The sequence below is a fragment of the Streptomyces sp. NPDC051452 genome, assembly GCF_044454765.1.
Classification (GTDB): domain Bacteria; phylum Actinomycetota; class Actinomycetes; order Streptomycetales; family Streptomycetaceae; genus Streptomyces.
The window spans coordinates 1-56,808 of sequence record NZ_JBITEB010000001.1 but is presented as its reverse complement, the minus strand read 5'-3'; the positions used below and the strand labels follow the sequence as shown (position 1 = coordinate 56,808).

Here is a 56,808-nt window from a genome sequence, read left to right as displayed (position 1 = left end):
CAGGGCCGCCCGGGTGAGAGCCACCCGGGCGGCCCGACACCGCGTTCCGACCCACGGCCGTACGCCTCGCCGGCCGGCCTCCCCTCGCTGTACGCGGCCCGTCTCACCCCGGTGCCCCTGCCCTCCGTGTCTCGCCCTGCTCGACGGGAAGGAGCAGGGTGAAGGTGGCCGGTTGTCGGTTGGTCAGGGAGAGCCTGCCGCCGAGCGAGACGGCCAGGTCACGGGCGAGGGCCAGGCCAATGCCCGTTCCCTCCCCGTCGCCGGTGCGCCCGCGGTCGAAGAGCCTGGAGTACTCGCCCGTCACGGTGCCCTCGTCGCTCACATCGAAGGCGAGGGCATCCTCCAGGTCCCGAACGGCCACGCGGACCGTGCCGCGCCCATGCACCCGGGCGTTGTCCAGCAGGATGCCGAGCACCTCCGAGACGGACGCGCCCGGAACCCGGATGTCGCCCTGGGTCTCCAGGGTGGCGCACTCCAGGCGTCTGCCGTCCTGGGCGAAGAGGCCGTGCCACCGTTCCTCCGTCTCCCGCAGCAGCTGTCGTACGGCGACCGTCCCGGCCGTGGTGCGAGCGCTCTCTCCGGAGCGGGACAGGCGCAGCACCTCTTCCACTGTGTGGTGCAGGCGTTGCGTGGTGGCCAGCGCCTCGGCCAGCACGGGCCGCAGCCGGGCGTCGTCGTCCTGGGCGAGACCCGCCTCCAGGGCGAGTTGCAGGCCGGTGAGCGGGGTGCGCAGCTGGTGGGAGGCGTTGGCTGTGAAGTCGCGTTCGCGGCGCAGGAGTTTCGAAAGACTGTGCAGCATCTCGTTGTGGGTGCGGGCGACCTGGTCGATCTCGGCGACGCCGCTCCGGGCGGCCCGTACGCTCAGGTCGCCTTCGGTCACCGCCCGGCACTGGCGGGAGAGGCCCTCCAGCGGCGCGGCCAGCACCCGGGCCTGACGGCGGGCGACAAGGACAGCGACGGTAAGCGCGACCGCGGCCACGCCGAGCAGCAGCAGCCAGGCGACGGCGATCCGGTTCCGTACGGCAGCGGCGGGAGACGAGACCCGTACGACGCCGATCACCTTCTCCGCGTGGGAGACGGGCACGACCACCACCAGGTCCGGGCCGGCCCGGCCCCGTACCACCTCTCCGCCAAGGCTCTGCCGGACCGGGGTGTCGCCGGACCGGGGGCCGTTGCCCGCGCGCAGCCGCAATCGAGGGTCGTACAGGCCCAGACGCCCGCCGGACGGGGGCGCGGGCAGCTCCACCGGGTCGCCCGTCACGAAGTCCGGGCTCACATGTACGGCCGCGGTCAGGGCCGCCCGTTCCAGGGTGTCGCGCTGGTCGGCGTACAGGGACGACCTGATCGCCAGGGCCAGAGGGACGGCGAGGAGGACGACGGCGACCAGGGCGGCGGTCAGGGCGACTCGCACCACGCGCTGTCTCATGCCCTCATCATGCGGACCGTCCACCTGAGCGGATGCGCTGCGCCACACGGTTTTGCCGTCGGCTAACCCTCGGCGAGCGGGGCGCTAACCGGCGGCCTCCTAGCGTCGGTGCCATGACCGTCCGGTCCGAGGACCCCCTGGAGGACAGTGGCCATGGCAGCACACACAAGGACGTACGCGGTGGTCGGGCTCACCCTCGTGGCGGCGGTGACCGCAGGCTGTTCCAGTTCGGGTTCCGGTTCCGGGTCGCACGCCGGCTCCGGTGGCCCCGCGGCCGGTGCGACCACCGTGAGCGGACGGAACAAGCCGGCGCCGGCGCCCACCGAGTCCAACCCGCCCGGCGACATCCCCGACAACCAGGTGTACGTCTCCTTCCATCCGAGCGGCGGTCCCTTCACGGGCTTCACCCTGAAGGTGCCCGAAGGCTGGGCCCGCACCAGCCAAGGCGGCACCACCGCGTTCACCGACAAGCTCAACACCGTCAAGATCACCGCGGTGTCCGCCTCCGCCGCACCCACGGTCCGCTCGGTCACCGACACCGTCGTACCCCGACTCCGCAGCCAGGTACCGAAGTTCGCCTCGCCCAAGGTAGGTGAGGTGACGCGGCACGCCGGCCGGGTGGTCCTGCTGACCTATCAGGGCGACTCGGTGAAGGACCCGGTCACCGGCAAGGTGGTGCGGGACGCTTTCGAGCGGTACGCGTTCTACCGCGCGGGGCACGAGGTGGACCTGACCCTGTCGGGGCCGGTCAAGGCCGACAACGTCGACCCGTGGCGCACCGTCAGCGACTCCTTCACCTGGCGGTGAGTGCCTCATGTCCGGCGGCACACGGACCGGCGGCGCCGCCGGCGACGTCCTGACGGCCCGCGAGCTCTACCGCTTCTACCGGGCCGGGGAGGAGGAGACGCTCGCGCTGCGCGGGGTGTCCCTGAGGGTGCGGCGCGGTGAGACGGTCGCGGTCGTGGGCCCGTCCGGGGCCGGCAAGTCGACCCTCCTGGCCTGTCTGGCCGGACTCGACGAGCCATCCGGCGGCGAGGTCCACGTCGACGGCGTACGGATCAGCCATCGGCCCGAGACCGAGCGGGCCCGGCTGCGGGCCCGCCACATCGGCGTCCTGCTCCAGTCCCGCAACCTGCTGCCGCACCTCAGCGTGCGGGACAACGTCCGGCTGCCGCAGCGGGCGCGGGGCCGCAGGGCCTCCGTCCCGGCCGGGGAACTGCTGGCCCGGGTGGGGCTCGCCGACCGGGCGCACGCCCTGCCGCGCCAGTTGTCCGGCGGAGAGCTGGCGCGGGCCGGGCTCGCCGTCGCGCTGGCCAACTCGCCCGCCGTCCTGCTCGCCGACGAACCGACCGGGGAACTCGACGGCGAGACAGAGCAGTTGGTCCTGGCGATGTTGCGGGAGCGGGCCGCGGAGGGGTGCGCGGTGCTGATCGTCACGCACAGCCGAGAGGCTGTCCGCATCGCGGACCGGGTGATCACCCTGACGGATGGGAAGGCCACCGACGCGCGGCGGCAGGACCACGAGGAGGCACCCGATGCAGTCGGATGAGGTACTTGTCAGCTGCGCGGACGCGGCCCTGACCTTCGGCCGGGGGCCTCAGGCGATCGTGGCCGTGCACGGGGCCGACCTGGAGATCCGGGCCGGGGACCGGCTCGCGGTCGTCGGCCCCTCGGGGTCGGGCAAGAGCTCGCTGCTGCACCTGCTCGCCGGGCTCGAACAGCCCACCAGCGGCACCGTCACCCGGGCCGACTCGCTCGGGCCGTACGACATCGGTCTGGTCTTCCAGGGCGACAGCCTGATACCAGCCCTGAACGTGGCGGAGAACACCGCGCTGCCCCTGGTCCTCACCGATCGTCCGGAGGGCGAGGCGCGAGTGTGCGCGCTCGCGGCACTCGCCCTGGTGGACGCCGCCGATCTGGCCGACCGGCTCCCCGAGGAGATCTCCGGCGGCCAGGCCCAGCGGGTGGCCGCCGCCCGGGTGCTGGCCCAGGCGCCGCGTCTGATCCTTGCCGACGAACCCACCGGGCGCCTCGACCACGCCACCGGCACCCGCGTCCTGGACGCCCTGTTGACGGCCGCCGACCACACCGGCGCGGCCCTCGTCGTCACGACCCACGACCCCGCCGTCGCCGCCCGGCTCGCCATCCGCCGCGGCATGCGCGACGGACGACTGCTCACACCCGAGGAAGTGTCGTGATCACCACATGGGCGAGTGGCCTGGCCCGCCACCGCACCGGACGGCTGCTGGCCGCCCTGACCGGCATCGCGCTCGCGGTCGCCCTGGTCGCCGCGCTCGGCTCCTTCCTCACCGCGTCGAAGGCGACCATGACCCAGCGCGCCGTACGCTCGGTCTCCGTGGACTGGCAGGTCCAGGTACAGCCCGGTGCCGACCCGCATTCCGTCCTGTCCCTGGTCGCCGGTGCTCCGGGCACCCGCGCCGCCCTGCCCGTCGGCTTCGCGCACACCAGCGGCTTCACCGCCCGCGAGCAGGGCAGCACCCAGACCACCGGCCCCGGCATGGCCCTCGGCCTGCCCGACGGCTACCGCGCCCGCTTCCCCGACGCCCTGCGCACGCTCTCCGGCTCGTCCACCGGTGTCCTGCTGGCCCAGCAGACCGCGTCCAACCTGCACGCGGCCCCGGGCGACACCATCGGTGTCCGGTTTCCCGGCGCCGGTCTGCGGCAGGTGAAGGTGGACGGTGTGGTCGACCTGCCGCAGGCCGACTCCCTCTTCCAGACCGTCGGCGCCCCGAGCCAGTCCCAGCCGACCGCGCCCCCGGACAACGTCGTCCTGCTGCCCGCCGCCCGGTTCGCCGCCCTCACTCACGGCGCCACCGGCGTCACCACCCAGATCCACGCCGCTCGGGACAACAGCCGGCTGCCCTCCGACCCGGCCTCCGCGTACTCCGCCGTCACCGGCGCCGCCCACAACCTCGAAGCCCGCTCCGCCGGCACGGCCCTGGTCGGCAACAACGTCGGCGCGGCGCTCGACTCGGCCCGCCAGGACGCCCTGTACGCCCAGATCCTCTTCCTCTTCCTCGGTGTGCCGGGTGCCGTGCTGGCCGCCGCGCTGACGGCGGCGGTCGCCTCGGCCGGCGGCGAACGGCGCCGCCAGGAACAGGGGCTGCTTCGGCTGCGCGGGCTGCGGCCGCGGCAGATCACCGCACTCGCCGCCCTGGAGGCCGCCCTGATCGGCCTCGTGGGAGGTCTGGCCGGGCTGGGCCTCGCCGCCCTCACCGGGCGTCTCGCCTTCGGCACGGCCTCCTTCGGGGCGAGCGCGCGAACCTGGTCCGTCTGGTACGCCGTCGCCTTCCTGCTGGGAGCCGCCGTGGCCGCGGGTGCGGTCCTCGTCCCCGCCCTGCGGGACCTGCGCACGGTCACCGTCGCCGACACCCGCAAGCAGGAGGACGTACGACGCTCCCGATCGCCCTGGTGGATGCGCTACGGCCTGGACTTCGCCCTCCTGATCGGCTCGTGGCTCATCTTCCGCGCCTCCTCCGGCAACCAGTACGCGCTCGTCCTCGCGCCCGAGGGCGTCCCCAGCATCTCCGTGTCGTACTGGGCCTTCCTCGGCCCCGCTCTGCTGTGGATCGGCGCGGCCCTGCTGCTGTGGCGCCTCACCCTGCTCGCCCTCACCCACGGCCGACCCGCCCTGGCCCGGCTGGTCAGGCCGCTGACCGCGACCCTGGCCGGCACCACCGCGGCCGTCCTGGCCCGGCGCCGCCGCCCATTCGCCCGGTCGGTGGTCCTGCTCGCCCTCGCCGTCTCCTTCGCGATCTCCACCGCCGTCTTCAACGCCACCTACCACCAGCAGGCCGAGGCCGACGCCCGGCTGACCAACGGCGCCGACGTCACCGTCACCGAACCCCCGGGGGCCCAAGTCCCGCCCGCTGCCGGAGCAGCGCTGAAGATCTCCGGCGTACGGCACGTCGAACCCCTCCAGCACCGCTTCGCCTACGTCGGCTCCGACCTGCAGGACCTCTACGGCGTCCGACCGGACAGGGTCGCCAAGGCCACCTCGCTCCAGGACGCCTATTTCGCCGGCGGCAGCGCAGACCAGCTGATGCGCCGCCTCGCCCAGCGCCCGGACAACCTCCTCGTCAGCGTCGAGACCGTCAACGACTTCCAGCTCTCCCCCGGCGACACCGTCAACCTGCGCGTCCAGGACGCCCGCACCAAGTCCCTGCGCACGGTCCCCTTCCACTACGCGGGCATCGCCAAGGAGTTCCCCACCGCCCCCAAGGACAGCTTCTTCGTCGCCAACGCCTCCTACATCGCCAAGGCCACCGGCGACGACTCGGTCGGCGCCTTCCTCCTCGACACCGGTGGCACGAACCAGCAGCAGATCGCCGCCCATCTGCGCAAGCAGCTCGGTACCCGGGCCACCGTCACCGACCTCACCCGGACCCGCGGCACCGTCGGCACCAGCCTGACCTCCGTCGACCTGGCCGGCCTCACCCGTATCGAGCTCGCCTTCGCCGTCCTGCTCGCCGCCGGAGCCGGCGGCCTGGTCCTCGCCCTCGGACTCGCCGAACGCCGCCGCACCTTCGCCATCGCCACCGTCCTCGGGGCGCGACCGCGTCACCTGCGCGGCATGGTCCTCTCCGAGGCCCTGCTGCTGGCCTTCTGTGGCCTGGCCGGAGGCGCCCTCATCGGCTGGGCCCTGTCGGAGATGCTGGTCAAGGTCCTGACCGGCGTCTTCGACCCGCCACCCGCCGCCCTGTCGATCCCCGGTGCCTACCTGGCGCTCACCGGAGCAGCCGCCCTCGCCGCCATCCTGGCCGCGGCCCTCAACGGCGTCCGCGGCAGCCACCGCCCCGCCGTGGAGGAGCTCCGCGACCTGTGAACACGGCGTACACCCACGACGGGCCCCTCACCCCGGCGGCTCCTAGGCTGTCGAGCATGCGCACGCCCGCCGCTCCGGACCGCAGCCGACTGCGCGTCCTCGTCGTCGAGGACGACGACACCATCGGCCGTCACCTGGAAACCGGCCTGCGCGGCCACGACTACGCCCCGACGTGGTGCCGCACCGGAGCGGGCGCCCTGACGGAGGCCGGGCGGGCACCGTACGAGGTACTGCTGCTGGACCTGGGGCTGCCTGACATGGACGGCCTGGACGTCGCCCGGCAGCTGCGCGCCCGCCTCCCCGACCTGCTGATCGTCGTACTGACGGCGCGGACCGACGACATCGACATCATCGCCGGGCTGGACGCCGGAGCCGACGACTACCTGGTCAAGCCGTTCAGCCTGACCGTGCTGCTCGCCCGGCTGCGGGCTCACCTCAGACGGCACGTGGCAGCCGTACCGGCCCGGGAGCCGGTGCGGCTGGGCGACCTGGTCGTCGACCTGGCGGCCCGGCGCTGTGCACTGCTCGGTGTCGACGTTCCGTTGCGGGCCAAGGAGTTCGACCTGCTCGCGGTGCTGGCCGAGCGGGTCGGCGAGGCGGTCTCGCGCGAGACGCTGATGGCCGAGGTGTGGGACGAGAACTGGTTCGGCTCCACCAAGACCCTCGACGTGACGTTGGCGGGCCTGCGCCGCAGACTCACCGAGGCGGCGCGGGCGGAGGGGCGGCAGGCCCGGCTGCCCCGGATCACCACCTTGCGGGGGCACGGGTACCGGATGGAACGGCAACCGGATCCGCCGGACTGAGAACGCGCGCACGGCCCCGCCGGTACGGCGGACACTTCGCCGGTTCACAACGCCGAGCGGCGGACCAGCAGCGCCAGGACCAACAGCCCGGGGGCCAGCGGCAGCCATCCGGTCAGCAGACGGTAGCCGAGGACCGTCGACACCGCTTCCGGTCCCGGCGCGCCGGCCGCCGTGAGCGCGAGCGCGAGCGCGGCGTCCAGCGACCCCAGCCCGCCCGGCGTGGGCAGCAGCGCCGCAGCGCCACTGGCGACCAGGTAGGCCGTCACCACGCGGCTCACGGGTAGGCCCATACCGATCGCGTGGACCACGGCGACGACCACACCGGCATGGAGCAGAGCGAACGCGACGGACCCGCCCCAGAGCGCACAGGCTCGCGCCGGGCTCCGGTGCACGTCCCGCACGTCGGCGAAGGTCCCTCCCACCACTCGTCTGAGGCGGCCGCTGATCGCGACCGCCAGGACGACGGCTGCGGCCGTCACCGGCAGCAGGACCAGCACATGCGGAACCCGCGCGGAGAGACGGACCGTGCCGGGCGAGGCGACCAGCAGGGCCACGCCCAGCGCGCACCGGGCGATGGAGCCGACGGCCGCCTTCACCGCCAGCGCGGTCGCCGAGCGCCGAGTGGACAGCCCGCACCGGGTCAGGAACCGCAGGTTGACCACCGCCGCTCCGGCCCCTGCCGGAAGGAGGTGGTTGGCGGCGCCGGCCGCGAACTGCGCCGCCACCAGCCGCCCCCTGGGCAGCCGTTCGACCACCGCCCCCTGCTGTGCCACGGCCGCGCACACCCAGGTGGCCATGGCGGCGACGCAGGCGAGCACCAGCCACTCCCCGTCGGCGGCCGCCAGTCGGTCGGCGCCACTGTCCAGCGTGGCCCGGTGCGCGGCGAGCATCCCGCCGGCGGCGGCGAGTGCGATCAGGGTGATTCCCAGCTGGATGTACAGGCGCCTGCCCACGGTGGCCGGCAGGCTCTCGGCCTCCGTCACGGCGGTCACCTCCCCCGCCGTCCGTCGGGGGCCACGTACGCCCGAAGACCGCCGGCCTTCTCCTCGGGCCAGGTTTTCGCGTACGCGGGCGGGCGGCTGCCCGGCGGGACCAGGACGGCGAAGGACGTGCGGTGAGCGGCACGTGTCAGCTCGGCCACGGTCATGCTGGCGTCATGCCCCGTCGTCTGGGCGGAGCCGCAGCCGGCGTAGAAGGCGATCGGCACGGCGTCGTAGCCGCTGAGCAGGCACGGCGGGCGTACGCCGAGCGTGCGCAGGGCGGCGACGGTGCGGGACCAGTCGGCGTGGGAGGCCTCGGAGCCGTGCACGGTGTGCTCCAGCACGGCGTATTGCACGGCCAGGTGACCCGCCGCGGCGATCGCCGCCAGGCTGACGGCGACGGTTCGCGCGAACCGGCCGACCGGGGCCGTGACCAGGTGGGCGAGGCCACGGGCGACGGGGAGGGCGAGCAGGGCGTAGGCGGCCAGCAGAAAGCGGGGGGCCGCGTAGCCGATGAGGAACAGGTAGGGGACCGCGGCCGTGACGGCGCAGGCGAGCGGAAGCAGAACGGGCAGCGCCCGCCGGGCGCGGACGGCGACCACGGCGCCCAGGGTGGCGAGGAGCGGCAGCGCGAACCACCACAGGGTCACCACCGGGCTGGGGGCCGATCCGGTGCAGGGGCGGCACAGAGTACGTCCGCCGAGACTGCGCAACTGGTCGGCCACCGCGAGGTGCCAGCCGAGGCCGCCCTGGATGGCGGAGGCGGCGGACAGTCGCTGGGCGAGGCCGCCGTAGCTCGTGTACGCCTCGATCACCCACTCGCCGGCACCCGCCATCAGCCCCAAGCCCAGCACCACGAGAAGACGCGGGCGGCGCAGGGAGAGGACGAGCAGGGGCAGCACGACGTAGACCGCGTCCATCGGGCGCATCCACGCCATCAGCGCCGCGCTCGCGAAGAGCCCCCACCAGGCCGGGCCGTCCCGTGCGTCGGCGCGGGCGCGCAGGAAGCAGCCGACGCAGGCCAGGGCGCCGACTGCGACCCAGCAGTTGGGCATGGCCTGGGGGCCGTAGAACAGGGTCACCCACAACGAGGCGAACAGGGCACCGGCCAGGGCCAGGACGCCGGGCCCGAGCCGGTCTCGCCATACCCGCAGGGCGAAGTAGAGGGCCAGACCGGAGAGGACGGCCAGGTAGATCCGGAGCAGGACGGTGGAGTCGGACCACGAGGCGATCGGCGCGACGAGGAGCGAGATGCCGCGGGAGCGGGGCGCGCTGAAGTAGGCGGCGGGCACGTGACCGCTGACCTGGCTGACGTAGACCGTCTCGTCCCAGCCGAGCCCGAGACCGGGCCGTACGAGGAGGAGCTGGGCGAGTGTGAAGACGGCCGCGACCGCTCCGAGCCGGGGCTCGCCCCGCGAACGCCGAGCCCGGATGGCCGGCGCTGGGCGGCCGGTGCGAGGGACACCGGTCGTCGTGGCGTTCGAGCCGTCGGCCATCTCGCGCCTCTCTTCCTCGCACGCCATCGGGATCCGGGTCCTCCTACAGCTCGTAGGAGGACGTCTCATATTACGGTTCACAGGGTGAGAGACGGGTGAGAGACGCCTCGGCGCTTCCCGCGAAGCGCCGGCACCGCGGGCGGCGGCCGGCGCCTCACCTCCGGCTCCCGTCAGCCGGCACCGGGGCGGGCGATCCCCTGGTCGTAGGCGAAGATCACGGCCTGGACGCGGTCGCGGGCACCGATCTTGGCCAGGACGCGGCCGACGTGCGTCTTCACGGTGGACTCGGCCACGACGAAGCGGGCGGCGATCTCACCGTTGGTCCAGCCCTTGCCGATGGCGACGAGGATCTCGCGCTCGCGTTCGGTGAGGGCGGCCAGTCGCGGGTCCATGCCCGCGTCACCCCTCTTCGCGGGCACGTAACGGGCGTACTCGTCCAGGATGCGACGGGTGAGGGCCGGCGCGATCACCGCGTCACCGCCGGCGACCGCACGGATCCCGGCGAGGAGTTCCTCGGGGCGCGCGTCCTTCAGGAGGAAGCCGCTGGCGCCGGCCCGCAGGGCGGCGTGCACATACTCGTCGACGTCGAAGGTGGTCAGCACGAGGACACGGGAACGCCCCCCGGCCTCGGTGATCCGGCGGGTGGCCTCGATGCCGTCCATGCCGGGCATCCGTACGTCCATCAGGACGACGTCCGGGCGCAGTTCGGCCGCCTTGCGGACGGCCTCGGTGCCGTTCGCGGCCTCGCCCACCACCTGCGTCTCGGGAATGGAGTCGAGCAGCACCCGGAAGCCGTAACGCTGGAGCTGCTGGTCGTCGACGACAAGCACGGTGGTCACCGGTTACCTGCCTGGGGTGTCAGGTCGAGGGCGGCCTCCACGGCCCATCCCCCGTCGGCCGCGGGTCCGGCGCTCACGGTCCCCCCGTACAGCGCCGCGCGTTCGTGCATACCCACCAGTCCGTGTCCTTCCTCGTTCCGTGGTCCGGGGTGTCCGGCCGGCCCGTTGTCGCGGATCCGGATGACGAGCCGTTCGTCCTCGACGACGACCGAGAGGTTGACCCGGGTGCCGGCGCCGGCGTGCTTCAGGGTGTTGGTCAGGGCTTCCTGGACGATGCGGTAGACCGTGAGCTGCACGCCCCGGTCCAGGGCGTCCACCTCGCCGACGGTCCGGTAGACGATCTCCAGTCCCGCGGTGCGTACGCCGTCGCACAGCGTCTCGATGTCCGCGAGGCCGGGCTGGGGGCTGAGTTCGGGCGTCCGGCGGGCACCGTCCGACGCCTCGCGCAGAACGCCGAGCACCCGGCGCAGCTCGCCGAGGGCCGTCCGGCCGGTGTCGCCGATGAGCTGGAGCGCCTCCTTGCCCCGTTCGGGTGCGGTGTCGGTGGCGTACGCGCCGGCGTCGGCGAGGGTGATGATGACGGACAGGTTGTGGCCGACGATGTCGTGCATCTCCCGGGCCACCCGCGCGCGTTCCGTGGCGGTCGCGAGTCTGATGCGCTGGTCGCGTTCCGTCTCCAGCCGCGCCGCCCGCTCCCGCAGCCCCGCGAGCTGCGCCCGCCGGGTGCGCACCGTCAAACCGACCGCCAGGGCCGCGGTCGCGGTACTCAGCAGGAAGAACAGGGCGTCCCAGACGGACACGGCCGGCGACACGCGTACCGCGACCAGCACCATCCCCGCCGCCATCACCGCGCCCGCCCACGGCAGCCGCCGCAGCTGCCCGTGCAGGGCCAGGCTGTACAGGGCCACGAACAGGGCGACGTCCGCGCGCAGCGCGGCACCCAGCGACCACTGCAGGACGAAGACGGCGGCGATGGCGAAGAAGGCCGCCATGGGCCGGCGCCGCCGCCACAGCAGCGGCAGCACCAGACCGGCCTGCAAGGCCAGCACGGCGGCCAGGGGAAGCTGGGTGAAGACGAGCCGGAACCTGTGCCGGGCGTCGCCGTCCCCGTCCCCCGCGCCGCCGTGGTGCAGCAGGTCCGGCAGGCAGAACATGAGGAAGACCAGCGCCGCCACCGCGGTGTCCAGTACCCACGGATGGGCGCTGTCCGCCTGCCGCAGCCGCTGGCCGACCCGGGCGAGCCGGGCGGCCGGCGCTACTGTTCCGCCGGTGTCCCCGGCGGAGGTGGTCGTCGTCAAGGTGGTCACCTGCCCATGGTGCGGGCCGTCAGACGTCGCTGCGCACCAGCCGGTACGCCGCCCCCGCCAGTGCGAGCACCGTCCAGCCGAGGAAGACCAGCAGCCCGGCGCCCGGTGACAGCGTGGTGGAGTCGTGGGTCAGGGCGAACATCGACTCGCCGGCGTTGCTCGGCAGGTAGGGGCTGATGTCGTCCTGCCAGGAGCTGGGCAGCAGGGAGACCAGCCCGGGGACCAGCATCAGGGAGGCGACCAGCACCGAGATCCCGCCGGCCACCGACCGCAGCAGCGCACCCAGGGCGGTGCCGATCACGCCGACCAGACCGAGGTAGAGGCCCGCGCCCAGCAGGCTGCGAACGACTCCCGCGTGCGTCACGCTCATCGCGGCCGGGGTGCCGGAGACGATACCGCTGCCGAACCCGAAGGCGACGAACGCGCCGAGGGTGCCGACGACCAGCGCGACCAGCCCGAACACGGCCGCCTTCGACCAGAGCACCGGCAGTCGGCGCGGCACGGCCGCGAGCGTCGAGCGGATCATGCCGGTGGAGTACTCCCCCGCCGTGACCAGCACGCCGAGCACGCCGAGGGCCAGCTGGGCGAAGTTGGTACCGAAGAGGGACAGGCTGACGGCCGTCGCGGTGGCGAAGTCCCGGTCCCGGTGCGGGGAGCCGATGCCGGACTTGTAGTGGTTCGCGGCGATCAGACCGAAGGCGACGAGGAAGAGCAGGCCGAGGCTCAGGGTGATCCAGGTCGAGCGCAGCGACCACAGCTTGGCCCACTCCGAGGCCAGCACACGCCGTCCCGTCACTCGGTAGGCGGGGCGGGCCGGGGCGGCCGGGGGCGTCTCGACGGTCGCGGTGAGCGTGCTCATGCGGTCCTCCCGACGGGCTCGAGGGTCTCGACGGTCGCGGAGCCGTGGTACTCCACGGCATCCCTGGTCAGGTCCATGAACGCCTCCTCCAACGACACGGTCCGCGCCGTCAGTTCGAACAGCGCGATCCCGTGCTCGGCCGCCTTCAGACCGATCTCCCGGGCACTCACCCCGGTCACCTGAAGCTCCTCGGAGCCGGCCCGGCCCGTGATCTCGACCCCCGGAGCGGCCAGTGCCTCCCGCAGCCGTGCCGGATCCTGGGTGGCCACCTGCACCGTGTCGCCGCCGGCCTCCCGGACCAGGTCCCGCACGGTGGTGTCGGCCAGCAGTCGCCCGCGCCCCACGATGATGAGATGGTCCGCGACCAGCGCCATCTCACTCATCAGGTGAGACGACACGAACACGGTCCGTCCCTCGTCGGCGAGCGCCTTCAGCAGGTTGCGGATCCAGAGCACGCCCTCCGGGTCGAGCCCGTTGACCGGCTCGTCCAGCATCACCGTCTGCGGATCGCCCAGCAGGGCCGCCGCGATACCGAGCCGCTGCCCCATGCCGAGGGAGAAGGCACCGGCCCGCTTCCTCGCCACACTGCCCAGCCCCGCCATTTCGACGACCTCGTCGACCCGGCGCCGTGGAATCCCGTGCGTCAGGGCGAGTGCCAGCAGATGGTTGTAGGCCGAGCGGCCCGGATGGATCGACTTCGCCTCCAGCAGCGCCCCCACCTCCTGCAGCGGCGCCCGGTGGTGGGCGTAGCGGCTTCCGTTCACCGTGACGGAGCCGCTGGTCGGGGCGTCGAGTCCGACGATCATGCGCATGGTCGTGGACTTCCCCGCGCCGTTGGGCCCCAGGAAGCCCGTCACCGTGCCCGGCTTCACGGTGAAGTCCAGCCCGTCGACGGCCGTCTTCTCCCCGTACCGCTTGGTCAGCTGCTGTGCGTCGATCATGCGCGTCTCTTCCTGTCGGAACCGGCGTCCGTCTGTCGCCCTCGACGCCTCACCGACAACGCTAGGAGGCGAGACACCCCGATCCGGTGGTACCGCGGACCGATCCACGTCCGCGGGGTCGTACCGCGGTACTACGCTCCACCACACCCTCGGTCTCACCGTTCAGGCCGCGTCCGGGCCCGGCGCCCCCGACGCGTCGACGACCATGGCGTCACGGATGCCGTGCCCCGCGGGAGCGTGATCGGCGGCGGGAGCGTGATCGGCGGCGGCCTCGGGTAAGCCGCCGCCGATCAGGTCCGTCAGCGCATGTCCGTGAGGAGGGTGCCGAGTTCGGCCTCCTGCCGTGCCGGCGACATCGGCGGGTTCGGGTGGTCGATACCGAAGGTCTTGAGAACCTGGTCCATCTGGGCGTCGAGGAACGTCCATCCGGTGTTGTCCAGCGGCTGCAACGAGGCCTGGTCGGCATCCCAGAGGTCGCGCAGCGACTGGGCAGCCGCGTGGGCCCCGCTCGCGTTCCCGGACCGCGCGTCCTTGAGTGACGTCGAGGCGAGTTTCCTCAGCGCGTCGACCTTCGTGGACGGGAACTTCTTCACGGCCTGGCCAGGGGCGAGATGAACGGTGGAGGTGGCGTCGGTCTCCGGCGCCGGGCCGACGTGCGGCTGGCCGTGAGCCCAGACCAGCAGGGCCCCGGTGGCGACGGCGAGGAGGCCGAAGCCCGCCAGCGCGATGCGCTCCCTGCGCGGGTCGGCGGTGGTCTGCGGAGTGTGCGTGGCGTCGTGGATCTCGGTCACGTCGGAGCGCGTCACCGTCAGGTAGATGACGGTCGCCAGGATCAGGCCAAGGAAGATCAGACTGGTGGTGAAGGTACCCAGCGCGAGGCCGGTCGGCTCGCCCGGCGGAGCGGCCTTCGGGGAGGCGAGCCAGTCGCCGATGTTGGCGCCCAGCGGGCGGGTCAGGATGTAGGCGAGCCAGAAGGACAGTACCGGGTTCGCGCCGAACTTCCACAGCAGCGTGATCGCCGCGATGAGGCCGAGCGGCAGCAGGACCGAGACTCCCGGGCTCCAGCCGGTGAGCTCGAGGGTCCAGTCGCCGGTCGCGGTGCCGAGCGCGAAGGTGACGAGCACGGCGAGCCAGTAGAACGACTCACGCGGCAGCGTCGTGACCGAGTGGATCGAGAGGGTGCGCTCGCGCAGCCACCACACGCCGAAGACCACGGCGAGCAGGACCGAGAACACCGCGGAGCTGATCCACAGCGGCACGTTGAGCTGGTCGGTCAGGATGTCGGTGTACAGCGTGCCCGTGACACTGACAACGACCACGGTCAGCCAGTACGGGAACGGGACGTACCGCTTCAGTCGCAGCTGGACGCCCAGAACCACCACGAACACCGCGGTGAAGATCCATGCCGTGTTCACCAGGCCGACGCCCAGCTTCATGTTGATCCAGTCGGCGAAACTCTCACCGACGGTCGTGCACAGGATCTTGATCACCCAGAACCAGAGCGTGACCTCGGGAACCTTGTTCAGCATCAGCCGCCCGCTGCGCTGCGTGCGGGCTTCGCTCGTCGTTGTCATGCGACGAGGTTGACCCGGCCAACCTGCACACAACCTGACTACGCGATCGCCTCCGGCGTGGGGAAGGTCACCTCGACACGACCCTGACCATCCGCGATCGCACGAACCGCCACTCCCGCGGACGCGGCGAGACGCTTCACCACGGCCAGCCCCAACCCGTGCCCGTGGCCGCTGGTCACGCCCGCTTCGAAGACCCGGTCGACCTCCGCCGGATCGAATCCCGGGCCGTCGTCGAGGACATCGATCACGACCCCCTGGGCATGGACGCGCGCCGTGACCCGGACCCGCGAACTCGCGTGCCGCAGACCGTTCTCCAGCAGGGGTGACAACACGGCCACGACGAACTCGGGCGCCACCGCGACGTCGACGTTCGCCGGGATGGCGAGTTCGATGGGGCGACCGGCGATCGCCTGTCGCGCCGCCGCCCTGAGATCGCAGCGGGTACCGCCGTCGATCCGGGTCCGGGCGCTGCTCAGGATCGTCGTGATCGCCGTGTTCAGACGGTCGACCTCGGTCAGAACGGCCTCCGGTGCCAGATCACGACCGGAAAGCTGCGCCAACTGCGCCTCGCCCCGCAGGGCCGTCAGGGGCGTGCGCAATTCGTGGGCGATCTCGTCGGTGAGCCGGCGCTCGTCCGCGAGCGCGTTGTCCACGCGGTCGAGTAGGCGATCGAGAGTTCGCCCGAGCTCCCCGAACTCATCGCGCGGAACGCCGAGGTCGAACCGGCGCCCGGGTTCGTGATCGCCCCAGTCGTCGGCGAGAGCGGCCATTTCGTGGACCACCCGCAACGCACGACCCACCACGACGTGTGCGACGACACCTGCGAGCAGGATCGAGATGCCGCCCAGCACGAGCGACATCGTCAGGCTGCGCTGCTCCGACGTCTCGTACGGCGTCAGATCCACCTTCACGACCGCCATGACGTGGTGGCCTTCGATCCGGATCGGCTGGGCGTACAGAAGGTAACCGCCGACGGTGGTGGTCTGGGACTGCCCGGAGCCGACGAGCGCGTGGACGCGGTCGAGGACGCCGTCCGGCACGATCCCGTCGATGAGGCGCCCGTCGGCATACACCCACGAGACCGTGTCCAGCGCTTCGTTGCCGTTCTCGATCAGCACGACGTGGCCACCGCGTACGGCCACGTTCGCCGCCACGGCCTCCGCACGGGTATGCGCCAGTGCGTTCGCGTCGGCGTCGGTCACCTGGCTCAGCAACACGTGTGAGACCACCACCAGCACCGCGACCACCGCGGTCGCGATCAGGACCGCGAGCGCGACGACCCTTCCACGAAAGCCCGTCACTCCCATCGATAGCCCACCCCACGGACCGTCGCCAGGCGATCAGCCACGCCCAGCACACCGAGTTTGGTCCGTAGCCGGCGCACGAAGGAGTCGAGGGTGTTGTCGCTGACCTGCGCGCCATGCGGCCAACCGGCGGCAACGAGGGCGTGGCGGCGTACGGCGTCGCCCTGCGAGGCGATGAGCCGGCCCAGCAACCGAAACTCGGTCGGCGTCAGGCTCTCGCTTGTCGAACGGTAGATCACGACATGTTTCGCCGGATCGAGAACGACGCCCCTCGGCGGGGTGGCCACGGTCGTCCTGCGCAGCAGGGCGCGGACCCTCACCAGCAACTCCGGGATGTCGAACGGTTTCGTCATGTAGTCGTCGGCTCCCGCCTCGAAGCCGCCCACCTTGTGATGCATGCCGTCCAGAGCGGTGAGCATCAGCACCGGGGCGTCGACGCCACGTGCCCGCAGCGCCAGGCAGACATCGCGGCCGTCGGCGTCCGGGAGCCCCAGATCCAGGACGATCAGGTCAGGCATCGGCTCCAGCTGCCGTAGCAGGCTGTCCGCCGTAGCGGCGACCGCGATCGTATGGCCGTCGTGCTCAAGCGCACGCTTGAGGACGTCGCGGACCGCCGCGTCATCCTCACACACCACGATAAAAGCCACGGGCCGACCCTAAGCACTCAGTCGAGAGTTCTCCATTCTCGCTGGTCAGCGCAGTGACGGCCGCGCGCGGGGACACGTCCTACGACAAGTAGGAGGTCGGCGGGTAGCCTGTACGCGACGACGGTAAGGGAAGGCGGACGGTGACGTGGCGGCCCAAGGGGACGAGGAAGCCCACGAGGCCTCGGGCAGGCGGGCGCGCGGCGAACTGGAGAACGATGTACTCGCCGCGCTCTGGGCGGCCGACGAGCCGCTGACCGCGCGGGACGTCCGGGGACGACTGCGTGGCGACCTCGCCTACACGACCGTACTGACCATCCTGTCCCGGCTGTACGACAAGGGCATGCTCACACGGCACCGCGAGGGCCGCGGCTATGCCTACGAACCGGTCCGCGACGAGGCGTCGCACACCGCCCAGCGCATGCACTCCCTGCTGAAGGGCGGCTCCGACCGCCAGGCGGTACTGGCCCGCTTCGTCTCGGAACTGTCCGAACAGGACGAGCAGTTGCTGCACCAGCTGCTCGCCGGGCACGACGACGTCCTCCGCGACGACCGACGCCCGCCCGGGAAGCGGTGAGCCGGTGCTGATCAGCGTCTACATCCCTTTCCTTGTCACGGCGACACTCGCCGTGCTCGCGCCCCCCGTGGCGCACCGGCTGCCCCCGCGCCCGGCGGCCCTGGCGCTGGCCTGTGCCGCGCTGGTGACGGCGGCAGGCTGGGCGGGATCCCTCGCCCTGCTGGCTTTCACCGAAGTGGCGCAGATCCCGGAGGTCGCCGAGGAGGGCCGCTGGTCCGTGTCCGCGCTGCGCTCCCATGACCCCGTCTATGCCGTGGTCGCCGCCGTCAGCACCCTGGTGCTCGCGGTCTGCGTCGTCTCCCTCGGCGTGGCCGCGGTCCGGCAGGGCCGCCTCCTGCTCCGGGCCCGGCGGGAGTGCGCCGAACTGCCCGGGCACACGGAACTGGCCGTACTTGACGACGACGTCCCGGTGGCTTTCGCACTGCCTGGGGCACCGGGCCGGATCGTCGTCTCCCGGGGGATGCTGCGCCGCCTCGGTGCCTTCGAGCGCGAGGCGCTGCTCGCCCACGAGCGGGCGCATCTGCACGGGCGTCACCACGTCTTCCAGAGCGTGTGGCGGCTCACGGCCGCTCTGAACCCGTTGTTGCGGCCGGTGGCCGTCGCGGGCGACTTCGTCCTGGAGCGCTGGGCCGACGAGGAGGCCGCCGAGCGGGTCGGTGACCGTACGGTCGTCGCTCACGCCGTGGGCCGCGCCGCGCTGGCGTCCGCCGGTGCGTCCCGTCCCGCCGCGCTGGCCGCGACCGGCGGGGTGGTGCCCCAGCGGGTACGAGCCCTGCTGGCCCCGCCGCCCGCCCGCCGGAGCCTGCCCCTGCTGGCGGGCGGTCTGCTGCTGGCGCTCTGCTGCGCGAGCCTGGCGAACGCCGCCTCGGACAGCGACCGGATGCTGGACAGCGCGCAGTGGGCACTGTGCACGGCACATGCCGGCACCACCACCACCGCCGCCGCGCCGACCGGCCCCGACGACGATCCCGGGTACGGACCGCACGGCCGCTGCGCCGCCCCCGATCGTCCGGAACACGCAGAGCGACACCTCTGACCGGCCAGGCACCGGTGCGCTCGGCCCCGGAATCAGGCTGCCTCAGCTGCGCGAGGTCGCACGCAGGCGCAAGCCGACAGTCGCGAGACCTTGGAAGGTGGTGACCTGGTAGCCGGGCTCGGGTCCGGGCGGCTCGCTCAAGTGGTAGCGGCGGGCGGTCTGCGCGGTCAGGAGCGTCAGCATCGCCATGGCCAGGGCGACTCCCTCGCAGCCGTGCGGCCCGGTACCGAAGGAGAGGAAGGCCCCGCCTTCCGCCGGCGAGCCCGTGTCGTCGAGCCAGCGCTCGGGCCGGAACCGGTCCGGCTCGGGGTGTTCCCGCGCGTCGCGGTGGGCCGTGTAGGGGCAGACGAGAACGGTGGACCCGGCGTCGATGGTGTAGCCGGCGAGCTGAGTCCGCCGCCTGACGTGCCGGGTCAGCAGCCAGCTCGGGGGGTGCAGTCGGAGCACCTCGCGTACCACTGCCTGGGTGTAGTGCAGGCTGTCGAGGTGGGTGCCGGTCGTCGCGGCCGGGTCGGCGGGCAGCAAGGCGGCGGCTTCGGCCGCGACGCGGTCGGCTGTCTCAGGGTGCCGGGCCAGCTGGAGCAGGATCCATCCGGCTGCCCGGGAGGGTGTCTCGAAGGTGGCGACGGTGATTCCGGGGAGAGTGTCGAGGACGGCCTCGTCCGGCAGTGGGCCGTGACGGGAGGAGGGCCGGAGCATCTGTCCCAGCACGTCGTCACCGAGCCGGCCCGATGAACGGCGCCGGCGGACGATGGGCCGCAGTGCGTCGGTGAAGGCGACTTGCTGCCGGGTGCGGAACCGCCGTGCCGGTGTGGGGACCCAGCGCGGCCATACCCAGCGCGAGGGGCGCACGAGCACCTCCCGGGCCAGGAAGAGCCGGGAGGCGAAGGGCAGGAGGGTGGGAGCGTCCTCGGAGAAGAGGTAGCGCAGGCCGGTCTCCGCCAGGGTGCGCCGCACCGGGGGCAGGATCTCGACGTCCCCGCCCGTGGGCCAGTGGTCGGCGAATCGAGCGACCCCGGTCGCGATCTCACCGAGGCGGGCTGCGACCGCCTGCGCGCGTAGTCCGCGCATGCGGGCGGCGTGGGCGTGCGCACGCTCCTCGCGCGTCGGTGCTCCGCTCGACCGCTTCAGGGGCGGGAAGAGAGGAGAGGGGGCCTTGGGGAAGTCCTCCGCGCGGCGCAGGACCGCTTCGCACGGCTCGGCCGTGGCCGCTACGTAGACACCCGGCTCCAGCTGCCAGACGTCCCCGCACTCGTCGGCGCCACGGCGCGCTACCGCCAGCCGGTCGCGGCTCCAAGCGGCGAAGCCGCCTTCGGGCAACCGCGGCGGCTCATGTGTTCGGCCCATGAGACCCGCCCCTGACTCCCCCACGAGTACAGGTCGATGTCATCGGCTGTGTGGCTGTCTGCCGGCGGGCGCCCGGGAGAGCCCGTCGGCAGTGCGGTCGGACTCAGTCGTCGCCGGCGTACGCGTTCCATTCGTTTTCCCCGTACGCACCGTAGTGCCGGGTGAAGGACAGCATGCCGAGCAGCTTGGCGATCACGATGCACTCCTCTCGCATCAGGTGTCCGACTTGCCATTTTGCCACGTATGCCCTATGTGCGATATTCGGGGCATGAGCCCCTGCCTCACCGGCGCCCGGCCGGCTAGCACGGAGGTCCTGAGATGAGTGCTGGAGAGAAGGCCAAGGCGAAGGCCGAACAGGTTGCCGGAAAGGCCGTGCGAAAAGCGGCCCACGCGGTGCACAAGGACACCCTCGCGGCGAAGGGCGCCGCCCTGGAGGCGCGGGGCAGGATGCGGGCGGCGAAAGAGAGGTCCAAGGGCTCGTTCAAGCACTGACGATTGCCGGGCAGACGCCTCAGGCGGCCGCGGGCGTCATGCGGCCGCCTGAGGCCCCGCGCCACCGCTGTGCCGCGATCATCACCTCATGAGACGACTCAAGGCCTACCGCGGATGCCTGTCGGCGCCGGTGTACCGGTCGTCGGTGTAGGTGGGGGTGAGGTGTCGCCGCCGGTCGTGCCGCCGAGGAGGCCGCCGCCGGTACCGGCAGGGGTGCCGGTGGTGTCGGTCGGACTCGGACTGACACAGTGCTGCCCGTGCCCATGCCCGTGCCCGTGGCACGGTGTGGTGGTGGGGGTCGGCGTGGCCGACGCGGTCGGGGTGGCCGGGGGCGTGCTCTGGGTCGCGGTCGCGGTGGCGGAGGGAGTGGGCGAGGGTGCGCCGTATTCGTCCGTGCTCTGGCCCAGTTGCGGCGCGGGCGGGAACTGCTCGACGGGTTGTCCGCGAAGGGCGGCTGTCATGTAGTCGGTCCATACCTCGGTGGGCATGTCGGCGCCGAAGACCTTGGCGTAGCCGCCGACACCCTGCATCGACCGAAGGCCGGCGTTCTTCGGGTCCTCCTTGAACATGCTCACGGCCGTGGTCAGCTGCGGGGTGTAGCCGATGAACCAGGCGGACTTGTAGTCGTCGGTCGTACCCGTCTTGCCGGCCGCCGGGCGCCCCAGGGCCTGGGCGTTGGTACCGGTGCCGTGTTCGACGACGCCTCGCAGGACGTCGGTGACGGTGTCGGCGGTCGAGGCGGGCATGGCCGTGGTGCCCTTGGGCTTGTCGAAGCCGGGCAGCTGCCGGCCGTCGGCGACGACCTTGGTGACCGAGTACGGCTCGTGCTGGATCCCGCCGTCGTCGAAGGTGGCGTACGCGTCGGCCATCCGGATCGCCGACGGTGTGGAGGTGCCGATGTAGAAGCCCGGGGTGTCGTACTGCAGGCTGGTGCGCAGGAGTCCCGCCTTCAGGGCCTCTTCCTCCACCTTGTCGTAGCCGACGTATTCGCCGAGCTGGACGTAGGGGGTGTTGACCGACTGCTCCATTGCCTTGCGCAGGGTGATGTAACCCCACTTGGTGGGCACGTCGTTGCGCTGGTGCAGGAGCCCCGTGGGGTCCTTGGAGTCCGGTAGTTCCTGGCCCAGCCGGTTCTTGATGGTGATGCCGTCGTCGCCGTCGAACTTCGAATCGGGGGTCACCGGTGCGGCGGGCTGCCCGGGCGAGAGGACGGCGCCGTGGTCGAGGGCGGCGGCCAGGTCGACGGGTTTGAAGGTGGAGCCGACCGGCACTCCGGTCGCGTCCGCGTTGTCCGTCCAGTGCCCCTTGTTCCAGCCGGGCCCTCCGTACAGCGCGACGACGGCGCCGGTGGACGGATCGATCGACGCCGCGCCGACCTGGACGTCCTTGTCGGCCGAGCGGTGCCGCGGGTCGAGGTGCTTGCGCTCCATCCCCGCGACGGACGCCGACAGGGCGCCGACCTTCTTCTTGTCGAAGGTCGTGTAGATCTGGTAACCGCCGTGGCCCAGCCGCTGTTCCGTGAGGGAGGTGTGGGCCTCGACGTACTTCTCGGCGGTCTGCACCAGGTAACCGGTCTGCCCGGCCATTCCCGCCGACGGCGTGTACGGCTTGGGCGTGGGGAACCCTGCCGCCAGGTACTGCCGTTCCTGGGCGTCGGTGATCTTGTGGATCTTGGCCATGCGGTCCAGTACGTACGTCCAGCGCGCCTTGGCCTGGGCCTTGGCCTGCGGGTCGGTGTCGGCGTGCATCAGCAGGCTCGGCTCATTGACCGTCGAGGCGATGAAGGCCCCCTGGCTGACGGTCAGTTGGGAGGCGTGCACATGGTAGTAGGTGCGGGCCGCGGCCTCGATGCCGTAGGCGTCCCGGCCGTAGTAACAGGTGTTGAGGTAGCCCTGCAGGATCTGCTGCTTGGTCATCTGCCCGCCGATCTTCAGGGAGATCATGATCTCCTTGAGCTTGCGGGTGACGGACTGGTCCTGACTGAGGTAGGTGTTCTTCACGAACTGCTGGGTGATGGTGGACCCCGACTGCACCTCACCGCCCGTGGCCATGTGGTACACGGCTCGGAGCATGCCCTGCGTATCGACGCCCGGATCGGAGTAGAAGGTGGCGTTCTCCGCGGCGAGGAAGTCCCATTGCACCAGCTTGGGCACCTGGGCGAGGTCGACGTTCTGCCGGTTGGTCGCCCCCTGCGTGGTCATCACCGAGCCGTCCGACCAGTAGAAGGTGTTGCTCTGCGCCTGGGTGTCGGGGTTCGCACCCGGAATGGTCGTCGTGGCGTAGGCGTAACCGAACAAGCCCAGCAGGCCGGCGACGAACAGCAGGAAGGTGCCCGACAGCAGCTTCCACGACGGCAGCCACCGCCGGAGCCCACGTCGGCCGGCCCGCGGGTAGTCGATCAGGCCCCGCCGACGGGGCCGTGTGGTGTCCGCGCGGCGCGTGCCCGCGGTGCGGCGGGCGCGCCCGTCCCGGGATGCCGCGGCCCTGCGCGCCGCGGCCCGGCCACCGTTGTGCGTACCGTCGGAGCCGGACGGTATGGTCCTCCCCGACGATCGGCGCCGGTGTTCGCTCATTCTCGCCACTCCTCAGCCCAGGAGCCGGCCCCGTCGGCGCCGAGAGGCCGCCCACGGAGTGCCCCCTTGGGGTCTGCCGGGGAGCGCGTGCCACTCCCCGGCAACTCCTACATGTTGTAAGACTAAGGTGTGCCGGCACCGCGCGTGCAGCCACCCCCCGGCCGGTGGCGCGAGGCAGCGGGTTCCCGTCCCGGCATCCGCCCGCGGACCCTCGACCCGCACCGCCGGCGGCGACGACCGAATGCGTCACAGGTCGGGCCGACGCCCTCCTTTCGGCTGGGCCGAAGCGAAGGGTGAGCTGATCGCAGGTGTCGGTTCTGCGACGCGGACACGCCGTCGGCTTCGGCTCGCGAACGAGAGGGAGAGCACGAGCGCGGTGACGAGCGATACGAAGCCGCCCAGGATCAGACTGCAACGGGCGCCGAGAGTGTCCGCCACCAGACCGACCAGCGGGGCGCCGAGGGGGGTGCCGCCGAGCAGGACGAGGAAGTAGACGGACAGGACACGGCCCCGCAGACGCGGGTCGGCATGGAGCTGGATCAGCGCGTTGGCCGTGGTGGTCACGGTCACCGCGGCACATCCGGTGAGGAACAGCAGGGCCATGAACGAGCCGTACCCCGGCATCAGGCCCTGCGCGACCTCCAGTGCACCGAAGCCGATCGTGGTGGAGGTCAGACGTCGTGCGGTGGGGGGCTTGCCGTGGTGGGCCCAGTAGATCGCGCCGAGGAGGCTGCCCAGTGCGTAGGCGGCGGAGAGGTAGCCGAAGGTGGCGGCGCCCGTGTGGAACACCGTGATGGCGACGAGCGAGATGGTCACCTGGAAGTTGAGGCCGAAGGTTCCGACGAAGGCGATGAGGCTGATCGGCAGGAGCAGTTCCGGGGTGGTGGCGATGTGGCGGAGTGCCTCGCGCGCCCGGGTGGGGCCGGGTCGCGGGCGGTCGGGGACGTCCGGTGCGTCGGTACGGATGGTGATCAGGCCGTAGAGGACGGCCAGGTACGAGGCGGCGTTCAGGAGGAACACCGGGCCGGTGCCGAAGGCCGCGACGGCCAGGCCGGCGAGGGCCGGGCCGACGCTGCGGGCCACGTTGAACTGGGCGGCGTTCAAGCCGACCGCGCTGGCCGTGCGCTCGCGGGAGACGAGTTCGCAGATGTAGGCGTTGCGGGCGGGACCGTCCACCGCGGTGGCGGTGCCGAGGGCGAAGGCCAGGGCGTAGACGGACAGCGGGGTCACCGCTCCGGTGACCGTGAGCAGCCCCAGGAGAAGTGACTGGACGGCCATCGCCGTCTGGGTCAGGAGCAGCGTCCTTCGCTTGGGGTACCGGTCGGCCAGCACGCCTCCGGTCAGGCCGAGCAGGGTCTGCGGCAGGAACTGCAGCGCGGTCACGATGCCGACCGCGCTGCCGCTGTTGCCGGTGGTGTGGAGGACGAGCAGGTCCTGCGCGGCGCGCTGCATCCATGTGCCGATGTTGGAGACCAGCTGTCCGAGGAGGTAGCGCCTGAAGTTCCGGACGGCGAGGGCATGCGTCACCGGCATGCGAAAGACGGCGCTCACGACGTCTGGCGGGCACACAGGTCGCCTGCGACGGGCGCGCCGGCGTCGTCGAGGTGATGGAAGGTCGGGTGGGGGTGCATGAGGAACGCGTGGTGGGAGATGTTCCATGCGTAGGCGCCGGCCATGGCGAAGGCCACGCGGTCGCCGACGCGCAGCCGCTCCGTCATGATCCGGCTTGCCAGTACGTCCTTGGGCGTGCACAGCTGTCCGACCAGCGTCACCGGCTCGTCGCGGACCTCGGGGCGGTCCCAGGGCCGCGGCCAGGTGTCCTCGGGGATCACCTCGAAGGGCTGGTCGTGCTGTTTCGCGGCCGGGGTGCGCAGATGGTGGGTGCCACCGCGCAGTACGGCGAACGCGTGCCCTCGGCTGAACTTGATGTCCAGGACCTGGGTGACGTACCAGCCGCAGTAGGCGGTGACCGAGCGGCCTGGTTCGATCCGGAGGGTGAGGTGGGGGTGGCGGGCGAGGATCCGGCGCAGTCCGGCGCCGAGGGCGGGCCAGTCGAACACTCCGGGCGGATGCGTGTAGTCGACGCCCATGCCGCCGCCGACGTTGACTTCGCGCAGGTCGATTCCGCGCTCACGGGCCCAGTTCTCGGCCCAGGCGAGGACCTTGTCGACGAGCCGGAGATGGGAGTGGGCCTGGAGGCCGCTGGCAAGGTGGAAGTGGAGCCCGCGCAGCCGGACACCCGGGGCCGACTCCATCACCTCCAGGCAGCGGTCCAGTCGTACGGGATCCATGCCGAACGGCCCACCGCCCATGGCCAGAGCGACTCGGCCCACGTCCACCGGCAGGTTGACGCGCAGCAGTACCTCCACGGTCCGGTCGCCCAGCAAGGTGGCCAGCAGGCGGAGTTCGTGTTCGCTCTCGATGTGCAGGCGCTCGGCCCCCGCGTCCAGCGCGCGGGTCAGCTCCCGCTGCGTCTTGCCAGGGCCGCCGAAGGCGATCGGTGCGTCGGGGACGACGGCGCGGACGTGGTCCAGTTCGCCGCCGGAGGCCACCTCGAAGCCGTGGACGTGTCCGGCGAGGGTCCGCAGGATCCGGGGGTCGGAGTTGGCCTTGGCCGCGTACAGCAGCTCGACGCGTTCCGGCAGTGCGGCCCGGATCGTACGCACGTGCTCCCGCAGGTCCGGCAGGTCGTAGACGTAGGCGGGCAGATCGTCGTCGGGCAGCGCGGCGACGAGGTCGGACGCCTCGCGCCTCACCGGACCACCTCGCGGGGGAAGTCCCTCCCGAGCGGGCTGGGCACGGGCACGTAGGTCGCGTGCCGGTCGGCCTTGCGGGACCAGCGCAGCAGAAGGTTGGCCTTGGCCGGCAGCGGTACGCCACACAACAGGGCGCGCAGGCGCGGCGGTTCGGCGGCCGTACGGGCGTAGGCGGCGAGGTGGTCGCGGACCAGGCCCCAGAGGGCGGGTTCCAGCGTCGGGTCGAGGTCGGCCAGGGCGCTGAGCATTTCGGCGGTGTGGTTGACCAGGAGGCAGTACGCGACCCGGTTCCAGCCGTGTTCGGGATCGTAGGTGAGGGAACCTCGTACGTCGGCCGGGAGATCCGCGAGGGCCTGCCGGTGGCGGCCGGGCAGGAGCTTGGTGCCCTCCAGGTCGCGGAAGAGCATCTGCGCGGGTGTGCCGTCGGCATCGACGCCGACGACGACGTTCTGCAGATGGGGTTCGAGCACGACACCGTGTTCGAAGTAGGCGGCCAGCACCGGTGGCAGCAACAGCCGAAGGTACGCGTCCCACCAGGCCAGGACGTCTCCGTCGCCGCGGGCGAGCAGTCGCGAGACATGGGCCGGACCGGTCGGGTACTCGTCCGCCACCGCGGCGGCGAGCAGGGGTGTCACCCCGGGACGCAGATGGTGGCGCAGGCCGGAGCGGACGATGACACCGAAGCCCTCCAGGAGGGCGGTGTCGCCGGCCGTGTCGAGGGTCCGGTAGCCGGGCTCGGCCAGGAGCGCGCACCCCGGGAAACGGCCGGCGAGTTCGACGAAGACGGGCTGGAGCAGCCGGGTGAGGGCGACAGCGCCGGACAGTTCGTAACCGGCGTGTTTGCGGACGCAGTTGGTGATGCGGACGTTGAGGCTGAACTTCAGGAACACGTCGGTCTCGGGGTCGTACAGAGTCCGCACCGATGCGGTCGGCACCCACTGCGGGCCGCCCGTGCCGGCGTCCACGACATCTCCGGCGGCGACCGCCTCGCGCAGCCGGTCGTGGTCCTTCAGCAGCCGGTGCTGCCAGGGGTGCACCGGAAGTACGGCGAACTCCGGGTCGACGACCGGGTGCAGCGTGTCCAGCGCGTGCGGCTCGCCCTCCTCCCGCACGAGGTGGCGGCGTACGGCCAGATAGCGCAGCCGGAAGCGGGCGCCGGTCTCCGGGCCGAATGCCAGCCAGTCCGCCGGGTCGCCGGTACGCGCCTTGGGAGTGGGGTGGAAGCGGTGGCCGAACACCAGGGACTGCTCCGAGGCCACATACGGGTCCGGGTCCGTCCGGCCGCCCGCCCGCTCTTCCAGTACGACGCGGATCGTCTCCCGGCTGTCGGCGACCTGGCTCAGGAACTCCTCGTTGCCAAGCCCCGTGCGCTGTTCCAGTTCGTCCTGGACGAGGCCGGCCAGCTCGCGCCAGTCCACGGTCACCCAGGCGTCGCCGTCGAGCCGTTGCACCGAGTCCTGGAAGCGGTGCGCTCCGATCAACGAGACCCGGCGCAGCGCCGTACGCAGCAGCAGGCCCCGGCGGGGCAGTCGTAGCAGGAGGTGGTCGTCGACGACTGTCACCTGGTGCTCGGGGGCGGACACCTCGCGGATCAGGCAGTTGAGCAGCGTGTGGGTCGTGACGATGTCGGCCGTCCGCGAGGGCTCCGCGGTCTGGGCGGGTACGGTGGCGGCGATGTCGGTGTGGGGGGCTGCGCTGGTGGTCATGTGGTTGCTCCAGTGGGACAGCGGTCGGTGCCTCAAGGTCAACGGCACGACGCCAAGGGGTTGGGGACGGACGTCCATTGGGCGGCGCCCGGGTCCTCGGACAGCCGCATGGCGACGGTCGCCTTCAGCGGCATCGTGTCCGCGAAGAACGCTGCCGCGTCCTCCTGATCCGGCAGGCCGGCGAACACGCGGCGCCCGACCTCGGCGACCGCGCTCCACAGCGCCCGTGGATCAGCCGCCCGGGCCCGGCCGAGGACGTCGACGAGTTCGCTGAAGACCCCGCTGATCAGGCCGCCGAAGAGCTTGGTGTGCAGGGCGCCCACGTCGTCGCCGGCGCGGCTGCCGAGCAGCGGCGGCAGCGTGAAGCCGTAGCGGGCCAGGCGGTGCGGGCTGACCCGTACGCCGTCCAGGTCCCGGTACAGCACCCGCACCGGCCGCCCGTCTCGCAGGACGACCAGGGTGTTCTGGCCGTGCGCCTCCAGTGCCACCCCCATGGACAGCAGCGTCAGGGCCGGCGGCAGGACGAGGCCGGCCAGGTCCGCCAGCCAGCTCGACGGGTCCCCCGACACCATGGCGGCTCCGGTCGCGTGCACGGCGGTGAGCGGTACCGCGATCTCACCGGCGTCGAGGTGGCATTCGGTCGATTCGCGGATCATGGCGGTCAGGCTGGCGGAGGGCTGTCCGTCCACGCACACCGAGCCGCCGCCCAGCTCCCGCAGGACCCGCAGGCTGCCGCTGTGTCCGGCCTTGTCGACGACGGCGGCGACCAGGTCGGACAAGGGGGGCCCGTCGGCGGCCTCGGCCGGGGAGATGGTGCGCCGGTAGTTGGTGACCTGGACGTCGAGCGCGGTCTTGATGTGGCAGCCCGACAGGACGCCCAGCGGTGCGAGGGTGCGCAGCGACAGCAACGGGCGGGCCGGGATCGTCTCCTCGACGACGGCCAGCTCGGGGTGGTGCCCGAGCACATGGCGCCGCTGCCATGGGTGCATCGGCAGCAGGTACGCGTCGCCGTCCCGCAGGGTGCGCGGCCAGTCGCCGGCGCCCTGCCAGCGGTCGGCCGGGACCCGGATCAGCGCGAGCCGGACGACCGGGTGGTGCTCGGGCGCGTAGGCGAGCACATCGGCGACGGACATGCCGGTGCGCGTCCGGCAGCAGGGGTGCTGCGGGTGGCCGTCGACGACCGCCTGCTCGGCATCCGTCGAGTCGGCCGGAGGGGCCTTCCGGTCCGCGTTGGCCGCCCTGGCCAGGGCCAGGTTGACGACGCTGTTGTCGAGCTCGGCCGCCAGCCGCTCCGCCGCGGGGGTATGCAGGCCGAGCTGCGCCAGCAGCTGGGCCGGACCGCTGATCGGCCCCTCCGGACCCGAGACCGCGAAGTCGTGGGGGACCTCGGCGAACGGCCGCGCGCCGGCCTCGGCCGCCGAGAGCGTTCCGCCCCGCCGCAACTCGACGACGAGGGAGTCGGACTCGCGTCGGCGCGCGGCCACACCGGGCAGCGGTTCTCGCGCGAAGGCGCCCCACAGACGGCTCAGCACGGTGGCACGTGCTCCCGGGAGTGCGGTCGCGAAGGGCTCCGCCAGGTCCGGGCGAAGACGGCGTAGTACGTCGATGGGCATGCGGTGTCCCCAGCTCCTGCGGTGGCGGGTGGTCCGGTGGCGCGCCGATGGCACCGACCGCACAACCGACGCTACGGGAAGACGATCAAGCGAATTGCCAGAGCAAATACAGGGAGAGGTCCCGGACGCACCCGAGACAGCGGTTCGCCCTCCGCGTTTTCGGCCGGTCCAGCCGATCCGGCCGAGACGGACGCCAGGGCCCGCGGGCTGACCTTGGATCAGATTCCCAGTGCCACCTGGGAGACCGAGGGCCGGCGCCCGACGTCTTAACTCTCGGCTTACGCCACGCTGGCCAGGTCCTTGATGTCGTCAACACGCCGCGCCTCGGTGAATGAGCCGATCGTGGAAGATCACCGGCTCGGGGGAGCTTGCGGCGTTTGTGCCCCGCGCGGTGGCCGGCGTCTGTGAGCCTTTCGGCATGCGTGTCTTGCTGATCGAGGACGACGACCGGGTGGCCGGGCCGTTGGCGGAGGGGCTGCGCCGTTTCGGGTTCACCGTGGAACACGCCAGAACGGGGGCCGAGGGTCTCGCCGGGCCCGAGGTGGCGATGGTGCTGCTGGACCTGGGGCTGCCCGATATGGACGGCCTCGACGTCTGCCGGGCGTTGAGGTCCCGCTCGTCGGTGCCGATCATCATGATCACGGCCAGGGACGACGAGGTGGACCGTGTACTCGGGCTCGAACTGGGTGCGGACGACTACGTCTCCAAGCCCTTCGGCGTACGGGAACTCGTCGCCCGGATCCGTGCCGTGACCCGCCGCGCCCGCCCCGCGGTCGCGGACACCCCGTGTGGATCGTCGAAGCCCTCGGACGACCTCGAGCACGCCGGGACACCCGACATCCAGCGGATCGGCCCCTTGACCATCGATTGCCGCACCCGGCAGGTGCGCCTGGGGCAGTCGTCCGTCGCCCTCGCGCCCAAGGAGTTCGACCTGCTCACCTGCCTCGCCGAGGACCCCGGCGCCGTCTGCTCCCGCCGGCAGATCCTCGACACGGTCTGGGAACCGAACTTCTTCGGCCCCACCAAGACCCTGGACGTCCACATCGCCGCGCTGCGCCGCAAACTCGGCGACGCGTCCTGGATCGAGAACATCCGCGGAATCGGCTTCCGTCTCGTCCTCCCGGCATCCCTCGACGCCACCTCCGCCGCGGTAGGGGCACGCGGCGGAGACATCCGGTGACTCGTCGCCTCCTGCTCGGCCACCTGAGCCTGATACTGCTCGTCCTGCTCGCGCTCGAAGTGCCCTTCGGCCTCTTCTACGCCCGGAGCGAGCTGTCCCGCTTCTCCCACACGGCGGAGCAGGGGGCGACGACGCTCGCGGAGGTCTGCGAGGACAAGATGGAGCACGGACTGACAGCCGACCTGCCCGAACTCGCCGTCGGGTACGGGCAGCGGACCGGCGGCACCGTGCTCGTCGCCGACCGACGGGGCGTCGTTCTCACCGACACCGCTGCCCCCGCCATGGTCGGCAAGGACCTGTCCGCCGAGCCGGACATCTCCTCGGCACTGCACGGTCGCCCCGCTGTCGGCACCCGCGGGGCCCCGCCCGCGGACGGTGAGTTCCTCTTCGTCACCGTCCCCGGCGGGCCCAACGCCGCCGTCGCCTGTGTGGTGCGAACGGTGTACGCACTCGGCCCGCTCAAGGCAAGGGTGCACACCACCTGGCTGGTCCTCGCCGCCGTCGGGCTCGGGGTGATCGCCCTCGCCTCCCTGATCGGGTTCGCTTTCGCGCGCTCGATCACCCGGCCCGTACAGGCCTTGGAGCGCGCCACCGCTCAGCTCGCCGAAGGCCGGATCACCGATCCACCGGCGACCGACCACGGGCCACCGGAACTGCGCCGGCTCGCCGCGTCGTTCACGCGGACCGCGACCCGGCTCCAGCACCTGCTCCAAGCCCAGCAGGCGTTCGCCTCCGACGTGTCACACCAGCTGAAGACCCCCCTGACCGCACTGCGTCTGCGCCTGGAGAACTTCGAGCCGCACCTCGCCCCCTGCGCCCAGGACAGCCTCGACAAGGCACTCGGGGAGCTGGAGCGCCTCAGCCGCATGGTGCAGGGGCTGCTCGCTCTCGCACGGCTGGAGAACACCGAGATCCGGGCGGAGGCAGCCGACCTCAATACCGTCGTCGCCGATCGCGCGGACATCTGGACCGCCTTCGCCGACGAGCAGCAGGTCGACATCGTCGTGTCCGAAGGCACGTCCGTACAGGTGTTGGCGATCCCCGGCGCACTGGAGCAGATCATCGACAACCTGCTCTCCAACGCGCTGCGGGTGTCCGCACCGGGAACCGCCGTCACCATGGCCGTCGTCGCCACCCCCGCACAAGGCACCCGCACCCCGCCCATGGCCGAGCTGCACGTGATCGACCAGGGCCCCGGCATGACCGAGGCCGAACGGCACCGGGCCTTCGACCGCTTCTGGCGAGCTCCCCACGCCGACCACGACGGCACCGGCCTCGGACTACCACTGGTCCGGCACCTCACCCGCGCCGGAGGTGGCGAGGTCACCCTGGAGGCGGCCCCCGGCGGCGGACTCGACGCCGTCGTCCGCCTCCGGCACGCCGAATGCAGCACCCGGCAGGATCGCCTCGTCACCACAGCGGACGTCGGCTCGGCGGCCCCCTCCGCACCCGCACGGTGAGGCACAACCCAGCGAAACGCCGGCACCGGTCCCCGAGAATGATCAAGGGCCGGTTTCGGATACCTCCGAAACCGGCCCTGACCTGCGACTGTCTCCAGTCGGGACGACAGGATTTGAACCTGCGACCCCTTGACCCCCAGTCAAGTGCGCTACCAAGCTGCGCCACGTCCCGCTGCCGTTTGACCTGGGATTTCCCCGGCCGAAACGCGCAGGGAAACAATACCGCACTCGCCGTGCTGGTCGCGCGCGCCTTTCGCCTGTTGACCTCAAGCTTGGTTGAGGTCGCACGATCGACCCCATGACGATCACAACGGACGAACACCGCGTCCACGGGTACGCCGACCTCCCCGCCCTGATGCGGCTGATGACCGGCGACGAGAAGCACGGCCCGGCCGCCACCTCCACGCTCGACGTGCTGTGGGTGCTCTACGACCGGGTGCTGAGGGTCACACCAGGGCGGCCGGACGATCCGGGCCGGGACCGGTTCCTGCTGAGCAAGGGGCACGGGCCCATGGCGTACTACGCCGTGCTGGCCGCGAAGGGCTTCGTACCGGTGGCCTGGCTGCCCGGCTTCGGCTCGTACGACTCCCCGCTCGGCCATCACCCGGACCGTGTGCTGGTGCCGGGGGCGGAGATCGGCAGCGGCTCGCTCGGGCACGGCCTGCCGATCGCCGTGGGCACCGCCCTGGGACTGCGGGCGCGGGGGCTGCACGATCCGGCGGTGTGGGTGCTGATCGGCGACGCCGAGCTGGACGAGGGCAGCAATCACGAGGCGATCGCCTTCGCCGGGCCCGCGGCACTGGAGCGGCTGCACACCGTGGTGATCGACAACTCCTCCGCCAGCCATGCGCTGCCCGGTGGGATCGCCGCCCGGTTCGAGGCCGCGGGCTGGTCCGCGACGACCGTCGACGGACGCGATCACGAGGCCCTGTACGCCGCGTTCACGGCTCCGCACCCGGGGCGGCCGCACGTGGTCGTGGCCCGCGTCGAGCCGTAGAACGCCTGACCCCCGCCCCTCCCGTTCCCCCTCCCCCGCTCTCCGGAAAGGGCACCTCTTCCATGGACACCATGCGTGATCGTTTCGCACTCGTCGTCTCCCGGCTGCTGGACGACGACCCCCGGGTCGCGGTCGTCCTCGCCGAGATCGGCAGGGACGGTTTCGCGGAGGCCGCGCGCCGGCATCCCGACCGGGTGATCAACGTCGGCATCCGTGAGCAGTTGCTCGTCGGGGCCGCCGCCGGCCTGGCGCTGACCGGACTGCGGCCGGTCGTGCACACCTTCGCGAGCTTCCTCGTGGAGCGGCCGTTCGAGCAGCTCAAGCTGGACCTGGGGCACCAGGACACCGGGGCGGTGCTGGTGAGCGCCGCCGCCTCCTTCGACTGGCCGGCCGGGGGCTACACGCACATGGCCCCGGGCGACGTGGCCCTCCTCGACACGCTGGACGGCTGGACCGTCCATGTGCCCGGGCACCCCGACGAGGCCGAGACGCTGCTGCGGCACGCGGTCGCCGCGGGCGACGACCGGGTGTACGTACGCCTCTCCGTCCAGTCCAACCGGCACGCCCGGGCGATCGACGGCCGGACCTTCGTGACGGTCCGGGAGGGCGGCCGCGGTGTCGTGGTCGCGGTCGGCCCGATGCTGGACGCGGTCCTCGCGGCCACCGAAGGGCTGGACGTGACCGTGCTGTACGCGACGACCGTACGGCCGTTCGACGCGGCGGGCCTGCGCCGGGCGACACAGGCCGCCGGCAACGACGTCGTGCTGGTCGAGCCGTATCTCGCGGGGACGTCCACGGGCGCGGTGAGCGAGGCACTGGCCGACGTCCCGCACCGGGTGCTGGGCCTGGGCGTGGGCCGCCGCGAGCTGCGCCGCTACGGCGGCCTCGAGGACCATGTGGCCGCGCACGGACTCGACGCGCACAGTCTGCGCGAGCGGATCGGCGGTTTCGTCGGGGCGTACGCTTCCGGCGCGTGAGCCCGGCGTACGTTTCCGGCGTACGTTTCCGGCGCGGGTCCGGTGCGGGTCCGGCACGCGAGTCCGGCACGCGAGTCCGGCACGCGAGCCCGGCGCGCGGGTCCGGCTCGGGCCTCGTCAGGGCGCCTTCGGGGCGGGAGCGTCGGCGTCGGTGCGGACGAGGCCGCGGGTCGCCGGGACGGCGAGGAGGGCCGCGGCCACCGCCGGGCTCGCGCGGCGGAGACCAGCAGGACACGGCCGGCGCCCAGCGCGTCGGCCGCCGGCCCCGCGAGGGCCGGAGGCGGGCCCGCGTCCCCTCACCGCCTGAGCCGCGGGATCATGCCACGCCCCGGCCGGGCCCACGGGGATGTTTCACTCCCCGGACGGCATGCCCAACTCGGGGTGGACGTCCAGGAGTCGGGGCGGGGCCGCCTGGCGCCAGGAGTCGGCCAGGACGTCACGCAGCTCCTCCTCGCCCTCCAGCGCGGTCAGTCGCGCTCTGATCCAGGCGAACTGGGCCTCGTGGCCCGCGATCCAGAACTTGTCCGGCTCGGCCAGCACCAGCTCGTCCCGCTCCTCCTTGGGGCAGCGGACGGCGATGGACGTCTCGTCCTCGGGCAGGGTCGCGAACATCTTCCCGGCGACCCGGAACGTCGGCATGTTCCAGGCGACCTTCTCCGTGACCTCCGGCAGGGACAGGGCGATTCGGCGTACGTCTTCTGAGTCCGGCATGCCACGCACCGTAGCCCCTGCCACTGACAGTCACCCCGTGGCCGTCGACCCCGGCCCGGAGCCCGGCCGCTGGTCCTGCGCCGCCTCGCCCAGTGCCTCCAGCACCGGCCGGATCAGCGGGTGCCCCTCGGCGCCGCGGCGTACGGCGGCGAACACCCGGCGGGTCGGGGCCACGCCGTCGACCGGGCGGACGACCACGCCGGCGAGGTCCATGCCGCGCAGGGCGGAGCGCGGCACCAGGGCCACCCCGGCGTCGGCCGAGGACAGGGCGACGACGGCCCGGAAGTCGTCGGAGGAGTGTTCCAGGCGGGGCTGGAAGCCGGCGCTCTCGCAGGCCAGGACGACCACGTCGTGGCAGGGGTTGCCGGGGTAGGGGCCGATCCACGCGTCCTTGGCCAGTTCGGCCAGGGGCACCTCGGCGCTGTCGGCGAGGCGGTGGGTGAGCGGCACGACGGCGTCGAACGGCTCGGCGTACAGCGGCACATGGGTGAGCCGGGGGTCGCCGGCCGCCGGGGCGCCCCGGTACTCGACGGCGACCGCCACGTCCACCTGCCGGTCCAGCACCATCGGCAGGCTGGCGTCACCCTCGGCGTCCTGGACCCGGATGCGGATGCCGGGCGCGCGTGCCGACAGGCGGGACACGGCCGGGGCCACGACCTGGGCGATGCCGGTCGCGAAGGCGGCCACGGTGACCGTGCCCGCCTCGCCCGAGCCGTAGGCGGACAGCTCGGCCTCGGCCCGCTCCAGCTGGGCGAGGACGGCGTTGGTGTGGCTGAGCAGGATCTCGCCCGCCGGGGTGAGCCGTACGCCCTTGGCGCCGCGCTCGACCAGGCGATGGCCGGTCTCCTGCTCCAGGGCCGTCAGCTGCTGGGAGACCGCGGAGGGGGTCAGATAGAGCGCGGCGGCCGCCGCGGTGACCGTGCGGTGGTCGGCCACCGCACGGAGGATGTGGAGCCGCCGTGCCTCGATCATGCCTCCGATTATCCCAGGCGGACCGCCCTGGTCAGGCGGCCAGCTCGGCACGCGCCGCGACGAAGGCGTCGACCGCGCGGTCGACGTCCTGCGTGGAGTGCGCGGCGGACAGCTGGACGCGGATACGGGCCTGGCCCTGCGGGACGACCGGGTAGGAGAAGCCGATCACGTAGACCCCGCGCTCCAGCAGAAGTTCGGCCATCCGGGCCGCCCGCGCGGCGTCGCCGATCATGACGGGCGCGATGGCGTGGTCACCGGGGAGGATGTCGAAGCCCTCCTCGGTCATCCGGCGGCGGAACAGCGCGGTGTTCTCGGTGAGCCTGACGCGCAGGTCGTCGGCCGACTCCAGCAGGTCGAGGACCTTGAGGGACGCGGCCGCGATCACCGGGGCGAGCGTGTTGGAGAACAGGTACGGGCGGGAGCGCTGGCGCAGCAGCGCGACGATCTCGGCGCGGGCGGCGACGTAGCCGCCGGAGGCGCCGCCGAGGGCCTTGCCGAGGGTGCCGGTGATGATGTCGACGCGGTCCATGACGCCGTGCAGTTCCGGGGTGCCGCGGCCGGTGGGGCCGACGAAGCCGACGGCGTGCGAGTCGTCGACCATGACCATGGCGTCGTAGCGCTCCGCGAGGTCGCAGATCTCGGCGAGCGGGGCCACATAGCCGTCCATGGAGAAGACGCCGTCGGTGACGACGAGCTTGCGCCGCGCGCCGCCCTCGGTGGCCTCCTTGAGCCTGGCCTCCAGGTCGACGAGATCGCGGTTGGCGTACCGCAGGCGGCGAGCCTTGGACAGGCGGATGCCGTCGATGATGGAGGCGTGGTTGAGGGCGTCGGAGATCACCGCGTCCTCCTCGCCGAGCAGGGTCTCGAAGACACCGCCGTTGGCGTCGAAGCAGGAGGAATACAGGATCGTGTCCTCCTGGCCGAGGAACGCCGACAGGCGCGCCTCCAGCTCCTTGTGGACCTCCTGGGTGCCGCAGATGAAGCGGACGGATGCCATGCCGTAGCCCCAGCGGTCCAGCGCCTCGTGGGCGGCGGCGATCACCTCGGGGTGGTCGGCCAGCCCGAGGTAGTTGTTGGCGCAGAAGTTGAGGACCTCGCCGGGGCGGCCGCCGGCGGTGACGCCGACGGTCGCGGACTGCGGGGTACCGATGACCCGCTCGGGCTTGTGCAGGCCGGCGGCGCGGATCTCGTCGAGGGTGGCGCGCAGGTCGTCTCGTACGGTGTCGAACACGGGAAAGCTCCTGGGATGTGCGTGGCGCGAGGGGCGGGGAGGGAGGGGGTGCGGTCCGCGGTCACTCGGTCCAGTCGAGGATGACCTTGCCGCCCTTGCCGCTGGCGGCGTCGGCGAAGGCGGCCTCGAAGTCGCGGTAGCCGTACCGGCCGGTGATCACCGGGGCGAGGTCGAGGCCGCTCTCCAGCAGCACCGACATCGCGTACCAGGTCTCGAACATCTCGCGGCCGTAGATGCCCTTGATGGTGATCATCGAGGTGACGATCCGCGCCCAGTCGACGGGGAACTCCTGCGCCGGCAGGCCGAGCATCGCGATCCGGCCGCCGTGGGTCATGTTGGCGATCATGTCCCGCATGGCCTCGGGGCGGCCGGACATCTCCAGGCCGATGTCGAAGCCCTCGCGCAGGCCCAGCTCCCGCTGACCGTCGGCGATCGTCGTCCCGGCCACGTTCAGGGCGAGGCTCACGCCGATCTTGCGGGCCAGTTCCAGGCGCTCCTCGCTGACGTCGGTGACGACGACGTGGCGGGCGCCCGCGTGCCGGGCCACCGCGGCGGCCATCAGGCCGATCGGTCCGGCGCCGGTGATCAGGACGTCCTCACCGACCAGCGGGAACGACAGCGCGGTGTGCACGGCGTTGCCGAACGGGTCGAAGATGGCGGCGATGTCGAGGTCGACGGGGACGCGGTGCACCCACACGTTGGACGCGGGCAGCGCGACGTACTCGGCGAAGGCGCCGTCCCGGCCGACGCCGAGGCCGACGGTGGCCCGGCACAGGTGGCGGCGGCCGGCCAGGCAGTTGCGGCACTTGCCGCACACCAGGTGACCCTCGCCGCTGACCCGGTCGCCGATGCGGATCTCGGCGACGTCCCGGCCGACCTCGACGACCTGCCCGACGAACTCGTGGCCGACGACGAGGGGCGTGCCGATCGCCTGCTGCGCCCAGCCGTCCCAGGCCCGGATGTGCAGGTCGGTGCCGCAGATACCGGTCCGCATGACCTTGATGAGCACGTCACCGGGGCCGATCGTGGGCTCCGGGACGTCCGTCAGCCAGAGCCCGGGCTCCGCCTTCTCCTTGACCAGCGCCTTCAACGCTACGGCTCCTGTGGGTGAGGTCCCGGCCCACGGCGATGCCGAAGCAGCCCGCACCGGGTCAGAGGGGTGGTGGAATCACCCCGCAATCTGCCGTATGCGCGGGCCCGGGTCCATCGAGCTTTTCTTAACCGGCGCCTCAGCTTTCCTTCATGCCCCTCCCGACGCTCGCCCATGTCACAGGGGCAGACCGTCCTCCACGCTCCGCTCGAACCGGACGACCAGGTCGGCTGCCAGGGCTTTGATGGTCTCCAGGCCCGCGCGTCCCCAGACCCGGGGTGCCGTGTCGGCGGCACACACGGTGCCGAGAGCCATGCCGGAACTGTCGATAAGCGGCGCGCCGAGATACGACCGAATGCCGTACTCGTCGACGACAGGATTGCCGGCGAACCGTGGATAGTCGCGGACGTCCTCGAGGACCAGCGCCTTGCGGCGGACCACCACATGGGGGCAGAAACCGTGGTCGCGCGGCAGGGTCCGGCCGAGTTCGGCCCGGGTGCCGTCCTCGCGGACGAGCGGCGCCACGGCGGGGACGCGCAGGCCCGCGAAGAACTGGTGGTCCTCGCCGATGAAGTTGACCATGGCGTACGGCGCCCCGGTGAGCTGGGCCAGGTGCTCGGCGAAGACGTCGAGGGCCGGGGCGGGCCGGTCGGCCAGGCCGAGCCGGCGCAGCCGGCGGACCCGGGCGGGGGCCTCTTTGTCCTCGGGGGTGAGCAGCAGACCCCGGACCGGCCGGGGCGGCTCGTAGCTCATGGCCGGGCTCCGTCGCTGTGGGCGTACCTCATACAGGGGCTCCGTGGGCGGTAGGGCGGAATCACATGTGGGCGCCACGGGTGGGCGCGGGCTCCGGGGTGTGGGCGAGCAGATGACGGACGAGGGTGAGCAGGGTCTGGACGCCGGAACTGGAGATACGGGCGTCGCAGCGGACGATCGGGACCTCCGGGGCCAGGTCGATGGCGGCCCGCACCTCCTCGGGGTCGTAGCGGTAGGAGCCGTCGAACTCGTTGACGGCGATGATGAAGGCGAGCCCGCGCTCCTCGAAGAAGTCGACGGCGGCGAAGCACTCCTGCAGCCGGCGGGTGTCGGCGAGGATGACGGCGCCGAGCGCGCCCTCGGACAGCTCGTCCCACATGAACCAGAACCGCTCCTGTCCCGGCGTGCCGAACAGGTACAGGACGTGTTCGGGATCGAGGGTGATCCGGCCGAAGTCCATGGCGACCGTGGTCTCCATCTTGTTCTCGATGCCCTCGAGGTTGTCCGTCGCGACGCTGACCGTGGTGAGCAGCTCCTCCGTACTGAGCGGCGCGATCTCGCTGACCGCGCCCACGAAGGTCGTCTTGCCGACGCCGAACCCGCCCGCCACGAGGATCTTGAGGGCGGTGGGGAACGGGTCAGAGCTGTCGTCGTAGTCCATCGAGCACTGCCTCCAGCAGAGACCGGTCAGTGGGTGTGTGGTGGAACGCGGGCGGCTTGGTGGTGAGCGCACCGCAGTCGACCAGGTCGGAGAGCAGCACCTTGGTGACCACGGCGGGCAGTCTCAGCTGGGCGGCGGCCTCGGCGACCGAGACCGGGGCCCGGCACAGGTCGAGTGCCTGTGCGTGCTCGGGTCCGAGGTAGCCGAGCGGGGTCACTCCGGTGGCCATCACCTGCGACATCAGGTCGAGGGCGACGCTCGGCTCGGTGCGGCCGTTGCTGACCGTGAACGGGCGCACCAGCCGTCCGGCCGCGTCGTCGAGCCAGGGTCCGTCGCCGGCCGTGGCCACGCTCAAGGCCTCGTCGCCGTGGATTCGACGGCGTGCTGCCGGGGCGCGGTGACCAGGTAGGGGCGGACGCTCTTGACCAGCATCGCCATCTCGTAGCCGAGGACGGCCGCGTCCGCCTCCCGGCCGGCCAGCACCGCCAGGCAGGTGCCGGAGCCGGCGGTGGTGACGAACAGCAGGGTGGAGTCGAGTTCGACGACGACCTGGCGGACGTCTCCGCCGTCACCGAACCGGATGCCCGCGCTGCGGCCGAGCGAGTACAGGCCGGAGGACAGGGCCGCCATGTGGTCGGCGCTGTCGGGGTCGAGACCGTGTACGGACTTCACCAGTCCGTCGCTCGACAGGAGCACCGCGCTGCTGGTGTGCGGTACGCGCTGCACGAGGCCGCTCAGCAGCCAGTCGAGGTCGGAGGCGTGGGCGGTCGGCGCATCGCTCGCCATGGTGGATCGACTCCTTGGGGGTACGTAGCGTCTGCGGGAGCGCTGGTAGGGGGCTTACGGGTGCTCGGGGCGCACCGGGGGCGGGGCGGTCAGCCGGCCGGGGCGCTCCCGTCGGGCCGGCCGTCGCCATGGGTTCCGTCGGATACGGGCGCGTGGGTGCGCGCCTGGGGTGGGGGCACTGAGGCCAAGTGGTCCGGGACCGTGTGGTGGGGCGCCATGTGGTCCGGGACCGGGTCGTCCGGGGCCATGTCGTCCGGGACCGTGTGGTGGGGCGCCATGTGGTCTCCGCCCATGTGGTCCCCGCCCATGGAGTTCGTCTCCATGTGGTGCGTGGCCATGTGGTGCGTGGCCATGTGGTGCGTGGCCATGTGGGGTGGGCCTTCGGACCCGGCGTGTGCGCGCGGGGGTTCGGCGGGATCGGGCGTGGAGTCCATGTGCCGGGGCCCCCGGTAGGCCGGTTCCCCGTAGGTCCACTTCAGGCCGGATGGCTCCGGGGGCTGTGCATCCAGGCCCGGCAGCTCTCCGTACGGCGGCTGCCGGTCCGGTGACGTGTCGCTCGCCGATCCCGTGTGCTGCTGTGCCTCGGCGAGGCCCATCCCGCGCTGGAACGCGGCCATCAGACCCGGGTCGTGGCACACGGCGGTGTCGCACTCCTGGCGGGGAGCGGGACCGCCGCGCAGCTGGGGCACGAGATGTTCCTGGGCACGGCGCCTGGGCAGTTGGGGTTTGTCCATGGTGCCGCGCACGGTGCCGTCACGCGGGGTGGGCAGGATGCCCGCATGCGCCTCCACCATCTGACGGTCCTCGGCGCTGATGCCGGGCAGGGCCTCGGCGGGATTCGGCCGGGCGATCCGGGCACCGCGCACGGGGAGCGGGGCGGCCGGCCCGCCGGTCCGGCCGCCGGAGCCGCTCTCCCCACTCCGGCGCCCGGAGCCGCGCTGGGCGTGTCGGCGCCGCCCGGTACCAGGAGCCGAGCCGGGCCCGGGCGCCGTCCCGGATTCCACCCCGGGTCCGGGGCCTGTCCCGGGGCCAAGTCCGAGCCTCGAGTCGCTCATGGCCTCGGCCGTGGCCTCCGACGCCCTCCGCTCCCCGGCGATGTGTTCTTCGGGGACCTGCTCTCCCGGAATCCGCTCCGGTGGCGCCGGTGGCACCGGTAGCGCCGGGACCCGCTGCGGCGGCGCTACGGGCACCGCCGGCTCGGGCGTCGGCTGCGCCGGTCCGGTGGTCGCGCCGGTCGGCTCGGGCGCCGTGCCCAACAGCACCTGTGGGACGACGAGTACGGCCTGGACACCGCCGTAGATGTTGGTCTGCAACCGCACGGTGATGCCGTGCCGGCGGGCGAGCTGGGACACGACGTAGAGGCCGATGCGGCCGTCGGCCAGCAGGCTGGCCACGTTGACCTGGTCGGGGTCGCAGAGCAGCGCGTTCATCCGGTGCTGTTCGACGACAGGCATGCCGAGTCCCCGGTCCTCGACCTCCACCGCGAGCCCGGAGGTGACCAGGTTGGCGCGGAGCAGCACCTGTGTCTGCGGGGCGGAGAACACCGTGGCGTTCTCGATGAGTTCGGCGAGCAGATGGATGACGTCGGCGACGGCGTGGCCGCGCAGCTCGCCGGCGATCGGCGGCACCAGCTTGACCCGGGAGTACTGCTCGACCTCGGCGATGGCGGAGCGCAGCACCTCGGTCATGCTCACCGGGTTGCTCCACTGGCGCCGGGAGACGGCGCCGCCGAGCACGGCGAGGTTCTCGGCGTGCCGCCGGATCCGGGTGGCCAGGTGGTCGACGTGGAACAGGCCCTTGAGCAGGGCGGGGTCCTCGATCTCGTTTTCCAGCTCGTCGAGGATCGAGATCTCCCGGTGCACGAGGGACTGCAGCCGCCGCGCGAGGTTGACGAAGACCTCCAGCTTCTGTTCGTTGCCCGCCTGGCTGGAGAGCTGGGCCGCCCGCACGACGGCGGTGACGGCGCCGTCGTGCGCGCGGGCCAGGTCGGCGGCGAGCAGTTCGAAGTCGTCGGCGTCCGCCGGCGACCGGCGGCGCGGGGCGCGCTGCGGCGGCGGGGTCTCGCCCTGGCGCAACGCGTCGACGAGGGCGTGCAGGTCGGCCTCGCCGCGCGCCGTCGTGCGGCGCAGCGCGTCCACCCGGTCCGTGACGGAGCGGGCGGCCCGGTCGGCGGCCACGGCGGCGATGAGGATGCCCGCGACGGCGACGGTGACCGCCCCGGCGAGCACCGCCCACAGGGTGGGCCCGGTGCGCCCGCCCAGGGAGCGGATGCTGAACAGCACGGCGGCGGTGGCGCTGAGCGCGACCGCGAGGGGCGGCAGTACCGCGAGCCGCATGAGCTGGGGCCGTATATGCGTTTCGGGCAGTGCGGGAGCGGGTCGGGCGACCGGCCGCCCGTGCCGGCCGCCCTCGCGGCGGTCGGCGCGCGTGGCCGGTGCTCGGAGGTGAGACATCTGCGTCCTCGTACTGGTCCGTCGGGCCTGTTCTCTCGCGAGGTGCGGGCATGCGTGGATGCGCGCGCACGTCATCGCGATGCCGGTCGGCGGGACCGCTGCACGCGGCCCTACGACGCCCGACGGACACTCACAGTAGTTGCCTGCGCATCATGTGCGGTGGGCAGTTGACAAAGTACTGCGAGGAGCGTCCCGCTCTGGTATGAAGCCTCGTACGAAAGACCGATAGTCGGGCCCGGACCCGCCCGGCAACCCGAAAGCAATCGATAACACCTGGTCAAAACCGGTCAGCGGCAGGGGTGCCCGCAATGGACAGGGGCCGACCCGCGTCTGCGGATCGGCCCCTGAGGGGACGGTGTCGCGCCGTCGCCCCGCACCCGGCGGGCCGGAACGTGCCGCCAGGCTGCCCGCCACATTGTCACGGAGAGTATCGGCGTTGGCCTTACCCTTGCGGGTGCTCCCGGATCGGCGGGGAACGGCTCGTTCAGCCGCGCTTGGGCGGCTCGGCGACGAAGGCGCCGACGGAGCGCCAGGTACGCCGGACGTCACCCGACACGCCCCGCCACCACGCCTCGGCCGGGAGCTTGCCCGCCGGTTCGAAGGGCTCGCCGGGCCGGGGCAGGGCGACGGCCTGGCCGGCCTCCTCCGCCGCCTCCTTCGTCCACTCCCCCGGCTCGGCCCAGGCGTGCGGCGCCAGGTTGAAGGTGGCCCAGTGGATCGGCAGGAGCACTCCGTGCGGTGCACCGCCCTGGAGGTCGAGATGGGCGCGCAGTCCCTCCCCGGGCGTCATGTGGATGTCGGGCCAGAACTCGCTGTAGGCCCCGAGCTGGATCATCGTGGCGTCGAACGGGCCGTGCGCGGCGCCGATGTCCTTGAAGCCGTCGAAGTAGCCGGTGTCGCCGCTGTGGTAGATCCGGTGCTCGTCACCGGCGACCGCCCAGGACGCCCAGAGGGTGTGCTGGGTGTTGCGCAGTCCGCGCCCGCAGAAGTGGCGGGCCGGGGTGGCCGTGAGGGTGAGGCCGCCGACCTTGGTGGACTCGTGCCAGTCCAGTTCCCGCAGGCGGTCCGGGGAGACACCCCAGTGTTCGAGGTGGGCGCCCACGCCGAGGGGCACCGCGAACACGGTGTCCGTGCCGGCGAGCGCCTTGATGGTGGGCAGGTCCAGGTGGTCGTAGTGGTCGTGCGAGATCACGACGACGTCGACCTCGCCGAGCGCGGCCAGCGGCAGCGGCACGGGGTGCAGCCGCTTCGGGCCGGCGAAGGGGAAGGGGGAGCAGCGCTCGCCCCAGACGGGGTCGAACAGCACCCGGTGGCCGTCGATCTCCGCGAGCACGCTGGAGTGCCCCATCCAGGTCAGCCGCAGCCCCGTGGCGGGCGGTGCGGCCAGGTCGGCGTAGGTCGTGGGGTGCACCGGGACGGTTCCCTTGGGCGCCCGCAGGGGCCGGGTGTCCTTGTCGAGGAACACCTTCGCGAAGTCCAGCGCGGAGCCGGAGGGGCGGGTGCGGGCCACACCGCCGGGGTTCTGGAAGACGCCGTCCTTGAAGTGCGGGGAACGGCGGATGCGCGCGAGGCGCTCACCGCCCGGGTCCGCGCCGAAGGCCGCGGGCCGCAGCGCGCGAAGGCCGGAGCTCGAGGGACGCGGACCGGTCACGGTACCTCCAGGAGACGTGGCTGAGGTCCTCCATTATGGTCGGCGTGCCCGGGAGCCCGGGACCGCCGGGCCCTCTTCGAACCGCCGGCGGGCGCTCCCGAAGGCGCGTCCGGCGCGTTGACAGGGTCCGGAGCGGCTCCGAATACTGACTCACGGTTCAGTAACAGCCCGAGGAGACCCCATGACCGCCCCCGCCCCGCTGCTCTCGCTGTCCTGGACCGACCACGTCACCGGCCGGCGGGGCTTTCTGGTCGTGGACCGGCTGGTACGGGGCGTGGCGAGCGGCGGACTGCGGATGCGCCGGGGCTGCACGCTGGCGGAGGTGGCGGGGCTTGCCCGCGGCATGACGATGAAGGAGGCGCTGCACTACGACCCCGAGGCCCGCTACGTCCCGCTCGGCGGCGCCAAGGGCGGCATCGACTGCGATCCGCGGGCCCCGGAGGCGTACGGGCTGCTGGTGCGCTACCTGCGTGCGATGCGGCCGTACGTGGAGAGCTGCTGGACCACCGGCGAGGATCTGGGGTTGAGCCAGGACCTGGTGGACCGCGCGGCGGCGGAGGCGGGCCTGGTCTCCTGCGTTCAGGCGGTGTACCCGCTGCTGGACGACGAGACGGCGGCTCGGGGGCGGCTCGCGGAGGCGTTCGCGGTCGACGTGGACGGCATCGGACTGGACGAGCTGGCCGGTGGCTGCGGGGTCGCCGAGTCGGTGCTCGCGGCACTCGACCGGGCGTCGGTGCCGTATCGGGGCACCCGGGTCGCCGTCCAGGGGTTCGGCACGATGGGCGGGGCCACCGCGCGCTTCCTGGCGCGCGCGGGTCTGACCGTGGTCGCCGTCGCCGACGTCAAGGGCACGATCGCCAATCCGGCGGGCCTGGACGTCGAGGCGCTGCTGGCCGGGCGGGACGGCTACGGCACGGTGGACCGAGGGGTGCTGCGCTCCGGCGACCGCGAACTGCCCGGCGACGCCTGGCTGTCCGTGGCGGCGGAGGTACTCGTGCCGGCGGCCGTGTCGTACGCGATCGGCGTGGCCGACCAGGCGCGGATCGGTGCCCGCTGGATCGTCGAGGCCGCCAACATGCCCGTACTGCCCGAGGCGGAGGCGCTGCTGACCGCGCGCGGGGTGACGGTGCTGCCGGACGTGGTGGTCAACTCCGCGACGAACGCCTGGTGGTGGTGGACGCTGTTCGGTGACATCGGCGCCGATGCCGACGAGGCGTTCGCGCACATCCGGCGGTCGATGCGCGCCCTGGTCGCTCTGGTGCTCGACCGCGCGGAAGCCGACGGCACGACCCCGCGAACGGCCGCGCACGCCGTGGTGACCGCCCGGCTGCCGGTGATCGCGGAACGCTTCGGATGGTACCGCTGAGCGAGCCCGGGCCCGTCTCGCCGGGCTCCTGCGGCCGCCGGTGCCACTGGCCTTCGAGCGCTCCGCCTCCGGTGCCGCCCGCCGGGGTTGCCCCGGGTGGTGTCGTCCGGCCGGCCGGTGGGCTCTTTGGGCAGGTCCTTGACAAAGGGCTAGGGTGACCGCGTGGCGAGAGTGCGGTTGAGTGTGGCCGAGCGGCGGGAGGACCTGCTGCGGGCCGCCATCGGGCAGATCGAGGCGCGGGGCGTGGCGGCGATCAGGATCGCCGACGTGGCCGCGACGCTCGGGGTGAGCAACGCGCTGGTGCTGTACCACTTCTCCACCAAGGAGAAGCTGGTCGCGGCCGCGTTCTCGTACGCGGCGCAGGACGACCTCTCACATCTGCGCAAGCTGCTGGGCCGCCGCACGTCGGCCCTGCGCCGGCTGCGGGCGGCGGTGCGCTGGTACGCGCCCACCGGACAGGCCAAGGGCTGGCGGCTGTGGATCGAGGGCTGGGCCGTGGCCCTGCGCGAACCCGCCCTGCGCGAGGTCTCCCGGGATCTGGACAAGCAGTGGAAGGCCGCGATCACCGAGGTCATCGCCGAGGGTGTGGCGGCGGGCGAGTTCACGTGCGCCGACCCTGCCGCTACCGCCCTGCGGCTGACGGCCCTGCTGGACGGCCTGGCCGTACAGCTGACGTCGTACCCGGGGGCGGTGCCGCGCTCGCGCGCACAGGAGTGGGTCGACGAGGCCCTGGCCCGGGAACTGGGCCTGGACCGGCGGGCGTTGACCGAACGCGGGCGATAGGGGCGCGGCCGGAGACGACGGCATGGCACGCGCCGGCCCCGGGCCGCCCGGGTGAACGGCCCGGAGCGGGCGCGGCGGGGTCAGGCCACGGAGGCGATCCGCGACTTGATGTCGTCCGGCGACAGGGAGCCCTTCGCCGTCACATGGTCGCCGGAGGACTCGCCGCGCAGCCGCCGGCCGATCCACGGGACGAGGAACTCGCGAGCCCACTGGACGTCGTCGCGCCGGACCTCCAGGGTGCCGCGCTGCGGCAGCGGCGGCCACGGCTGTTCCGGGTCGGCCGGGACGTCGAGGCCGAGGGCGAGCCCGGCCCGCAGGGCCACGCGCGTGTGTCCCTCGGGTGAGAGGTGGAGCCGGTCGCTGTCCCAGGCCCTGCGGTCCTGCACCGACTTGAGGGACCACAGGTCCAGCACGGGACAGCCGTAGCGGTCGGCGATCGCCCGGACATGCCCGTTGTACGTGGCGATCTTGCCGCGCAGATGCCTGAGCACCGGGACGCCCCGGGTGTCGAAGCCGGTCGTCACCATCACCCTGCCCGCCACCGCCGCCAGCCGGGCCACAGCCCGCTCGAACCGCTCGGCCACCTCGTCGGGGTCGGTGCCCGGACGGATGATGTCGTTGCCGCCGGCGCAGAAGGAGACCAGGTCCGGGGCCAGTTCGGCGACCTGGGGGACCTGGTCGGCCACGATCTGGTCCAGCAGCTTCCCGCGTACGGCGAGGTTGGTGTATCGGAAGTCGCCCTCGGGGCGCCGGTCGGCGAGGAGCACCGCGAACCGGTCCGCCCAGCCGACGAAGGCGCCGCCCGGGCCCGGATCGCCGACGCCCTCGGTGAAGCTGTCCCCCAGCGCCACGTACGACCCGATCACTGATGTGTTGTCACTCTTCGAATCGTCTGCCACGTCGGACCATGATTCACCTTGGGATGTGACCTACGCGACCGTAGGCGGGGGTTGACGACTGGTGAGAAGGGCCACTCTTAAATACTTCGTCAATCTTGGAATAGGCCTGCCGGTGGACACGTTGAGATTGTGATCGTCGTACGGAAGGACCGGCTCCGCCCGGACACGCCGAAGGCCGGACCCGGGGATCGGGGGTCCGGCCTTCGGGGGCTCGGTGGGCGAGCAGTTCGCCCGCGAGGTGACGCTCAGCCGACGGCGACGCCGTGCTCGCGCAGATAGCCGACCGGGTCGATGTCGGAGCCGTAGTCCGGCGTGGTGCGGATCTCGAAGTGCAGATGGGGGCCGGTCACGTTGCCGGTGGCGCCGGACAGGCCGATCCGCTGACCCGTGCTCACGCTCTGGCCGGCCGAGACGGAGAGCCGGGAGAGGTGGGCGTACTGGGCGTAGTGGCCGTCGGCGAGCTTGATGACGACCTGGTTGCCGTACGCGCCGCCCCAGCCGGCGGAGACGACCGTGCCCGCCGCCACGGCCTGGAGCGGGGTGCCGGGCGGGACGACGAAGTCGACGCCGGTGTGGTACCCGCTGGACCACATGCTGCCTGCCACGTGGTAGCCGGTGCCGATGGTGGCGCCGGACACGGGGAGGGTGAAACCGGTGGCGGGAGCCGGGGTGATGGCGCCGGACGGCCGGGCGGCCGGGGCCGCCTGCGCCGGGGCGGACCGGACGGGGGCCGGGGACGGGGTCGTGGCCGAGGAGTGCTGCCGGGGTGCGGATACGGCGGAGTCCCGCGCGGCCCGCTCGCCGATGGTGAGCTTCAGACCGGGGTGGATCAGTGCCGGGTCGGCGCCGACGGCCTGCCGGTTGTCCTCGTAGAGCCGCTGCCAGCCGCCGCCTACGTGCCGGCGTTCGGCGATGGTGGCGAGGCAGTCGCCGGACTGCACCGTGTAGGTGCCTGCCGCCGCGCCAGGCTGGACGGCGGTCTTCTGCGCCGCGGCCCGGACGGACTGGACGGCCTTTCCGGGGAGGGACTGCGCCGGGGTGGCGGCATGCGCGCCGACGGCCGCGAACAGCGGGAGGGCCAGCGCCGCGCCGCCGGTTCCGGCGACGGCGGCGGAGCGGGAAAGACGCGGGGTCTTGGGACGTCGGTGCTTACCCTTGGCGGGCATGGCGCATTCCTCTCCGACGCCTGCGAGGTCAGCTGTCGGGTTCGGGCTGGAGCTGCCCGGCCGTGTGACACACGGCTTCACCCCGAGCCTGTCGCGGAGACCGGACAGGCAGTCGTACCTGGTGGGTCCCCCGCTCCTGCCGAACGCGGGTCAAGTGTGTGGGAGTCCGGGCGGCGGCAGGATTCGGCGTTCCGTCCGGATCGGTGGTGAACGTAAGCGAGCGGCAGGCACGGAAACAAGCAGCCGGCTCCCCTTGTCCGTCTTCCGCAAGATCGAAGGCGCGCATACGCGGACACCCTCCGTGCATTCCCGCCCCCGGGTCCCGCCGATTCGCCTTTCCCGTACCGGAATTACGTGGACATGACACACCACGGACGGTCACCGATATGACCCTCCTCACGCGCCACCCCACCACAGGCCCTCATGTCACTACCAGTTGGGATCAAGGCGTCGATTCAGGCATACGCATCAGATGCGGTGGAGGCGGATAATCGCCGCATCGAGGTCGCCCGTCAGGCCGGTACGCAGGCCGTGGTGCAGCAGGACGGCCCCTCGATGGACCGCGCCCGTTTCACGGCATTCGTACGATGCCGTGGGGTCGAGTCCGCGCAGCCGAACCGCCGGCGCGGGTTCCCCATGGCGCTGCGCCTGCAGCCAGGCGAGGACCACCGTCTCGTCCCCGAGGACGTACTGGACGGCGCTCAGGCCGCCCCTCGGGGGCCGCAGCCGGTACAACGCGCCGCGCTGGACGACCGGGCGGATCTCCTTGTACAGGGCCACCCACCGCCCGGCCTCGGCCAGCTCCCGCGCGCTCCAGCGCGTGAGGTCACCGCCGACTCCGAGGACGCCGGCCATGGCGCTGACGAAACGGAAGCGCAGGGTGCTGACCCTGCCGTTGAGCTGCGTGTTCGGGCTGTCGGTGACCCAGGCGGCCATGATCCGGGCGGGATGGATCTGGCTGAAGCCGTGCTGGATGGCGAGCCGGTCCAGCGGATCGGTGTTGTCGGAGGTCCACACCTGGTCGGTGCGGCTCAGCACCCCGAGATCGATCCTGCCGCCACCGCCCGAGCACGACTCGAAGGCGACCTTGGGGTGTGCCGCCCGCAACCGGTCCAGCAGGGCGTACAGGGCGCGCACATGGTCCACCCACAGCCGCTGCGGATACGGTTCACCGGGCCAGCCGGCGTCGGTGAAGCAGCGGTTGAAGTCCCACTTCACATAGTCGATCGGGGCACTGGACAGCAGGGCGTCCAGCCGCTCCCACAGGTACTCCCGGACGTCGTCGCGGGCGAGGTTGAGGACGAGCTGGTTGCGCTGCTCCGTGCGCCGCCGCCCCGGCCGGTACTGCACCCAGTCGGGGTGGGCGCGGTACAGGTCGCTGTCCGGGTTGACCATCTCGGGCTCTACCCAGATGCCGAACCGCATGCCGAGGCCGTGCACCCGGTCGGCGAGGGGCCTCAGGCCGTGCGGGAAGCGGTCGGGGTTGGGGGTCCAGTCACCGAGCCCGGCCCGGTCGCTGGTACGTGCGCCGAACCAGCCGTCGTCCACCACGAACAGCTCGACGCCGATCTCGGCGGCGCGGTGGGCGAGGGCGGTCTGCTGTTCCTCGGAGATGTCGAACTTCGTCGCCTCCCAGCAGTTGAAGAGGACGGGCCGGTCCCGGTCCGCGTCCGGGATGACGTACGCGCGCTGGTAGGCGTGCCAGGCACGGCTCGCGCCCCCGAAGCCGCCGTCGCTCCACAGCCCCGCGAAGACGGGGGTGGTGTACGCCTCCCCCGGCCGCAGGAGCAGCAGCCCGGAGTCGTCGTGACCGGCGCCACCGGTGATCTGCACGCGCGCGTCGGGGAGTTGGGCGACGGCGATGCGCCAGGTGCCGGACCAGCCCAGGGCGCAGCCGTAGACCTCGCCGCTCTCCTCGGTCGCGTCGGTGTCGAGCGCCACCCAGGGCAGGTGCTGGTGGCCGGTGTGGCCGCGCCGGCTGCCGATGACCTTCTCGCCGTAGGTGAGGGGCGCGGTGGTGAGGCGGGACTCGGCGGCCCAGCGGCCGTGCAGCTGGGACAGGCGCCAGCCCTCCCGGTCGGGCAGGGTCCAGGTGGCGGCGTCGGCCCGCAGCAGCTCCACGCGCGCGTGAGTGCCGTTCGCCACGGTCACCCAGCGCTCCACGACGTCCCCGCGCATCCGGTAGTGCAGGGTGATCTCCACCCCGTCGTCGCGAAAGCGCAGCCGCAGTTCGTCACCCGCCGAGTCGTACGACTCGAAAGCCCACTCCGTGCCGCGGCGCTCGTCCGTGCGCACCGAGAGGGCGGGGCGGGTGAAGCGGGGGCCGCCCTCGACGGGGTATTCCTCCCGGCCGTCGAGCGGGGACTCGAAGGGCCGGTGGCCGGGCGGCGGGCTCTCTGCCAGCGCCTGCGCGTCCGCGAGGCCGATGCGCGGGCCCCAGTGCAGATGGAGCAGTTCGTCCGCCGGGGTGAGATGCAGGGCGTAGCTGCTGGTGGGACCCGACAGGAGCCAGGTATGACCGTCTTCGGCGACGTCCGCCATCGAGACCTCACAGGTGCCAACGGATCCGCTCAAGTGCGAACATCATCGGGTGTGGTTCCGCTGGTGACAATGCCTGTGGACAACTCATTGCCCGAGGAAAGCAATGTCGTATGGTCGACGGAACGCCCGTCGGCGAGCCGCGCCGGCGGCGCCCTTTCGGGAGGAGCCCCCGTGACGCAGCAGGTCCCGTCGACCGAGCCGGAGCTGGCCGGAGTGCGCAATTTCCGCGACGTGGGCGGACTGCCCACCGTGGACGGACGACGGGTGCGACACGGCGTGCTGTTCCGCAGTGGGCATCTGGCGCACGCCACGGCCGAGGACGCGGTCTTCCTCGCCTCCCTGGGCCTGCACACGGTCTTCGACTTCCGCAACGCGGCCGACCGGAAGCTGGAAGGCCCGGACATCGAGCTGCCCGGCGTGCGGAACGTGAACCTCCCGCTGAGCGATCCGGCGGACGGCGCCGAATTCTGGAAGATGGTCCGCGACGGCGACCTCGACCAGCTGCGCTCGATCCTGGACGAGGGCAAGGCCGCGGCCCGGATGACGGCCTCCTACCGGAGGATCGTCAAGGAGCGCACGGCCGAGCACTCCCGGGTGCTGCGCGCGCTCGCCGAGGACAGCGTGCCGGCGCTGATGCACTGCGCGGCGGGCAAGGACCGCGCCGGCATCTCGATAGCCGTCACACTCCTCGCGGTGGGCGTGGAACGCGAGGCGGTCGTCGCCGACTACCTGGAGTCGAACGCCAAGCACCGCCGCTACAAGGTCCGCCGCAACGGCAGCCCGGACACCGCGTACACCCCCGAGGTGATGGAGCTGCTCAGCCCGCTCTTCGACGCGCGCGCCGAGTATCTGGAGGCGGCCTTCGCGAGCATCGAGGAGACCTGGGGCGGCTTCGACGCCTATGTGGAGCAGGGCCTCGGCCTCTCCTCACGGGAGCGGGACCGGCTCGCCGCGCGCCTGCTGGACTGACCGGACCGGAACGCCCCCGACCGCGCGGGGCGGCGCGGCGCGATGCGGCGCCGCCGCGCGCTCAGCCCTTGGCGCCCACCGCGAACAGCAGGTAGAGGAACGCGGCGAGGACATGGCCGAGGGCGATGTAGATGATCAGGCGGATCCACAGGGCACGGGGGAACTTCGTCTCGAAGTCGCTCATGGCAGCTCTCCGGTCAAGGGGCCCAGGCACAGCGTGGCCGTGGGGCTCTGCAGCAGGGTGTGGACGAACAGCAACTCCACGCCGTCGTGGTCCTCGGCGGCGATGCGGTGCGGGGTGAGCGAGTCGAAGTGCGCGCTGTCCCCGGGTGCGAGCAGGTGCGCGGTGTCACCGAGGCGCAGTCGCAGGCGCCCGGTGAGGACGTAGAGCCACTCCTCGCCGGGGTGGACGCGCACGATGTCGCCCTGCGCCCCGTACGGCACGCGCACGCGCAGGGCCTGCATGCCGCGGCCCGGCGCCCCGGCCTGGAGGTACGTCCAGCCGCCCGCGCGGGTCGGTTCCATGTCGGCGGCCCGGACGATCGCGTCCCGGTCGGCGACGGTCTCTCCCAGCAATTCGGAGACGGTCGTACCGTAGATACGGGCGAGCGCGAGGAGCATCGGCAGCGAGGGCTGGCGGTGCCCGGTCTCCAGGCGGGACAGGTGGGCGGGCGAGAGCCCGGCGGTGCGGGCCGCGGCCTCCAGGGTGAGGCCGGCCCGCCGGCGCAGCGCCCGCAGCCGGAGCGCGACCGGGGGCAGGTCGCCGCCCTGGTCCGCCGGCGGCACGGCATCTGAGGCGTTCATGCCTCCATTGAGCCCGAGGCTTGCCTCTGCGGCAAATTTCTTGCCTGTCAGGCAAAGACCGGAGCCCCCGATGGGATGGGAGCCGTCGTGCTACGGTCGAGCCTAGTATTTGAACGCGTTCAAAAGGGGGACGTGTTCACAAGGGGGTAACGGCATGTCCGGTAACAGCTCGGTACGGCGGGACGACTCGGAGTCACCGGCCGTCGCCCTGGGCCCGCTCTCCGTCGTCCTCGGCGCCTTCGCCGCCGCCGGCTTCTGGCCGACGCTCATGTTCCTCCTGCTCCCGTGGTCGCTGATCGCCGGCGGGCTCGCGGTCACCTTCGGCGCCATGGGCATCTACTACGCCGACCGCGGACTGGGCCGGCTGTGGACCGCCGTCGTCGGACTCGTCCTGGGCACCACCGGGCTGACGAGCCTGTTCCTCTACTTCGTGGTGCTCAGCGCGTGGTAGCGGCGTGAACGGCGCGTGCCCCGCCGGGCGGGCCCGGCGGGGCACGGTGAGGGACGCGCGCCCGGCGGTCAGCGGTTCGCGACCGCCTGTTTGATCAGTGTCTTGCCGAAGTCCCACATCAGGCCGCCGCCGCTGTGCGCGTCGTCCATCACGGCCGTGAAGGCGTCCACGAACCGGTCCACGTCGGCCTCGTCGACGACCAGCGGCGGGATGAGCTTGATGACCTCCAGGTGGTCACCGGACACCTGGGTGAGGATCCGGTGCCGCTGGAGCAGCGGGACGACGACCATCTGCGCGAACAGGCCCTTGCGTGCGGCCTGGAGCATGGTCCAGCGACCGCGCAGCTTCAGCGAGGACGGCCTGCCGAACTCGATGCCGATCATCAGTCCGCGGCCCCGGACGTCGGCGAGCAGTTCGTAGGTGTCGATCAGCGCGGTCAGCCGGGACTTCAGCAGCTCGCCGGTGGTGCGCACCTGGGCGACGATCTGTTCGTTCTCCATGACCGACAGCACGGCGAGCCCGCACGCCATCGCCTGCGCGTTGCCGCCGAAGCTCGCCGAGTGGACCAGCACCCGGTCCATGGACGAGTAGACCTTCTTGAAGATCCAGTCCTTGCCGAGGGTGGCGCCTACGGGGACGTAACCGCCGGAGAGGGCCTTGGCCACGCACACCAGGTCCGGTTCGACGCCGTCCTCGTGCTGGTAGGCGTAGAAGTCGCCGGTGCGGCCGAGTCCGGTCTGCACCTCGTCGGCGATGAGCAGCGCCTTGTGCCGGTGCAGCAGCTCCTGGGCGGCGCGCAGATAGCCCGGTGGAGCCTCGTGCACGCCCTTGCCCTGGATCGGCTCGACGATCAGGGCCGCGACGTCCCCCTTCTTCAACTCCCGTGCCAGGGCGCCGAGATCACCGAGGGGCACGGCGGTGTCGGGCAACAGTGGAGCGAAGCCGTCACGGAAGCCGTTCTCGCCGTTGACCGAGAGGGAGCCGGTGGTCAGGCCGTGAAAGGCGTGATCGCAGTAGAGGACGCGGGGCCTGCCGGTGGCGTAGCGGGCGAACTTCAGGGCCGTCTCCACCGCCTCGGTGCCGCTGTTGCCGAAGAACACCCGGTCCAGGTGCGGGCTGTGGGCGAGGAGCCGCTCCGCGAGCAGGCCGGGCAGCGGCTGGCAGTCGAAGCGGGTGAGGTCGGCGAGGTCGAGGTCGAGGACGTCGTGCAGTGCCTTGCGGACCACCGGGTGATGGCGGCCCAGCCCCATCACGCCGAACCCGGCGAGCATGTCCAGATAGTCGTTGCCGTCGGCGTCGAAGAAATGGGCGCCCTCCGCGCGCTCGTAGACCTTGTCGAAGCCGATGGTGCGCAGCATGCGCGGCAGTTGCGGGTTCAGATACCCGGTGTGCAGCTCGTAACGTTCGGCTCCGCGCTCGGCGAGCAGGGCGCCGAGGTCGAACTCCCTGGTCATGCACTCTCCTTGACTGCGCCGTCGACGTCCTTGACGGCCAGGCTCGCACTGATCCGCCCGGCGATCTCGACGGGTGTGAGTCCGATGTCGGCCAGCACCTCGCCGCGCTTGGCGTGGGCGAGGAACTGCTCCGGGATGCCGAACCGCCGCACCGGCACGTCCACGTCGGCGTCGCCGAGGGCCAGGGCGACGGCCGAACCGACGCCTGCCGCACGGCTGTTGTCCTCCACCACGGCGACCAGGCGGTGCTCTGCGGCGAGCCCGGGCAGGGCGGGGTCGACGGGTTTGACCCAGCGGGGGTCGACCACCGTGCAGCGCACCCCCCCGGCCTGGAGGAGTTCGGCGGCCCGCAGGCACACCGGGGCCATCACGCCGACCGCCACCAGCAGCACCTCGGGGCGCTCGGCGCGGTACAGCACGTCCATGGCGCCCACGTGGTCCACGGCCGGGATGTCCGGGCCGACGGACTCCTTCGGGAAACGGACCAGGGTGGGCGCGTCGTCCACGGCGACGGCCTCGCGCAGCTGGGCCCGCAACTGGCCGGCGTCGCGCGGGGCGGCGATCCGCAGACCGGGGACGACCTGGAGGACCGACATGTCCCACATGCCGTTGTGGGACGCGCCGTCCACGCCGGTGACGCCGGCCCGGTCCAGCACGAAGGTCACCCCGCAGCGGTGCAGGGCCACGTCCATCAGCAGCTGGTCGAAGGCGCGGTTGAGGAAGGTGGCGTAGACGGCGACGACCGGGTGCAGTCCGCCGGTGGCCAGCCCCGCCGCGGAGACGGCCGCGTGCTGCTCGGCGATGCCCACGTCCCACACCCGGTCCGGGAAGCGCTCGGCGAACGCGCCCAGGCCCACCGGGTGCAGCATGGCCGCCGTGATGGCGACGACGTCGTCCCGCTCCTCCCCGATCCGTACGATCTCCTCGCCGAACACCGAGGTCCAGGACGGTCCGCCGGCGGGCACGAGGGGCGCGCAGGTCAGCGGGTCCATCACGCCGACGGTGTGGAAGTGGTCCTCCTCGTGGGCGAGCGCGGGCTCGTAGCCGCGGCCCTTCTCCGTGAGGCAGTGCACCAGGACCGGACCGTGGAACCGTTTCGCCCGGCGCAGCGCGGACTGTACGGCGCCGAGGTCGTGGCCGTCGATCGGGCCGAGGTACTTCAGTCCCAGGTCCTCGAACATGCCCTGCGGGGCGAAGGCGTCCTTGAACCCCTTCTTCGCGCCGTGCAGGGACTCGTAGACGGTGTTGCCGACCACCGGGGTCCGCAGCAGCAGGTCCTTGCCCCAGGCGAGGACCTTCTCGTAGCCGTCCGTGGTGCGCAGGGTGGCCAGGTGGTTGGCGAGACCGCCGATGGTCGGGGCGTAGGAACGCTCGTTGTCGTTGACGACGATGATCAGCGGCCGGTCCTTGGCGGCCGCGATGTTGTTCAGCGCCTCCCACGCCATGCCGCCGGTCAGCGCGCCGTCCCCGATGACCGCGACGACGTGCCCCTTCTCGCCCTGCACCCGCTTGGCCTTGGCGAGGCCGTCGGCCCAGCCGAGCGCGGTGGAGGCGTGGCTGTTCTCGATGACGTCGTGCTCGGACTCCTCGCGCGAGGGGTAACCGGACAGGCCGCCCTTGCCCCGCAGCTTGGAGAAGTCCTGACGTCCTGTCAGCAGCTTGTGCACATAGCTCTGGTGACCGGTGTCCCACAGGATCCGGTCGACCGGCGACTCGAAGACCCGGTGGAGCGCGATGGATAGTTCCACCACTCCCAGATTGGGTCCGAGATGACCGCCGGTTCTCGACACCGCGTGCACCAGGAACTCGCGGATCTCCTCGGCCAGTTCGCCGAGTTCCGCCTCGGACAGCGCCTTCAGGTCACGTGGTCCGCGGATCGTCTCCAGAATGGTCATGCCCAGGCCCCCTCTCGGTCCTGCCTTTACCTCAACCCAACTGTTCCGCGGGGCTCGTCCGCTCGGCGAGCTTCATGGCCTCCTCGATGAGCGTCTCCACGATCTTGGACTCGGGGACGGTCTTGATGACCTCGCCCTTGACGAAGATCTGGCCCTTGCCGTTGCCCGAGGCGACGCCGAGGTCGGCCTCGCGGGCCTCGCCCGGACCGTTCACCACACAGCCCATGACGGCGACGCGCAGCGGGACCTCCATGCCGGTGAGGCCGGCGGTGACCTCTTCGGCGAGCTTGTAGACGTCGACCTGGGCGCGGCCGCAGGACGGGCAGGAGACGATCTCCAGGCCGCGCTGCTTGAGGTTCAGCGACTCCAGGATCTGGATGCCGACCTTGACCTCCTCGGCGGGCGGTGCCGACAGGGAGACGCGGATGGTGTCGCCGAT

General features: G+C 72.2%; 50 protein-coding genes, 1 tRNA gene and 1 riboswitch. Of the genes, 16 read left to right on the top strand and 35 right to left on the bottom strand.

The window, feature by feature from the left end; genetic code table 11:
• Positions 1-103: 103 nt before the first annotated feature.
• Entirely contained in the window at positions 104-1,426 is a 1,323-nt protein-coding gene (locus ACIBA9_RS00255) for a sensor histidine kinase (RefSeq protein ID WP_399359117.1), read from the bottom strand.
• Positions 1,427-1,579: 153 nt separating this feature from the next.
• Between ACIBA9_RS00255 and ACIBA9_RS00250 the strand changes: the two genes are divergently transcribed.
• Genes ACIBA9_RS00250 through ACIBA9_RS00230 form a run of 5 tightly spaced genes read left to right on the top strand, consistent with a single transcriptional unit; the run spans position 1,580 to position 7,075 of the window.
• Positions 1,580-2,233 carry a hypothetical protein gene (locus ACIBA9_RS00250; RefSeq protein ID WP_399359116.1) on the top strand — a complete coding sequence of 218 codons (654 nt, stop codon included), beginning with the start codon at positions 1,580-1,582 and terminating at the stop codon, positions 2,231-2,233.
• 7 nt (positions 2,234-2,240) lie between these two features.
• Positions 2,241-2,975, top strand: coding sequence for an ABC transporter ATP-binding protein (locus tag ACIBA9_RS00245; protein WP_399359115.1), 735 nt, complete (start codon positions 2,241-2,243; stop codon positions 2,973-2,975).
• Positions 2,962-3,624, top strand: coding sequence for an ABC transporter ATP-binding protein (locus ACIBA9_RS00240; protein WP_399359114.1), 663 nt, complete (start codon positions 2,962-2,964; stop codon positions 3,622-3,624). The genes ACIBA9_RS00245 and ACIBA9_RS00240 overlap by 14 nt, the downstream gene beginning before the upstream one ends.
• A complete protein-coding gene (locus ACIBA9_RS00235; protein WP_399359113.1) occupies positions 3,621-6,272 on the top strand; it encodes an FtsX-like permease family protein in 2,652 nt (883 codons plus the stop codon). The genes ACIBA9_RS00240 and ACIBA9_RS00235 overlap by 4 nt, the downstream gene beginning before the upstream one ends.
• Before the next feature lie 56 nt (positions 6,273-6,328).
• On the top strand, positions 6,329-7,075 hold the full coding sequence (locus tag ACIBA9_RS00230) for a response regulator transcription factor (protein WP_399359112.1): 747 nt from the start codon (positions 6,329-6,331) through the stop codon (positions 7,073-7,075).
• A 44-nt stretch (positions 7,076-7,119) separates the two neighbouring features.
• Here ACIBA9_RS00230 and ACIBA9_RS00225 read toward each other — a convergent pair whose 3' ends face one another.
• The 9 genes from ACIBA9_RS00225 to ACIBA9_RS00185 all read right to left on the bottom strand — a co-directional run bounded on the left by ACIBA9_RS00225 (position 7,120) and on the right by ACIBA9_RS00185 (position 17,022).
• Positions 7,120-8,058, bottom strand: a complete 939-nt coding sequence (locus tag ACIBA9_RS00225; protein ID WP_399359111.1) for a YbhN family protein — start codon at positions 8,056-8,058, stop codon at positions 7,120-7,122.
• A gap of 5 nt (positions 8,059-8,063) precedes the next feature.
• Positions 8,064-9,551 carry a hypothetical protein gene (locus tag ACIBA9_RS00220; protein WP_399359974.1) on the bottom strand — a complete coding sequence of 496 codons (1,488 nt, stop codon included), beginning with the start codon at positions 9,549-9,551 and terminating at the stop codon, positions 8,064-8,066.
• Between the two features lie 170 nt (positions 9,552-9,721).
• Positions 9,722-10,390, bottom strand: a complete 669-nt coding sequence (locus ACIBA9_RS00215; RefSeq protein ID WP_399359110.1) for a response regulator — start codon at positions 10,388-10,390, stop codon at positions 9,722-9,724.
• Positions 10,387-11,688: a sensor histidine kinase gene (locus tag ACIBA9_RS00210; protein WP_399359973.1), complete on the bottom strand. Its 1,302-nt coding sequence runs from the start codon at positions 11,686-11,688 to the stop codon at positions 10,387-10,389. The genes ACIBA9_RS00215 and ACIBA9_RS00210 overlap by 4 nt, the downstream gene beginning before the upstream one ends.
• A 28-nt stretch (positions 11,689-11,716) precedes the next feature.
• Positions 11,717-12,556 carry an ABC transporter permease gene (locus tag ACIBA9_RS00205; RefSeq protein WP_362152100.1) on the bottom strand — a complete coding sequence of 280 codons (840 nt, stop codon included), beginning with the start codon at positions 12,554-12,556 and terminating at the stop codon, positions 11,717-11,719.
• Entirely contained in the window at positions 12,553-13,497 is a 945-nt protein-coding gene (locus ACIBA9_RS00200) for an ATP-binding cassette domain-containing protein (RefSeq protein ID WP_399359109.1), read from the bottom strand. Before ACIBA9_RS00200 ends, ACIBA9_RS00205 begins: the two co-directional genes overlap by 4 nt.
• Before the next feature lie 299 nt (positions 13,498-13,796).
• A complete protein-coding gene (locus tag ACIBA9_RS00195; protein WP_399359108.1) occupies positions 13,797-15,071 on the bottom strand; it encodes a hypothetical protein in 1,275 nt (424 codons plus the stop codon).
• A gap of 38 nt (positions 15,072-15,109) precedes the next feature.
• Positions 15,110-16,378, bottom strand: a complete 1,269-nt coding sequence (locus ACIBA9_RS00190; RefSeq protein ID WP_399359107.1) for a sensor histidine kinase — start codon at positions 16,376-16,378, stop codon at positions 15,110-15,112.
• The gene (locus tag ACIBA9_RS00185; protein WP_399359106.1) at positions 16,369-17,022 is read right to left on the bottom strand and encodes a response regulator transcription factor; all 654 of its coding nucleotides are present in this window, start codon (positions 17,020-17,022) and stop codon (positions 16,369-16,371) included. Before ACIBA9_RS00185 ends, ACIBA9_RS00190 begins: the two co-directional genes overlap by 10 nt.
• Before the next feature lie 145 nt (positions 17,023-17,167).
• On the opposite strand from ACIBA9_RS00185, the gene ACIBA9_RS00180 reads away from it, so the two are divergent.
• The gene (locus tag ACIBA9_RS00180) at positions 17,168-17,596 is read left to right on the top strand and encodes a BlaI/MecI/CopY family transcriptional regulator (RefSeq protein ID WP_399359105.1); all 429 of its coding nucleotides are present in this window, start codon (positions 17,168-17,170) and stop codon (positions 17,594-17,596) included.
• Between the two features lie 4 nt (positions 17,597-17,600).
• Positions 17,601-18,632 carry a M56 family metallopeptidase gene (locus ACIBA9_RS00175; protein WP_399359104.1) on the top strand — a complete coding sequence of 344 codons (1,032 nt, stop codon included), beginning with the start codon at positions 17,601-17,603 and terminating at the stop codon, positions 18,630-18,632.
• A 42-nt stretch (positions 18,633-18,674) separates the two neighbouring features.
• Here ACIBA9_RS00175 and ACIBA9_RS00170 read toward each other — a convergent pair whose 3' ends face one another.
• Positions 18,675-19,979 (bottom strand): cytochrome P450, encoded by a 1,305-nt coding sequence (locus ACIBA9_RS00170; RefSeq protein ID WP_399359103.1) that lies wholly within the window; start codon positions 19,977-19,979, stop codon positions 18,675-18,677.
• A gap of 318 nt (positions 19,980-20,297) precedes the next feature.
• Here ACIBA9_RS00170 and ACIBA9_RS00165 point away from each other — a divergent pair, with 318 nt between their 5' ends.
• On the top strand, positions 20,298-20,471 hold the full coding sequence (locus ACIBA9_RS00165) for a hypothetical protein (RefSeq protein ID WP_399359102.1): 174 nt from the start codon (positions 20,298-20,300) through the stop codon (positions 20,469-20,471).
• A gap of 98 nt (positions 20,472-20,569) precedes the next feature.
• Here the strand turns inward: ACIBA9_RS00165 and ACIBA9_RS00160 are convergent, their stop codons facing one another.
• The 5 genes from ACIBA9_RS00160 to ACIBA9_RS00140 form a co-directional block, all read right to left on the bottom strand.
• The gene (locus tag ACIBA9_RS00160) at positions 20,570-23,044 is read right to left on the bottom strand and encodes a transglycosylase domain-containing protein (protein WP_399359101.1); all 2,475 of its coding nucleotides are present in this window, start codon (positions 23,042-23,044) and stop codon (positions 20,570-20,572) included.
• Positions 23,045-23,290: 246 nt separating this feature from the next.
• Positions 23,291-24,577 (bottom strand): MFS transporter, encoded by a 1,287-nt coding sequence (locus tag ACIBA9_RS00155; protein WP_399359100.1) that lies wholly within the window; start codon positions 24,575-24,577, stop codon positions 23,291-23,293.
• A gap of 14 nt (positions 24,578-24,591) precedes the next feature.
• Positions 24,592-25,800, bottom strand: coding sequence for a type III PLP-dependent enzyme (locus ACIBA9_RS00150; protein WP_399359099.1), 1,209 nt, complete (start codon positions 25,798-25,800; stop codon positions 24,592-24,594).
• A complete protein-coding gene (locus ACIBA9_RS00145; protein WP_399359098.1) occupies positions 25,797-27,506 on the bottom strand; it encodes an IucA/IucC family protein in 1,710 nt (569 codons plus the stop codon). The genes ACIBA9_RS00150 and ACIBA9_RS00145 overlap by 4 nt, the downstream gene beginning before the upstream one ends.
• Before the next feature lie 38 nt (positions 27,507-27,544).
• Positions 27,545-29,119: an IucA/IucC family protein gene (locus tag ACIBA9_RS00140; protein ID WP_399359097.1), complete on the bottom strand. Its 1,575-nt coding sequence runs from the start codon at positions 29,117-29,119 to the stop codon at positions 27,545-27,547.
• A 418-nt stretch (positions 29,120-29,537) separates the two neighbouring features.
• Here ACIBA9_RS00140 and ACIBA9_RS00135 point away from each other — a divergent pair, with 418 nt between their 5' ends.
• Together ACIBA9_RS00135 and ACIBA9_RS00130 are read left to right on the top strand one after the other, a co-directional pair.
• Positions 29,538-30,299 (top strand): response regulator transcription factor, encoded by a 762-nt coding sequence (locus ACIBA9_RS00135; RefSeq protein WP_399359096.1) that lies wholly within the window; start codon positions 29,538-29,540, stop codon positions 30,297-30,299.
• Positions 30,296-31,759, top strand: coding sequence for a sensor histidine kinase (locus ACIBA9_RS00130; RefSeq protein WP_399359095.1), 1,464 nt, complete (start codon positions 30,296-30,298; stop codon positions 31,757-31,759). The genes ACIBA9_RS00135 and ACIBA9_RS00130 overlap by 4 nt, the downstream gene beginning before the upstream one ends.
• 98 nt (positions 31,760-31,857) lie before the next feature.
• Here the strand turns inward: ACIBA9_RS00130 and ACIBA9_RS00125 are convergent.
• Positions 31,858-31,931: transfer RNA gene (locus ACIBA9_RS00125), tRNA-Pro, on the bottom strand.
• Positions 31,932-32,057: 126 nt separating this feature from the next.
• Between ACIBA9_RS00125 and ACIBA9_RS00120 the strand changes: the two genes are divergently transcribed.
• Positions 32,058-32,756: a transketolase gene (locus ACIBA9_RS00120; RefSeq protein ID WP_399359094.1), complete on the top strand. Its 699-nt coding sequence runs from the start codon at positions 32,058-32,060 to the stop codon at positions 32,754-32,756.
• A 62-nt stretch (positions 32,757-32,818) separates the two neighbouring features.
• A complete protein-coding gene (locus ACIBA9_RS00115) occupies positions 32,819-33,733 on the top strand; it encodes a transketolase family protein (RefSeq protein ID WP_399359093.1) in 915 nt (304 codons plus the stop codon).
• 351 nt (positions 33,734-34,084) lie between these two features.
• Here ACIBA9_RS00115 and ACIBA9_RS00110 read toward each other — a convergent pair whose 3' ends face one another.
• From ACIBA9_RS00110 to ACIBA9_RS00065, 10 genes are all read right to left on the bottom strand, one after another.
• Entirely contained in the window at positions 34,085-34,444 is a 360-nt protein-coding gene (locus ACIBA9_RS00110) for an MmcQ/YjbR family DNA-binding protein (RefSeq protein ID WP_399359092.1), read from the bottom strand.
• A 30-nt stretch (positions 34,445-34,474) separates the two neighbouring features.
• Positions 34,475-35,416: a LysR family transcriptional regulator gene (locus ACIBA9_RS00105; RefSeq protein WP_362152149.1), complete on the bottom strand. Its 942-nt coding sequence runs from the start codon at positions 35,414-35,416 to the stop codon at positions 34,475-34,477.
• 31 nt (positions 35,417-35,447) lie between these two features.
• Complete coding sequence (locus ACIBA9_RS00100) at positions 35,448-36,647, bottom strand: glycine C-acetyltransferase (RefSeq protein WP_399359091.1); 1,200 nt, start codon at positions 36,645-36,647, stop codon at positions 35,448-35,450.
• Positions 36,648-36,708: 61 nt separating this feature from the next.
• A complete protein-coding gene (gene tdh / locus ACIBA9_RS00095; RefSeq protein ID WP_399359090.1) occupies positions 36,709-37,737 on the bottom strand; it encodes an L-threonine 3-dehydrogenase in 1,029 nt (342 codons plus the stop codon).
• A 177-nt stretch (positions 37,738-37,914) separates the two neighbouring features.
• Positions 37,915-38,490 carry a GAF domain-containing protein gene (locus tag ACIBA9_RS00090; RefSeq protein ID WP_399359089.1) on the bottom strand — a complete coding sequence of 192 codons (576 nt, stop codon included), beginning with the start codon at positions 38,488-38,490 and terminating at the stop codon, positions 37,915-37,917.
• A gap of 61 nt (positions 38,491-38,551) precedes the next feature.
• The gene (locus ACIBA9_RS00085; RefSeq protein WP_399359088.1) at positions 38,552-39,151 is read right to left on the bottom strand and encodes a GTP-binding protein; all 600 of its coding nucleotides are present in this window, start codon (positions 39,149-39,151) and stop codon (positions 38,552-38,554) included.
• Positions 39,129-39,500: a DUF742 domain-containing protein gene (locus ACIBA9_RS00080; RefSeq protein ID WP_362152230.1), complete on the bottom strand. Its 372-nt coding sequence runs from the start codon at positions 39,498-39,500 to the stop codon at positions 39,129-39,131. Before ACIBA9_RS00080 ends, ACIBA9_RS00085 begins: the two co-directional genes overlap by 23 nt.
• A 2-nt stretch (positions 39,501-39,502) precedes the next feature.
• Positions 39,503-39,937 carry a roadblock/LC7 domain-containing protein gene (locus tag ACIBA9_RS00075; RefSeq protein ID WP_362152162.1) on the bottom strand — a complete coding sequence of 145 codons (435 nt, stop codon included), beginning with the start codon at positions 39,935-39,937 and terminating at the stop codon, positions 39,503-39,505.
• A gap of 89 nt (positions 39,938-40,026) precedes the next feature.
• On the bottom strand, positions 40,027-42,390 hold the full coding sequence (locus ACIBA9_RS00070) for an ATP-binding protein (RefSeq protein WP_399359087.1): 2,364 nt from the start codon (positions 42,388-42,390) through the stop codon (positions 40,027-40,029).
• 484 nt (positions 42,391-42,874) lie between these two features.
• Positions 42,875-44,041: an MBL fold metallo-hydrolase gene (locus tag ACIBA9_RS00065; RefSeq protein WP_399359086.1), complete on the bottom strand. Its 1,167-nt coding sequence runs from the start codon at positions 44,039-44,041 to the stop codon at positions 42,875-42,877.
• A gap of 181 nt (positions 44,042-44,222) precedes the next feature.
• On the opposite strand from ACIBA9_RS00065, the gene ACIBA9_RS00060 reads away from it, so the two are divergent.
• Both ACIBA9_RS00060 and ACIBA9_RS00055 read left to right on the top strand, forming a co-directional pair.
• Positions 44,223-45,407, top strand: coding sequence for a Glu/Leu/Phe/Val dehydrogenase dimerization domain-containing protein (locus tag ACIBA9_RS00060; RefSeq protein WP_399359085.1), 1,185 nt, complete (start codon positions 44,223-44,225; stop codon positions 45,405-45,407).
• 162 nt (positions 45,408-45,569) lie between these two features.
• The gene (locus tag ACIBA9_RS00055; protein WP_399359084.1) at positions 45,570-46,190 is read left to right on the top strand and encodes a TetR/AcrR family transcriptional regulator; all 621 of its coding nucleotides are present in this window, start codon (positions 45,570-45,572) and stop codon (positions 46,188-46,190) included.
• Positions 46,191-46,270: 80 nt separating this feature from the next.
• Here ACIBA9_RS00055 and ACIBA9_RS00050 read toward each other — a convergent pair whose 3' ends face one another.
• The 3 genes from ACIBA9_RS00050 to ACIBA9_RS00040 all read right to left on the bottom strand — a co-directional run bounded on the left by ACIBA9_RS00050 (position 46,271) and on the right by ACIBA9_RS00040 (position 50,796).
• The gene (locus tag ACIBA9_RS00050; RefSeq protein ID WP_362152233.1) at positions 46,271-47,056 is read right to left on the bottom strand and encodes an SGNH/GDSL hydrolase family protein; all 786 of its coding nucleotides are present in this window, start codon (positions 47,054-47,056) and stop codon (positions 46,271-46,273) included.
• Positions 47,057-47,334: 278 nt separating this feature from the next.
• Entirely contained in the window at positions 47,335-48,255 is a 921-nt protein-coding gene (locus tag ACIBA9_RS00045; protein ID WP_399359083.1) for a peptidoglycan DD-metalloendopeptidase family protein, read from the bottom strand.
• A gap of 4 nt (positions 48,256-48,259) precedes the next feature.
• Positions 48,260-48,422: riboswitch (cyclic di-AMP (ydaO/yuaA leader) on the bottom strand.
• A gap of 301 nt (positions 48,423-48,723) precedes the next feature.
• Positions 48,724-50,796, bottom strand: coding sequence for an alpha-galactosidase (locus tag ACIBA9_RS00040; protein ID WP_399359972.1), 2,073 nt, complete (start codon positions 50,794-50,796; stop codon positions 48,724-48,726).
• A gap of 171 nt (positions 50,797-50,967) precedes the next feature.
• Here ACIBA9_RS00040 and ACIBA9_RS00035 point away from each other — a divergent pair, with 171 nt between their 5' ends.
• Positions 50,968-51,765: a tyrosine-protein phosphatase gene (locus ACIBA9_RS00035; RefSeq protein ID WP_362152177.1), complete on the top strand. Its 798-nt coding sequence runs from the start codon at positions 50,968-50,970 to the stop codon at positions 51,763-51,765.
• 61 nt (positions 51,766-51,826) lie between these two features.
• Here ACIBA9_RS00035 and ACIBA9_RS00030 read toward each other — a convergent pair whose 3' ends face one another.
• Together ACIBA9_RS00030 and ACIBA9_RS00025 are read right to left on the bottom strand one after the other, a co-directional pair.
• Positions 51,827-51,949 (bottom strand): DUF6126 family protein, encoded by a 123-nt coding sequence (locus ACIBA9_RS00030; protein WP_399359082.1) that lies wholly within the window; start codon positions 51,947-51,949, stop codon positions 51,827-51,829.
• Positions 51,946-52,569 (bottom strand): XRE family transcriptional regulator, encoded by a 624-nt coding sequence (locus ACIBA9_RS00025; RefSeq protein ID WP_362152182.1) that lies wholly within the window; start codon positions 52,567-52,569, stop codon positions 51,946-51,948. Before ACIBA9_RS00025 ends, ACIBA9_RS00030 begins: the two co-directional genes overlap by 4 nt.
• A gap of 154 nt (positions 52,570-52,723) precedes the next feature.
• Between ACIBA9_RS00025 and ACIBA9_RS00020 the strand changes: the two genes are divergently transcribed.
• Positions 52,724-53,020: a hypothetical protein gene (locus ACIBA9_RS00020; protein WP_399359081.1), complete on the top strand. Its 297-nt coding sequence runs from the start codon at positions 52,724-52,726 to the stop codon at positions 53,018-53,020.
• Between the two features lie 68 nt (positions 53,021-53,088).
• Here ACIBA9_RS00020 and ACIBA9_RS00015 read toward each other — a convergent pair whose 3' ends face one another.
• The 3 genes from ACIBA9_RS00015 to ACIBA9_RS00005 form a co-directional block, all read right to left on the bottom strand.
• Positions 53,089-54,474, bottom strand: a complete 1,386-nt coding sequence (locus tag ACIBA9_RS00015; protein ID WP_399359080.1) for an aspartate aminotransferase family protein — start codon at positions 54,472-54,474, stop codon at positions 53,089-53,091.
• Positions 54,471-56,369 carry a 1-deoxy-D-xylulose-5-phosphate synthase gene (gene dxs, locus ACIBA9_RS00010; RefSeq protein WP_399359079.1) on the bottom strand — a complete coding sequence of 633 codons (1,899 nt, stop codon included), beginning with the start codon at positions 56,367-56,369 and terminating at the stop codon, positions 54,471-54,473. The genes ACIBA9_RS00015 and dxs overlap by 4 nt, the downstream gene beginning before the upstream one ends.
• Positions 56,370-56,400: 31 nt before the next feature.
• The coding region (locus tag ACIBA9_RS00005; RefSeq protein ID WP_399359078.1) for a flavodoxin-dependent (E)-4-hydroxy-3-methylbut-2-enyl-diphosphate synthase at positions 56,401-56,808 on the bottom strand (408 nt) is incomplete at its 5' end.

Coding starts and splice junctions, on each gene's coding strand:
- ACIBA9_RS00255 (WP_399359117.1), bottom strand. CDS start 1,426: ATGAGACAGCGCGTGGTGCGAGTCGCCCTGACCGCCGCCCTGGTCGCC.
- ACIBA9_RS00250 (WP_399359116.1), top strand. CDS start 1,580: ATGGCAGCACACACAAGGACGTACGCGGTGGTCGGGCTCACCCTCGTG.
- ACIBA9_RS00245 (WP_399359115.1), top strand. CDS start 2,241: ATGTCCGGCGGCACACGGACCGGCGGCGCCGCCGGCGACGTCCTGACG.
- ACIBA9_RS00240 (WP_399359114.1), top strand. CDS start 2,962: ATGCAGTCGGATGAGGTACTTGTCAGCTGCGCGGACGCGGCCCTGACC.
- ACIBA9_RS00230 (WP_399359112.1), top strand. CDS start 6,329: ATGCGCACGCCCGCCGCTCCGGACCGCAGCCGACTGCGCGTCCTCGTC.
- ACIBA9_RS00220 (WP_399359974.1), bottom strand. CDS start 9,551: ATGGCCGACGGCTCGAACGCCACGACGACCGGTGTCCCTCGCACCGGC.
- ACIBA9_RS00205 (WP_362152100.1), bottom strand. CDS start 12,556: ATGAGCACGCTCACCGCGACCGTCGAGACGCCCCCGGCCGCCCCGGCC.
- ACIBA9_RS00200 (WP_399359109.1), bottom strand. CDS start 13,497: ATGATCGACGCACAGCAGCTGACCAAGCGGTACGGGGAGAAGACGGCC.
- ACIBA9_RS00195 (WP_399359108.1), bottom strand. CDS start 15,071: ATGACAACGACGAGCGAAGCCCGCACGCAGCGCAGCGGGCGGCTGATG.
- ACIBA9_RS00190 (WP_399359107.1), bottom strand. CDS start 16,378: ATGGGAGTGACGGGCTTTCGTGGAAGGGTCGTCGCGCTCGCGGTCCTG.
- ACIBA9_RS00170 (WP_399359103.1), bottom strand. CDS start 19,979: ATGGGCCGAACACATGAGCCGCCGCGGTTGCCCGAAGGCGGCTTCGCC.
- ACIBA9_RS00165 (WP_399359102.1), top strand. CDS start 20,298: ATGAGTGCTGGAGAGAAGGCCAAGGCGAAGGCCGAACAGGTTGCCGGA.
- ACIBA9_RS00160 (WP_399359101.1), bottom strand. CDS start 23,044: ATGAGCGAACACCGGCGCCGATCGTCGGGGAGGACCATACCGTCCGGC.
- ACIBA9_RS00155 (WP_399359100.1), bottom strand. CDS start 24,577: ATGCCGGTGACGCATGCCCTCGCCGTCCGGAACTTCAGGCGCTACCTC.
- ACIBA9_RS00145 (WP_399359098.1), bottom strand. CDS start 27,506: ATGACCACCAGCGCAGCCCCCCACACCGACATCGCCGCCACCGTACCC.
- ACIBA9_RS00140 (WP_399359097.1), bottom strand. CDS start 29,119: ATGCCCATCGACGTACTACGCCGTCTTCGCCCGGACCTGGCGGAGCCC.
- ACIBA9_RS00135 (WP_399359096.1), top strand. CDS start 29,538: ATGCGTGTCTTGCTGATCGAGGACGACGACCGGGTGGCCGGGCCGTTG.
- ACIBA9_RS00120 (WP_399359094.1), top strand. CDS start 32,058: ATGACGATCACAACGGACGAACACCGCGTCCACGGGTACGCCGACCTC.
- ACIBA9_RS00115 (WP_399359093.1), top strand. CDS start 32,819: ATGGACACCATGCGTGATCGTTTCGCACTCGTCGTCTCCCGGCTGCTG.
- ACIBA9_RS00110 (WP_399359092.1), bottom strand. CDS start 34,444: ATGCCGGACTCAGAAGACGTACGCCGAATCGCCCTGTCCCTGCCGGAG.
- ACIBA9_RS00105 (WP_362152149.1), bottom strand. CDS start 35,416: ATGATCGAGGCACGGCGGCTCCACATCCTCCGTGCGGTGGCCGACCAC.
- ACIBA9_RS00090 (WP_399359089.1), bottom strand. CDS start 38,490: ATGAGCTACGAGCCGCCCCGGCCGGTCCGGGGTCTGCTGCTCACCCCC.
- ACIBA9_RS00085 (WP_399359088.1), bottom strand. CDS start 39,151: ATGGACTACGACGACAGCTCTGACCCGTTCCCCACCGCCCTCAAGATC.
- ACIBA9_RS00075 (WP_362152162.1), bottom strand. CDS start 39,937: ATGGCGAGCGATGCGCCGACCGCCCACGCCTCCGACCTCGACTGGCTG.
- ACIBA9_RS00070 (WP_399359087.1), bottom strand. CDS start 42,390: ATGTCTCACCTCCGAGCACCGGCCACGCGCGCCGACCGCCGCGAGGGC.
- ACIBA9_RS00060 (WP_399359085.1), top strand. CDS start 44,223: ATGACCGCCCCCGCCCCGCTGCTCTCGCTGTCCTGGACCGACCACGTC.
- ACIBA9_RS00045 (WP_399359083.1), bottom strand. CDS start 48,255: ATGCCCGCCAAGGGTAAGCACCGACGTCCCAAGACCCCGCGTCTTTCC.
- ACIBA9_RS00040 (WP_399359972.1), bottom strand. CDS start 50,796: ATGGCGGACGTCGCCGAAGACGGTCATACCTGGCTCCTGTCGGGTCCC.
- ACIBA9_RS00030 (WP_399359082.1), bottom strand. CDS start 51,949: ATGAGCGACTTCGAGACGAAGTTCCCCCGTGCCCTGTGGATCCGCCTG.
- ACIBA9_RS00025 (WP_362152182.1), bottom strand. CDS start 52,569: ATGAACGCCTCAGATGCCGTGCCGCCGGCGGACCAGGGCGGCGACCTG.
- ACIBA9_RS00020 (WP_399359081.1), top strand. CDS start 52,724: ATGTCCGGTAACAGCTCGGTACGGCGGGACGACTCGGAGTCACCGGCC.
- ACIBA9_RS00015 (WP_399359080.1), bottom strand. CDS start 54,474: ATGACCAGGGAGTTCGACCTCGGCGCCCTGCTCGCCGAGCGCGGAGCC.
- dxs (WP_399359079.1), bottom strand. CDS start 56,369: ATGACCATTCTGGAGACGATCCGCGGACCACGTGACCTGAAGGCGCTG.